Annotated in this window: 39 protein-coding genes and 1 rRNA gene (1 of these 40 cut by a window edge); 24 read left to right on the top strand and 16 right to left on the bottom strand. The window is 45.9% G+C overall.

Annotated elements, in window-relative coordinates; translation table 11 throughout:
* Positions 1-14: 14 nt before the first annotated feature.
* Positions 15-127, top strand: a 5S ribosomal RNA gene (gene rrf, locus ACYVJG_RS08960).
* Positions 128-225: 98 nt separating this feature from the next.
* Here the strand turns inward: rrf and ACYVJG_RS08955 are convergent.
* Positions 226-576 (bottom strand): carboxymuconolactone decarboxylase family protein, encoded by a 351-nt coding sequence (locus ACYVJG_RS08955; protein ID WP_460430758.1) that lies wholly within the window; start codon positions 574-576, stop codon positions 226-228.
* Positions 577-606: 30 nt separating this feature from the next.
* A complete protein-coding gene (locus ACYVJG_RS08950; protein ID WP_460430757.1) occupies positions 607-990 on the bottom strand; it encodes a rhodanese-like domain-containing protein in 384 nt (127 codons plus the stop codon).
* Between the two features lie 157 nt (positions 991-1,147).
* On the opposite strand from ACYVJG_RS08950, the gene ACYVJG_RS08945 reads away from it, so the two are divergent.
* The 4 genes from ACYVJG_RS08945 to dapD all read left to right on the top strand — a co-directional run bounded on the left by ACYVJG_RS08945 (position 1,148) and on the right by dapD (position 5,135).
* Positions 1,148-2,515, top strand: coding sequence for an NAD(P)/FAD-dependent oxidoreductase (locus ACYVJG_RS08945; RefSeq protein ID WP_460430756.1), 1,368 nt, complete (start codon positions 1,148-1,150; stop codon positions 2,513-2,515).
* A gap of 24 nt (positions 2,516-2,539) precedes the next feature.
* A complete protein-coding gene (locus ACYVJG_RS08940) occupies positions 2,540-2,869 on the top strand; it encodes a hypothetical protein (protein WP_460430755.1) in 330 nt (109 codons plus the stop codon).
* A gap of 145 nt (positions 2,870-3,014) precedes the next feature.
* Complete coding sequence (gene dapC / locus ACYVJG_RS08935) at positions 3,015-4,217, top strand: succinyldiaminopimelate transaminase (RefSeq protein WP_460430754.1); 1,203 nt, start codon at positions 3,015-3,017, stop codon at positions 4,215-4,217.
* Positions 4,218-4,283: 66 nt separating this feature from the next.
* Positions 4,284-5,135, top strand: a complete 852-nt coding sequence (gene dapD, locus ACYVJG_RS08930) for a 2,3,4,5-tetrahydropyridine-2,6-dicarboxylate N-succinyltransferase (protein ID WP_022654559.1) — start codon at positions 4,284-4,286, stop codon at positions 5,133-5,135.
* Between the two features lie 79 nt (positions 5,136-5,214).
* Here dapD and pnp read toward each other — a convergent pair whose 3' ends face one another.
* From pnp to rimP, 7 genes are all read right to left on the bottom strand, one after another.
* Positions 5,215-7,371 carry a polyribonucleotide nucleotidyltransferase gene (gene pnp / locus ACYVJG_RS08925; RefSeq protein ID WP_460430753.1) on the bottom strand — a complete coding sequence of 719 codons (2,157 nt, stop codon included), beginning with the start codon at positions 7,369-7,371 and terminating at the stop codon, positions 5,215-5,217.
* Between the two features lie 212 nt (positions 7,372-7,583).
* Complete coding sequence (gene rpsO / locus ACYVJG_RS08920) at positions 7,584-7,853, bottom strand: 30S ribosomal protein S15 (RefSeq protein ID WP_460430752.1); 270 nt, start codon at positions 7,851-7,853, stop codon at positions 7,584-7,586.
* 65 nt (positions 7,854-7,918) lie between these two features.
* A complete protein-coding gene (truB, locus tag ACYVJG_RS08915; RefSeq protein ID WP_460430751.1) occupies positions 7,919-8,854 on the bottom strand; it encodes a tRNA pseudouridine(55) synthase TruB in 936 nt (311 codons plus the stop codon).
* Complete coding sequence (rbfA, locus tag ACYVJG_RS08910; RefSeq protein ID WP_460430750.1) at positions 8,851-9,246, bottom strand: 30S ribosome-binding factor RbfA; 396 nt, start codon at positions 9,244-9,246, stop codon at positions 8,851-8,853. The genes truB and rbfA overlap by 4 nt, the downstream gene beginning before the upstream one ends.
* An 87-nt stretch (positions 9,247-9,333) precedes the next feature.
* Positions 9,334-12,351, bottom strand: coding sequence for a translation initiation factor IF-2 (gene infB, locus ACYVJG_RS08905; RefSeq protein WP_460430749.1), 3,018 nt, complete (start codon positions 12,349-12,351; stop codon positions 9,334-9,336).
* 333 nt (positions 12,352-12,684) lie between these two features.
* Positions 12,685-14,181, bottom strand: a complete 1,497-nt coding sequence (gene nusA, locus ACYVJG_RS08900; RefSeq protein ID WP_460430748.1) for a transcription termination factor NusA — start codon at positions 14,179-14,181, stop codon at positions 12,685-12,687.
* Between the two features lie 67 nt (positions 14,182-14,248).
* On the bottom strand, positions 14,249-14,674 hold the full coding sequence (gene rimP, locus ACYVJG_RS08895; protein WP_460430747.1) for a ribosome maturation factor RimP: 426 nt from the start codon (positions 14,672-14,674) through the stop codon (positions 14,249-14,251).
* Between the two features lie 308 nt (positions 14,675-14,982).
* Here rimP and ACYVJG_RS08890 point away from each other — a divergent pair, with 308 nt between their 5' ends.
* A complete protein-coding gene (locus ACYVJG_RS08890; protein WP_460430746.1) occupies positions 14,983-16,665 on the top strand; it encodes a long-chain-fatty-acid--CoA ligase in 1,683 nt (560 codons plus the stop codon).
* Between the two features lie 84 nt (positions 16,666-16,749).
* Here the strand turns inward: ACYVJG_RS08890 and fliB (ACYVJG_RS08885) are convergent, their stop codons facing one another.
* Positions 16,750-17,973, bottom strand: a complete 1,224-nt coding sequence (gene fliB, locus ACYVJG_RS08885) for a flagellin lysine-N-methylase (protein ID WP_460430745.1) — start codon at positions 17,971-17,973, stop codon at positions 16,750-16,752.
* Positions 17,974-18,039: 66 nt separating this feature from the next.
* On the opposite strand from fliB (ACYVJG_RS08885), the gene ACYVJG_RS08880 reads away from it, so the two are divergent.
* Genes ACYVJG_RS08880 through ACYVJG_RS08850 form a run of 7 tightly spaced genes read left to right on the top strand, consistent with a single transcriptional unit; the run spans position 18,040 to position 24,887 of the window.
* A complete protein-coding gene (locus ACYVJG_RS08880) occupies positions 18,040-19,101 on the top strand; it encodes an NAD-dependent 4,6-dehydratase LegB (RefSeq protein ID WP_460430744.1) in 1,062 nt (353 codons plus the stop codon).
* Positions 19,102-19,112: 11 nt separating this feature from the next.
* On the top strand, positions 19,113-20,258 hold the full coding sequence (locus ACYVJG_RS08875) for a LegC family aminotransferase (protein ID WP_460430743.1): 1,146 nt from the start codon (positions 19,113-19,115) through the stop codon (positions 20,256-20,258).
* A gap of 2 nt (positions 20,259-20,260) precedes the next feature.
* Positions 20,261-21,397 carry a UDP-N-acetylglucosamine 2-epimerase gene (gene neuC, locus ACYVJG_RS08870; protein WP_460430742.1) on the top strand — a complete coding sequence of 379 codons (1,137 nt, stop codon included), beginning with the start codon at positions 20,261-20,263 and terminating at the stop codon, positions 21,395-21,397.
* Positions 21,390-22,466 (top strand): N-acetylneuraminate synthase, encoded by a 1,077-nt coding sequence (gene neuB / locus ACYVJG_RS08865; protein ID WP_460430741.1) that lies wholly within the window; start codon positions 21,390-21,392, stop codon positions 22,464-22,466. Before neuC ends, neuB begins: the two co-directional genes overlap by 8 nt.
* 21 nt (positions 22,467-22,487) lie before the next feature.
* Entirely contained in the window at positions 22,488-23,168 is a 681-nt protein-coding gene (locus ACYVJG_RS08860; protein WP_460430740.1) for an acetyltransferase, read from the top strand.
* Complete coding sequence (locus tag ACYVJG_RS08855; RefSeq protein ID WP_460430739.1) at positions 23,144-24,190, top strand: nucleotidyltransferase family protein; 1,047 nt, start codon at positions 23,144-23,146, stop codon at positions 24,188-24,190. The genes ACYVJG_RS08860 and ACYVJG_RS08855 overlap by 25 nt, the downstream gene beginning before the upstream one ends.
* A complete protein-coding gene (locus ACYVJG_RS08850; RefSeq protein WP_460430738.1) occupies positions 24,138-24,887 on the top strand; it encodes an acylneuraminate cytidylyltransferase family protein in 750 nt (249 codons plus the stop codon). The genes ACYVJG_RS08855 and ACYVJG_RS08850 overlap by 53 nt, the downstream gene beginning before the upstream one ends.
* A 1-nt stretch (position 24,888) precedes the next feature.
* On the opposite strand, the gene ACYVJG_RS08845 is transcribed toward ACYVJG_RS08850, so the two are convergent.
* Positions 24,889-27,771, bottom strand: a complete 2,883-nt coding sequence (locus ACYVJG_RS08845; RefSeq protein WP_460430737.1) for a tetratricopeptide repeat protein — start codon at positions 27,769-27,771, stop codon at positions 24,889-24,891.
* 75 nt (positions 27,772-27,846) lie between these two features.
* Here ACYVJG_RS08845 and fliB (ACYVJG_RS08840) point away from each other — a divergent pair, with 75 nt between their 5' ends.
* The 3 genes from fliB (ACYVJG_RS08840) to ACYVJG_RS08830 all read left to right on the top strand — a co-directional run bounded on the left by fliB (ACYVJG_RS08840) (position 27,847) and on the right by ACYVJG_RS08830 (position 30,946).
* On the top strand, positions 27,847-29,094 hold the full coding sequence (fliB, locus tag ACYVJG_RS08840) for a flagellin lysine-N-methylase (protein ID WP_460430736.1): 1,248 nt from the start codon (positions 27,847-27,849) through the stop codon (positions 29,092-29,094).
* Between the two features lie 134 nt (positions 29,095-29,228).
* Entirely contained in the window at positions 29,229-30,443 is a 1,215-nt protein-coding gene (locus tag ACYVJG_RS08835; protein ID WP_460430735.1) for a flagellin N-terminal helical domain-containing protein, read from the top strand.
* Between the two features lie 101 nt (positions 30,444-30,544).
* Positions 30,545-30,946, top strand: coding sequence for a flagellar protein FlaG (locus ACYVJG_RS08830; RefSeq protein WP_460430734.1), 402 nt, complete (start codon positions 30,545-30,547; stop codon positions 30,944-30,946).
* A gap of 59 nt (positions 30,947-31,005) precedes the next feature.
* Here the strand turns inward: ACYVJG_RS08830 and ACYVJG_RS08825 are convergent, their stop codons facing one another.
* A complete protein-coding gene (locus ACYVJG_RS08825; protein WP_460430733.1) occupies positions 31,006-33,195 on the bottom strand; it encodes a tetratricopeptide repeat protein in 2,190 nt (729 codons plus the stop codon).
* A gap of 119 nt (positions 33,196-33,314) precedes the next feature.
* Here ACYVJG_RS08825 and fliD point away from each other — a divergent pair, with 119 nt between their 5' ends.
* The 7 genes from fliD (at position 33,315) to ACYVJG_RS08790 (ending at position 42,554) form a co-directional block, all read left to right on the top strand.
* Complete coding sequence (gene fliD / locus ACYVJG_RS08820; RefSeq protein WP_460430732.1) at positions 33,315-35,282, top strand: flagellar filament capping protein FliD; 1,968 nt, start codon at positions 33,315-33,317, stop codon at positions 35,280-35,282.
* 73 nt (positions 35,283-35,355) lie between these two features.
* A complete protein-coding gene (gene fliS / locus ACYVJG_RS08815; RefSeq protein WP_460430731.1) occupies positions 35,356-35,808 on the top strand; it encodes a flagellar export chaperone FliS in 453 nt (150 codons plus the stop codon).
* A complete protein-coding gene (locus ACYVJG_RS08810) occupies positions 35,801-36,127 on the top strand; it encodes a flagellar protein FliT (protein ID WP_460430730.1) in 327 nt (108 codons plus the stop codon). Before fliS ends, ACYVJG_RS08810 begins: the two co-directional genes overlap by 8 nt.
* 142 nt (positions 36,128-36,269) lie before the next feature.
* Positions 36,270-37,823 (top strand): ATP-binding protein, encoded by a 1,554-nt coding sequence (locus ACYVJG_RS08805; protein WP_460430729.1) that lies wholly within the window; start codon positions 36,270-36,272, stop codon positions 37,821-37,823.
* Positions 37,824-37,840: 17 nt separating this feature from the next.
* Positions 37,841-39,403 (top strand): ATP-binding protein, encoded by a 1,563-nt coding sequence (locus ACYVJG_RS08800; protein ID WP_460430728.1) that lies wholly within the window; start codon positions 37,841-37,843, stop codon positions 39,401-39,403.
* A 17-nt stretch (positions 39,404-39,420) separates the two neighbouring features.
* Entirely contained in the window at positions 39,421-40,980 is a 1,560-nt protein-coding gene (locus ACYVJG_RS08795) for an ATP-binding protein (RefSeq protein WP_460430727.1), read from the top strand.
* A gap of 17 nt (positions 40,981-40,997) precedes the next feature.
* Complete coding sequence (locus ACYVJG_RS08790; protein ID WP_460430726.1) at positions 40,998-42,554, top strand: ATP-binding protein; 1,557 nt, start codon at positions 40,998-41,000, stop codon at positions 42,552-42,554.
* Positions 42,555-42,620: 66 nt separating this feature from the next.
* Here ACYVJG_RS08790 and ACYVJG_RS08785 read toward each other — a convergent pair whose 3' ends face one another.
* Positions 42,621-43,478: a YicC/YloC family endoribonuclease gene (locus tag ACYVJG_RS08785; protein ID WP_460430725.1), complete on the bottom strand. Its 858-nt coding sequence runs from the start codon at positions 43,476-43,478 to the stop codon at positions 42,621-42,623.
* 112 nt (positions 43,479-43,590) lie between these two features.
* Between ACYVJG_RS08785 and rph the strand changes: the two genes are divergently transcribed.
* The gene (gene rph, locus ACYVJG_RS08780; RefSeq protein ID WP_460430724.1) at positions 43,591-44,307 is read left to right on the top strand and encodes a ribonuclease PH; all 717 of its coding nucleotides are present in this window, start codon (positions 43,591-43,593) and stop codon (positions 44,305-44,307) included.
* A 3-nt stretch (positions 44,308-44,310) separates the two neighbouring features.
* Here the strand turns inward: rph and nudB are convergent, their stop codons facing one another.
* The 3 genes in view from nudB to ACYVJG_RS08765 are tightly spaced (at most 6 nt apart) and all read right to left on the bottom strand, a layout consistent with a single transcriptional unit that may run on beyond the window.
* Positions 44,311-44,751, bottom strand: coding sequence for a dihydroneopterin triphosphate diphosphatase (gene nudB, locus ACYVJG_RS08775; RefSeq protein WP_460430723.1), 441 nt, complete (start codon positions 44,749-44,751; stop codon positions 44,311-44,313).
* Between the two features lie 6 nt (positions 44,752-44,757).
* Complete coding sequence (locus ACYVJG_RS08770) at positions 44,758-45,375, bottom strand: response regulator transcription factor (protein WP_460430722.1); 618 nt, start codon at positions 45,373-45,375, stop codon at positions 44,758-44,760.
* On the bottom strand, positions 45,372-46,534 hold the 3' portion of the coding sequence (locus ACYVJG_RS08765; RefSeq protein ID WP_460430721.1) for a mechanosensitive ion channel family protein. 157 nt of this gene lie beyond the right edge of the window; the window shows 1,163 of its 1,320 coding nt (coding positions 158-1,320); the start codon falls outside the window, past its right edge — the gene reads right to left on this strand; the stop codon is at positions 45,372-45,374. Before ACYVJG_RS08765 ends, ACYVJG_RS08770 begins: the two co-directional genes overlap by 4 nt.

Here is a 46,534-nt window from a genome sequence, read left to right as displayed (position 1 = left end):
TCAAACCCTTTTTGCTTGGCGGCCATAGCGAGTTGGTACCACCCCTTCCCTTCCCGAACAGGACCGTGAAACGACTCAGCGCCGATGATAGTGCAGATCCCTGTGTGAAAGTAGGTCTCCGCCAAGCCCCCAACATCAAACCCCCTGCTATTTTGTAGCAGGGGGTTTTGTTTTTAACTCCACACAAAATAATAAATAATCAAGCCCCGAAAATCGGGGCTTTTCTTATGCTGCTGTAAACTGCTCAAACGCCTTCAGCGCATGAGATGCATACATCAACGATGGGCCACCGCCCATATAAACAGCTGTTGCTAATACTTCTTCAATTTCTTGTCGTGTTGCACCCAAATCAACCAGTGCTTTGACGTGAAAGCCAATACAGTCATCACAACGTGCTGCAATGGCAATCCCTAATGCAACAAACTCTTTGGTCTTTTTATCTAAAACACCATCAGCTCCGGCCGCCTTTGCCATTTGATAAAAGGCACCGATGGCTTCTGGTTGATTTTTAGTAAATGTACGCAACACACCAGAAACATCACGACATAATTCTGGATAAGATTGAGGTAACGACATGGTTTTTCCTAACGTTGCTGAAATAAATGGTTAATCAAATTTCGGTAGTACAGGTTTTTCGATGGGTAGGCCTGCTGCTTGCCAAGCATCGAATCCTCCTGCCATTGAGCGCACTTGTGTAAACCCTAAGCTTTGCAGTGAGCAGGTAGCAAGTGCTGCACGGCCACTGGTTTTACAATACAACAACACGGCTTGTTCTGGATTTTGCCAATCGGCTTCACCACTCACTTTAAATTCCAACATCCCTCGCGGAATATTGACTGCACCAGGTAGGTGTCCTGCAGCATATTCGTCTGGTTCTCGAACATCAATGATTCGCATTGAGCTGTGCAATAACGGTTGCACTTCAAGTGGTGCGACTTCACAGATTTGCTGTTTAGCAATTTCAACTAAGTCGTGAGCAGTTTTTAGCACAATGCACTCCTTTTGCTGGTGGCGATGAGGTTTCTAAAGTTGCTGTGCAACATCGATTGTTAGAGACAATCTTTATATCTGTAAATATAATGTATTTTGGTATAAAAAACAAAAAAGACTGTGATACTTTCCACCAGTCACGACAAAGGAGACACACATGGCTGCTACTTCCGATGAATCGCGCTTAGCTCATCCTGACCCCAGTCGGCGTCAATTTCTTAAATTGGGTTCTACTCTACTGCCCCTTTCAGCCGCTGCGTCAAGTACCTTGTTATCCACGGTACAGGCTGATACATCTCCCAATACTCAACAAAAAACTCAAGCAAAGATTGTTATTGTTGGCAGTGGCCTAGGCGGTTTGGCTGCAGCAAATCGCTTACATCGTGAACTTGACGGCGCAAAAATCACGATTATTGATCGCAAACAAGAACACAACTATCAACCTGGTTACACCTTAGTTGCAACTGGAGTATGGTCAAAAGACAAAGTGCGTGATCGCAATCGTGATTTTATTCCATCTGGTGTGGAATGGATTCAGGAAATGGTTGTTGGGTTTGAGCCAGAAAAAAATCGCGTTCGTATCGAGTCAGGAAAAACTGTGGATTATGACTACATGATTATTGCCACAGGTCTGCAATTAAACTATAGCGCCATTGAAGGAATGGATATTAAAGCCATTGGTGATAATGGACTAGGCAGTGTTTATTACAGTCCGGATGCAGCAGAAGCCACATGGAAAGCGATGGATCAGTTTCGGCAAAAAGGTGGTCAGGCTATTATGACGTTGCCTAATACTTTTTTGAAATGCGCTGGAGCACCATTGAAAATGACCTTTATGTTAGATAGTCGGTTACGTGAAGCTGGAACCCGTAAAGCATCAAAGATCGACTTTTATTCTGCATTGAAAAATATTTTCAGCGTAAAAGTGATTAACGATGAAGTATTAAAACGTTGGCAAGCGCTGGATATTCCGGTTCATTTTGAAAATCAGTTAACGGCGATTGACATTGCGGCCCGTAAGGCGAGTTTTTTATTACCTAATGGTCAAGTTGAACAACGAGAATATGATTTTATTCATGTTGTGCCACCGATGAGTGCGCCGGATGTGATTCGGCAAAGCGTGCTTGCCAGTACGGATGGGGTGATGGCAAAAGGCGGATGGTTGGAGGTAGATAAAAAAACATTACAGCATAAACGTTTTCCAAATATTTTTGGTTTAGGTGACATCAATGGTACACCACGTGGTAAAACCGCTGCGACGATTAAGAAAAGTGCGCCAATTGTCATACAAAACTTATTAGATGTAATGGCGGGTAAATCCCCTTCTCTTGAGTTTGATGGTTACACCTCATGTCCTTTATTATTAAGGGAGGGTGCTGCCTTATTAGTTGAGTTTGATGGTGATGGCAATTTAACACCTTCTTTACCAATGATTGAACCATTGCAAGACAGCTGGATGGCTTGGTTAATGAAATATCGTTTATTAAAACCGGCTTACTTATCAGTTTTAAAAGGCCGTGTTTAACTTAATCAGAAAAGGAGAAATATTATGTATGAAATTTGGTTGACGTTAAATATCTTATACGAGCTGATGTGGATGTATTTGCCTGCTGTCGTGGTATTGCTTTTGGTGTTGGCATTGGTATATGGACGAGCGCTACAACAGAAAGCGTATCAATGGCGGGCTGCTATTCGGCCAACAGCGATGGTTGCTGTTGTGGTTGCAGTATTAAGCTTATGGCTAGTGCCTGCATCAACCCATGCCACTTTGGCCGATATGGCGTATTGGGTTGATTGGGCTAATTTAATAGTGATTTGTGCCAGTGTAGGGTTGGTGGCAGCGGCAATTGCATGGCCAATGTTTAGCTTGCGGCGTTGATTGTTGCGGTGATGAAGTAGATTGCAACGGTGGGCGATGTTCGTCCACCGTTTTTCTTGTGTTTTGTCTGCGCTTTGGGCTCAAAGCACAGCACAATTTGGGGTAAGATGCGTCCCTTTACTTTAATGAGTGGGCTGCATCAGACATGAATCCTGCGCTTGATTTATTGCAACCTTATCCGTTTCAAAAATTACGCGAACTTTTCGCTGGTATCACACCCAATCCAGAGCGAACACCAATTAACTTATCGATTGGTGAACCTAAACACCCTACTCCCGATTGCATTCGGCAAGCGTTGGTTGATGGGCTAGCGGGTTTGGCGCAATATCCTGCAACCCAAGGCAGTGATGAATTACGGGCAACATGTGCTGATTGGTTAGCAGCGCGTTATGCTATTCCACGCCCTAATCCTGCCACAGAAATATTACCGGTATGCGGCAGTCGCGAGGCTTTATTTTCTTTTACGCAAATTGCGTTCAAGCCGTTGGCCTCAGGTGAAAAACCGGTGGCTTTATTGCCGAATCCTTTTTATCAAATTTATGAAGGCGCAACGCTGTTAGCTGGTGGGGAACCTGTTTACTTAAACTGCGAACCAGAACGGCGTTTTCAACCCGATTGGTCGGAGGTTTCTGAGGCAATATGGCAGCGGACGCAACTGGTTTTTGTCTGTTCCCCCGGTAATCCGACTGGTGCTGTGATGACACTGGCCGATTGGGAAGTATTATTTGCCTTATCAGATCGCTATGGTTTTGTGATTGCCTCGGATGAGTGTTACTCCGAAATTTGGCAGCAAGAACCGCCTTTAGGGGGCTTGCAAGCGGCGGTACAACTGGGGCGGACGGATTTCCGCCGTTTAGTCTGTTTTACCAGCTTATCAAAACGCTCGAATGCACCGGGCTTACGCTCGGGTTTTGTTGCCGGCGATGCCGCTTATTTGAAAGCCTTTTTGCTCTATCGTACTTATCATGGTGCTGCTATGAGCCCAACGGTACAAAAGGCCAGCGTGGCGGCATGGCAAGACGAGCAACATGTTGAAAACAATCGTGCGGCCTATCGTGAAAAATTCCAAGCTGTTACACCGATTGTGGCGGAAGTATTAGAAACAGATTTCCCCGAAGCTGGTTTTTACTTATGGGCGCGAGTGCCTTCAGGGGATGATGTGGCATTTGCCCGCGATTTGTTTGCACAAGAGCATGTCACAGTTCTCCCCGGTAGTTTCTTAGCGCGCAGCAATGCGGCGGGTGCTAATCCAGGTCAAGGTTTTATCCGTATTGCCTTGGTTGCCCCCTTGGCTGAATGTGTCGAAGCTGCTGAGCGTATCCGCCGTTTTGTGCAAACAGCTTTGTGATAAACCTCTGCGGTTGCACGGTGGTGTGCAACCGTTTTTTCTGATTTGTTAAGAAAGGATACGACCATGAGTGTCGCCATTCATATCACGCCCGGCCACCATCACCCATTAGAAACGGTGATTGAGCATATGTGGGAACATCGTAACGAATTGACGCCACAAACTGCTTCTGATGACCAAATCTCTGCTATTTCGCAAGTCATCAATGAGTTGGACCATGGCAAATTGCGGGTAGCGGAAAAAATCAACGGTGAATGGAAAGTACACCAGTGGGTGAAAAAAGCCGTGTTATTGTATTTCCGTACCCACAACAACGAGCGGATGAAATCTGGCACGACACGTTACTACGATAAAGTGCCAACTAAATTTGAAGATTACTCAAAGGAGGATTTCCGTGAAGGGGGCTTCCGCGTGGTGCCGCCTGCGGTTGCGCGTCACGGTTCCTTTATTGCTCCAGGCGTGGTCTTAATGCCTTCGTACGTCAATATCGGCGCTTACGTGGGTGAAAACACCATGGTGGACACATGGGCGACGGTGGGTTCTTGTGCACAAATTGGTAAAAATGTGCATTTGTCCGGCGGTGTTGGTATTGGTGGGGTGTTAGAGCCATTGCAAGCCAATCCAACCATTATTGAAGATAACTGCTTTATCGGTGCTCGCTCGGAAATTGTCGAGGGTGTGATTGTGGAAGAAGGTTCTGTGATTTCGATGGGTGTTTACATCGGTCAAAGTACCAAAATTCTCGATCGTGAAACGGGTGAGATCAGCTATGGCCGTATTCCTGCTGGCTCGGTGGTGGTGTCGGGGAGCTTGCCGGCAAAAGATGGTTCGCACAGTCTGTATTGTGCCGTGATTGTGAAAAAGGTCGATGCACAAACACGTGCTAAGACCAGCATCAATGATTTATTGCGCGACTAATCGCGACGCTTTGCAAAACTAAATAAAAAAACGCCCACTGATGTTGTGGGCGTTTTTGCTGTTAACAGTGTGACATCAATTAACCGTTATGGGCTTCGCTGACATCCGCTGTGGTGGTCACTGTAGCTTGCGCTGCTGCAGCTTCTTCGCGTGCCGCTTCTTTGATCGACAGGCGGATACGACCGCGATCATCTTGTTCCAACACTTTCACGCGTACCACTTGGCCTTCTTTCAGATAATCACCGACGTTAGCAATACGTTCGTTGGCGATTTGGCTGATGTGAACCAAACCATCACGGCCTGGAATAATCGACACAATCGCGCCGACATTCTTATCCAAAATTTTAACCACAGTACCTTCGTAGATTTTACCAATTTCCACTTCAGCGGTCAGTTGGCCAATCCATTTTTTCGCTGCCTCAGCGCCATCGGCACTGACGGAAGCGATGGTGATGGTGCCATCTTCAGCGATGCTGATTTCGGTACCGGTTTCTTTGGTGATAGTGCGGATGGTTTCGCCGCCTTTACCAATCACTTCACGGATACGATCAGGATTGATCTTCATCACGTATAAACGTGGTGCGTGGTCGGAGATTTCCTGTGGTGCTTCCATTGCGTTTTGCATGATACCCAAGATGTGCATACGGCCATCTTTGGCTTGTGCTAACGCTGCTTGCATGATGTCTTTGGTGATGCCCTGAATTTTGATATCCATCTGCAATGCAGTGATACCCGAGGCAGTGCCAGCCACTTTGAAATCCATATCGCCGAGGTGATCTTCATCACCCAAAATATCGGTCAGAACGGCAAAGCGGTTTTCTTCCAAAATCAAACCCATCGCAATACCTGCGACATGCGCTTTCAGCGGTACGCCGGCGCTCATCAATGCCAAGCAGCCACCACACACCGATGCCATCGACGAAGAACCATTCGATTCGGTGATTTCCGACACCACACGCATCGAGTAGGCGAATTCGTTTTCGTTGGGTAATACAGCGACCAAGGCGCGTTTTGCTAGGCGGCCATGCCCAATTTCACGGCGTTTTGGCGGGCCCATGCGACCTGTTTCACCGGTGGAGTAGGGCGGGAAGTTGTAATGCAGCATAAAGCGGTCGGAATACTCTCCCGACAAGGCATCAATTTTTTGCTCATCGGTTTTGGTACCCAATGTGGTAACCACCAAAGCCTGTGTTTCACCACGGGTGAACAACACCGAACCGTGTGCGCGTGGCAAGACATTAGTGCGGATGCTGATTGGACGTACGGTGCGCGTATCGCGGCCATCAATCCGTGGTTCGCCAGCCAAAATTTGACCCCGTACCACTTCCCCTTCGAGGCTCTTGAAAATGCCCTTGATTTCGTTGGCTAACAAGGTGTCGGTGTCTTCGCTAATCAACGCCGCTTTGACTTTGCTCCATGCTTCGTTTAAGGCTTGGCTGCGGGCTTGTTTTTGCCGAATACGGAAGGCATTCGCAATATCAGCCGCCGCTAAATCACGAATTTGTTGAATCAAAGCTTCGTTTTTGGCAGGGGCAGTCCACGGGACTAACACGGGATTGACTTCGTCGGCCAATTCATTGATGGCGCGAATGGCCGCTTGCATTTGCTCATGGCCAAATACCACCGCACCCAACATCACCTCTTCTGGCAATTCTTGGGCTTCCGATTCCACCATCAACACGGCGGCTTCTGTCCCTGCTACCACCAAATCCATTTGGCTTTGGCTCAGTTCAGCTTTGGTTGGGTTTAATACATATTCGCCATTCAGATAACCGACCCGTGCCGCACCCACTGGGCCCATAAATGGTACGCCTGCCAACATCAGGGCCGCGGAGGCGCCCAACATCGCTGGAATATCTGAATCCACTTCTGGGTTTAACGACATCACGGTGGCAACAATTTGCACGTCGTTAAAGAAACCTTCGGGGAATAGAGGACGAATTGGACGGTCGATCAGGCGGCTAGTCAGAATTTCTTTTTCCGATTGCTTACCTTCACGTTTGAAGAAGCCACCGGGGATTTTGCCAGCGGCATAGCTGCGTTCGAGGTAGTCCACTGTCAGTGGGAAAAAGTCTTGCCCTGGTTTCACTTCTGGTGCAACAGTCACTGCGACTAAGACAACGGTGTCATCCATCGACACTAAGACCGAACCGCCGGCTTGGCGTGCGATTTCACCGGTTTCAAAGGTAACCGTGTGACGGCCATACTGGAAAGATTTTGTGATTTTATTAAACACAGAGGATTCCTAAATTGGTGTTGTAACTGCTTGGGAAGACAACGGGAACCCCTACCGTTAGGGTCGGATACAACCCCAAGGGTAGAGGCTCATCCCGTCGTACACATTGAGAAAATACCATAAAACAACGGCAGCTTCCTTACGGAAGCCGCCGTTATTGACAGCAGAGACCGAAACAGGTTCGCAAAATCAGCAAACCAGTGGTCAAGCGATTACTTACGCAGACCCAAGCGGGTGATCAGGCTACGGTAAGCATCAGCATCTGTACGCTTCAGATAGTCCAGCAATTTACGGCGACGGCTCACCATTTTCAACAAACCACGACGGCTGTGGTGGTCTTTGCTGTTGGCTTTAAAGTGAGGTGTCAAATCGTTGATGCGAGCGGTCAGCAGTGCAACTTGCACTTCGGAAGAACCGGTATCACCTGCTGCACGTTGGAAATCTTTAACAATTTCTGCTTTTTTTGCCGTGGAAATGGCCATTTTATCACTCCAGATAATCAGTGAGCTTGCGCTCAGACAAGCATAGCGAGCAATCAATCACCCCTCTATGCTCCTACCGTGCTGGTATTGACCAGCAATCGGTTTGGCCACAGCTGGCCATCGGCGCGAATCTGTCCCAAACCGAAAAACATTCCGCTTGTGTCGTACAAACGAAAGTCTTGCATTATCGCACTATTTTGTGGACTGTGCACAGGCTGACCATGTGTTAAACGATGTTTTTCATCATCTGTCGCCGTTAGTGCTGGAAAATGTTGTACTAACACATCAACCGGCAATAAAACTGCCTGCCGTTCTGTGAAAGGAATCTCGGCCAACTGTTCTAAGGTCAGAGCATGGTCAAGCGCAAACCCTGCGGTGCGAGTACGGCGTAAGGCGGTTAAGTGAGCGCCACAGCCAAGTGCCTGCCCAATATCATGGGCGAGACTACGAATATAAGTGCCTTTACTGCATTGAACGTCTAACACCACCGTATCATCGGTAAACGCCAACAGTGTGATGTGATGAATCACCACATCGCGGGTTTTTCGTTCAATCTCAATACCCTGCCGCGCATACTCGTACAAGGCTTTGCCCTGAAATTTTAACGCCGAGTACATCGGGGGGAGTTGTTGAATGGGGCCGATAAACTGCGCCAGTACCGCTTCTAACTGTGCCCGACTGACTTCAACCGGACGTTCATTGACAATTTCACCTTCAGTATCAAAGGTGGTCGTCGTTTGGCCTAATCGCAGTGTCGCGGTATAGCCTTTGTCGGCATCTAATAAAAACGCAGAAAACTTGGTTGCTTCACCAAAACAGACTGGCAATAGCCCCGTCGCCATCGGATCGAGGACACCTGTATGCCCCGCTTTTTGCGCGTGAAAGTGCCAGCGCGCTTTTTGCAACGCGCTATTGCTCGACAACAACAGCGGCTTATCGAGCAATAACACGCCATGAACTGGCCGCTTGCCGGGTTTATCAACAGAGGCGGCGTCGGTCATGAAACAGCCTTGTCATCATCATCGTTCTTAGGCAGCAGCGCATCATCCTGTGCCACTTTTTCAATCAACGAATGCAAGTGCATCCCGCGTTCAACGGAAGTGTCATAGACAAAATGCAGTTGGGGCACCGAGAACATTTTGATGGCACGCGCCACACCGCTACGTAATAAGCCCGCTGCGCGTTGTAGGGTGTCTTGGGTGTCATCCAGATTATCGGCATTCATCACCGTGTAAAACACCTTAGCGTGTGAATAGTCGCGGGTCACTTCCACAGCGGTGATGGTGACCAGACCCATACGCGGATCTTTCACTTCGGTACGAATCAATTCAGCAAGTTCACGCTGTAGCTGGGCGGCAACGCGGTCGGAACGGGAAAAATGTTTGCGAGCCATAGTAGGACGCTCCTTAGATGCAACAAAAGGGATCAGACAAAGAAAAACGGCGGACGTTGCACGCCCGCCGTTGTTTGCTGTCGTCAATTATGACAGGGTACGAGCCACTTCGATGACTTCGTAGGCTTCCAATTGGTCGCCTTCGGTAATTTCATTGAAGTTTTTCAGCATCATGCCGCATTCGTAGCCTTGTTTCACTTCTTTTACATCGTCTTTGAAGCGTTTCAGACTGTCGAGTTCGCCATCGTGAATCACTACGTTTTGACGAATCACACGCACGCGTGCACTGCGCTTGATCATGCCATCGGTCACCATACAACCCGCGATATTGCCCACTTTCGAGACCGAGATCACTTGACGGATTTCAGCAGTACCCAAAATTTGCTCACGTTTTTCTGGTGCCAACATACCAGACAAGGCCGACTTCACTTCATCAATTGCATCGTAAATGATGTTGTAGTAGCGAATATCGACTTCGTTATTTTCTGCCACTTTGCGTGCTTGTGCATCGGCACGGGTGTTAAAGCCAATAATCACCGCTTGTGATGCCAACGCCAAGTTGACGTCAGATTCAGTGATACCACCCACACCGGAGTGCAAGATATTGACGCGCACTTCTTCGGTGGACAGTTTTTGCAGGCTGCTTGCCAACGCTTCGTAAGAACCTTGTACGTCGGCTTTGATAATCAGCGACAGGGTACGAACTTCGCCTTCTGCCATCTGAGCAAACATATTTTCCAGCTTGGCCGCTTGTTGACGTGCCAGACGGACATCACGGAATTTACCTTGACGGAACAAGGCAATTTCACGTGCTTTACGTTCATCTGTCAGCACAATCGCATCTTCACCTGCACTTGGCACATCGGACAGACCGAGAATTTCCACAGGGATAGATGGCCCTGCTTCGTTCACTGGTTTGCCGTTTTCGTCCAACATGGCGCGAACGCGACCAAATACCGAACCTGCCAACAGCACATCGCCTTTACGCAAGGTACCGGATTGCACCAAGATGGTGGACACTGCACCACGACCTTTATCCAACCGTGCTTCAACGACCAAGCCTTTAGCCGGTGCGTCTTTGGCTGCCGTCAGTTCTAACACTTCGGCTTGCAACAGAATGGCTTCGAGTAAGCCATCAATGTTAATCCCTTGTTTGGCCGATACGTCGATGAACTGAGTCTCGCCACCCCATTCTTCTGGGACCACGCCATGACCAGACAATTCTTGACGGATTTTCTCTGGGTTGGCGCCTTGCTTATCAATTTTGTTCACCGCGACAACGATCGGTACCCCTGCGGCTTGGGCATGGTGAATCGCTTCGATTGTTTGTGGCATCACGCCATCGTCAGCGGCAACCACCAACACCACAATATCCGTGGCTTTCGCACCACGGGCACGCATCGCGGTAAACGCTTCGTGACCTGGGGTGTCGAGGAAGGTAATCATGCCGCGTTGGGTTTCAACGTGGTAAGCACCGATATGTTGGGTAATCCCACCGGCTTCACCCGATGCCACTTTAGTGCGGCGGATGTAGTCAAGCAACGAAGTCTTACCGTGGTCAACGTGACCCATCACTGTCACCACCGGTGCGCGGGCTTCCAACACCAGTTCGTGATGACCGCCATCGACATCATCCAAATACGACTCTGGATCGTCTAATTTTGCTGGCTTCGCGACGTGACCCATTTCTTCCACGACGATCATCGCAGTTTCTTGGTCTAACACTTGGTTGATGGTGACCATCATGCCCATTTTCATCAGCACTTTGATGACTTCGGCAGCTTTCACCGACATCTTATGGGCTAAGTCCGCCACGCTGATGGTTTCTGGCACGAGGACTTCATGCACCACGGGCTCAGTCGGTGCTTGGAAAGCATGTGCCGCTTGGGATTGATTGTTTTTGCTGTTCTTACCGCCGCGTTTAGCTTTCCACGCATTGGTATTGCCAGCATCGCCACCACGGGTTTTCAGGCCACGACGCTTGTTCGCATCTTCATGGTCATGACGACCATTCGGTTGGCCTTTTTTCGGTGAGGCTTTTTTGTCTGCTGGCTTATCCGTTTTTTCAACTGCTGGTGCTGCAGGTGTCGCGGCAGCAGGTGCTGGACGCGCTGCAGGACGGGAATTACGCTCGCCACCACCACTGCGCTCGTTGCGTTGTTGGTTGGCTGGGCGGGCGGTGGGTGCCGGGGCAGCAGCAGGCGCCGGTGTCGGCGCTGGCGCAGCCACAGGTGCAGGCGCTGGTTCGGGGGCTTTGGCGGGTGCTTCGCTGGCAGTTTTTGCTGCTAAGCGGCGTGCATCACGCTGTTGGCGTTCGCGAATCAGGGCTTCTTGTGCCGCACGCAATTTTGCTTGGCGGCGTTCTTCTGCTTCCCGCGCAGCGATTTCTTCTGGTGTCAAAATCGAGGCAGCAGAAACCGGTACCACGGGCTCATTCATTTGCTGTGCGGCTAAGACGGCTGGTTTGATGGCGGGTACAGCAGGTTTGTGTTGACGTTTATCTTGGCCACGACGATCACGCGATTGACCACCACGTTCTTGTTGGCGTTGGCCATCTTTACGTGGCTGACCACCGTTATGGTGTGGTTTAGCGCGTTCTTCGGTTTTCGCTGGCTTGTTGTCTGCTGCTTTAGCTGGTGCTGGCTCGGCTTTGACAGCCACTGGTGCGGCAGCCGGTTTGATGTCTGCTTTCACTTCTTCGACCGCTGGTGCTGGGCTGGGTGCTGCAACAGGGGCAGGTGTCGGTGCCGGTGTTTCTACCAGAGCAGGCGCCGGTGTAGGGGCTTCTACGGCTGGGGTATGGCTGGCTTCTTCGGGACGCGCAATCGTCCGTTTTTTACGAACTTCGACTTGAATCGTGCGAGATTTACCGGTGCTATCGGCACGGCGAATCTCGGAAGTTTCCTTGCGCTGCAAAGTAACAGAGCCGCTATCGGTCGAACCGTGGCGGCTTTTTAAATAAGACAACAGTTTTTCGCGGTCTTGTTGGGTCAGCGTATCGCTGATCGTCTGTTTGTTCACCCCTGCTGCACGCAGCTGGTCCAACAAATGTTCCGGTTGCAGTTTGAGTTCGCTAGCAAATTGTTTGACGTTGTTTTCGAGCATGTGTTCCTTAATCCTGTCTTTTGACATCCTCCCCCGTTTTCGATTGGGGGATTCCTACTGCGCTCGGGTGCCGCGAGAAGCTGCGCTCAAGTCGCGTCGGTGGGTTCCTGGGCCGAGTGCGCAACCGCTGCTCGTTTCTCCACAGGCGTCACTTCCGGCATGTCCTGCCGTAGGCTAGCGTGGCTATCACTGGCGACAACAGTATACGACGGTTGTATCACGTACGCTATCTATCCCCCTGAATACAGAGGAGGATTTCAGCGCGCTGTGGAGGCAAATCAGTGATGTTGGTTTGCCCCCAGATGAATCGACTTTGTTGGGTAACAACAAAGTTTACTGATCAAACCAGTGTTCACGCGCCTTTAAAATCAGAACACTTGCGGCTTCGGCATCCATACCGGTCATATCAACCAGATCATCGATGGCCAAATCAGCTAAATCATCGCGACTGACAATGCCGTTTTCCGCTAACTTACGCAGCGTATCGGCATCAATGCCTTCCAAGTTTTTCAGTTCTTCCGAGACTGTTTCCACTTTCTCTTCAGAAGCGATAGCTTGATTCAGTAGGGCATTGCGGGCGCGGTTGCGTAAATCGTTGACTGTTTCTTCAGTGAAATCAGCGATTTCTAACATTTCAGCCAGCGGCACATACGCCACTTCTTCTAATGTGGTGAAACCTTCGCGCACTAAAACGCTAGCAGTGGTTTCATCAACATCAAGACCTTCAATAAACAGCTTACGCAGTTCAGCATCTTCGGCTTCGTTTTTCTCGGCCGCTTCTGCCACAGTCATGATGTTTAATACCCAGCCGGTCAGCTCACCCGCCAAGCGGACATTTTGACCGCCACGGCCAATTGCCAATGCCAGTTGATCTTCTTCAACCACGACATCCATCGCGTGGTTATCTTCGTCGATCATGATGCGAACGACTTCAGCAGGCGACAGGGCATTGATCACATATTGCGCTGGGTCATTCGACCACAACACGATATCGAGACGTTCACCGGCTAATTCGCTGGTAACGGCTTGGACGCGCGAACCACGCATACCAATACAAGTCCCTTGTGGATCGATGCGTGGGTCGTTGGCTTTCACCGCGACTTTGGCTCGGCTGCCGGGATCACGGGCACACCCTTTAATTTCCAGCAAGCCTTCTTCGATTTCGGGGACTTCTAAAGCAAACAATTTGCCAACCAACAACGGCGTGGTGCGCGATAAAATCAGTTGTGGGCCACGGCCGGTACGGTCAACACGCAATAAGAACGCACGGACACGGTCGCCATTGCGTAAGTTTTCTTTCGGGATCATCTGATCACGAGGCAGTAACGCTTCGAGCTTGCCGCATTCGACAATCGCGTTACCGCGCTCAATGCGCTTGATGGTGCCATTCACTAAGTATTCACGGCGTTCGAGGAAATCGTTGAGGATTTGCTCACGTTCTGCGTCACGAATCCGTTGTAAGATGACTTGTTTGGCGGTTTGTGCACCAATACGGCCAAATTCCACCGCTTCCATCGGTTCTTCTTTCACTGCCCCAACGATGGCTTCTACACCATGATCGGCAGCATCAGTGATGGCAATTTCGCGGCTTGGGAACTCGTGGTCATTGTCCTCCACGACGACCCAACGACGGAACGTCACATATTGACCCGTGCTGCGGTCAATGTGCACGCGCACGTCGATATCATCGCCGTGGTCTTTATGATCTTGGCTGTACTTCTTTTTGGTGGCCGAGGCCAAGGCCAATTCTAAAGCGCCAAATACAATTTCTCGGCTAACGTTTTTTTCACGCGCCAAGGCATCTACTAACAACAAAATCTCGCGACTCATGCATTCCTCCGAATTCTGTATTCCGGTCTGTGGCCGGCATTAGCTCCAGCCGGCGGGGAGCGGTGTATCAGAACTCCGGCTCAAGCCGCGCCTTGTCAATACTGGAAAATGGGATTTCCACTATTGTGCCGTCCACGTCAATCCTGACCCGGCCTTCTTCGAGGCCAGCTAAACGTCCGCGAAACTGCTTACGTCCCTCTAGTGGCATGCGTGTTTTGATTTTTGCTAAAGAACCTGCAAAGCGGACATAGTCGGCTTCTTTGGTCAATGGACGGTCGAGACCAGGAGATGACACCTCGAGGCGGTCGTAGTCCACATTTTCTACAGCAAATAGGCGTGTGAGGTGATTGCTCACCAACACGCAGTCATCCAACGTGATGCCTTCTGGTGTGTCGATAAACAGGCGCAAGCCGCCACCGTTTATCAATTCCAGTGCAACAAACTCATACCCCAATCCGGGTAGAGTATTTTCCAGCAGTGTGCGAACGTCCATGCTTTGATCCGGCAAATAAAAAATGGGCGCTAACGCCCATCTATAAAACGCTCCGATTTTAGCAACTTTCTAAATAAAAAGAAACACTCACCACGATATGCCACACAAAATTGTGTTGTCTTGCAACATGGAAACACTTTGCGCGAAAAAAACGATTCCGTTACATTACGCAACAATTCAAACAAATGTTCGAATGGCGGCAATCTGGTCGTTTTGTGCTTATGCTAAGGCAAGCACCTCCGAGGCTGCTGTTTGGAACGTTGAGAATTTTCTACATGAGAGCAGACAACACACGACGGGAGAAACTTATGGAAAAGCGCTGGCTTAAAAACTATCAGCAAGGGGTGGCGGCGGAGATCAACCTCGATAGTTTTCAATCGGTAAGTGAAGTGTTTGAACATGCGGTCAAGAAATTCAGCAATCGTCCAGCGGTGGCGAATATGGATAAGGTGTTGACCTATGCTGAAATCGACCGCTTATCGATGCAGTTTGCGTCTTTCTTACAGCACGAGCTGAAACTGGGGCGAGGCTCGCGGGTGGCGATTATGATGCCAAACCTATTGCAATATCCGGTGGCAGTGTTTGGGATTTTGCGGGCAGGGATGACAGTGGTGAACGTCAATCCACTTTACACTCCACGCGAGTTAGAGCATCAGTTAAAAGATGCCGGAGTGGAGACCATTCTTATTTTAGAGAACTTCGCTAACACCCTGCAGCAAGTGGTGAAGCGTACACCAGTCAAAAACATTATCGTGACCTCGATTGGTGATTTGTTAGGGTTCCCTAAATCGTTAATTGTGAATTTTGTCGTCAAGCATGTGAAGAAGATGGTACCGAATTGGCAATTGGCCAATGTTATCCGCCTTCCTGATGCCTTGAAAAAAGGCGATAAACAACCTTATCAAAAAGTGTCATTAACCCATGATGATATTGCGTTTTTGCAATACACCGGCGGTACGACAGGGGTATCGAAAGGGGCAATGCTGACCCACGGTAATATTGTCGCCAATATGTTACAGGCCGGCGAATGGGTGAAGCCGGTGGTGCGGGAAGGGCAAGAGGTGATTGTCACGGCTTTGCCGCTGTATCACATCTTCTCGTTGACGGCGAATTTGATGATCTTCACCGAGATCGGCGCCTTGAATATCATGATTACCAATCCACGCGATATTCCAGCCTTTATCAAAGAGATTAAAAAATACCCAGTGACCGCAATGACGGGGGTGAATACCTTATTTAATGCCTTGTTAAATCACCCTGAGTTTAAGACTGTCGATTTTTCAACTTGGCGTTTGGCGTTAGGTGGGGGGATGGCAGTGCAAAAGGCGGTGGCGGATAAGTGGAAACAGGTCACCGGTGTGCCATTGATTGAGGCGTATGGTTTAACAGAAACCAGTCCTGCCGCGTGTATCAATCCGCTCGATTTAAAGGAATATAACGGGACGATTGGGGTGCCGGTGCCTTCGACCGAGATTGAGATTCGCAATGCCGAAGGCCAGCCGGTGGCAGAAGGTGAGGCGGGTGAGTTGTGGATTCGAGGCCCGCAGGTGATGAAGGGGTATTGGAACCGTCCAGAGGAAACGGCGAAGGTGATTGATAGTCGTGGTTTCTTGGCGACGGGTGATATGGCGATGATGACCGCAGATGGGTTCGTGAAGTTGGTTGATCGCAAGAAGGATATGATTTTGGTGTCGGGGTTTAATGTGTACCCGAACGAGATTGAGGATGTGGTGGCGACGCATCCGGGGGTGTTGGAGGTGGCGTGTATTGGTTTGCCGGATGAAAAGTCGGGTGAGGTGGTGAAGGTGTTTGTGGTGAAGAAAGACCCTGCGCTGACCGAGGCTGATGTGTTGCAACATTGCAAGGCGAATCTCACGGGCTATAAGGTGCCGAAACATATCGAGTTTCGCGCTGAATTACCGAAAACCAATGTCGGTAAAATCCTGCGCCGTGCATTACGGGATGAGAGTTTAAAAGCCGCAGCGAATTAACTCGCCAGTCGTGTCAAAAATAGGTGGGCACCGTTCTTGTGCCCACCCTGCGGATCTAAAATTTACCCTTGTGCTTAGTGATACTTATTCTGGTTTCAATGAAGAAAGACTTGATGCAAAATCAGGCATACCCTCTTCTTTCAGATAGCTTATCACGTGTCTTTTAAAATCTTCCTGCGTATGAGTGAATGATTTAATTAAGGCTTGTGTAGCCGTAATTGCTGTCTCTTCATTCATTTTCTCTCCAAAATTAGCAAATAAACCTACCCAAGAATAAATCAGGATTTTATAGAGACCTACGAGCCACAACCAAGCCTCGAACCAAACTTTCCCCGTTAACAATGGAAAACCACTAGTAAATACATCATTAACTAAGAAATTTTCAAGAACATAATCATGTTGTTCGATAAACTTGCTCGCTCCTAACTCTAGTGCAGCTTGATATCTTGCGACTATTTTCTCTGGTTCGGTATTTAATCCATCCAAAACCAGTCCAACTATCTTCTGATAATATTCAGCATTTGATTCAATTTGTAAAACCATTAAGTAAAAAGAGGTAATGATTTGTTTTTCAAAATCAGGGCTGACTACACCAAAAAGTTCTTCCCAGTCATTACCAGATAAGGAGTTGGTAATTGATGAAATCAGATTAACTACCTCTAATCCTTTGTGTTGTGAGCGAAGTATGTCTGCTTGTTCACAGAAATAACCTAAGATAGCTAAACGTTTCCAAAGTGAAATTTCTCTAAACTGAAGTAAATTGATACAAAAAAATCGAATTTCATTTGCTAGCTCCATATCTTCAGCATGGCTTGTATTAGCCTTTTCTATCAGTTCTTCTCTAACATAGACTTTACTTTCGATAAACTGCATTGGCTTTTTGATAGAAAGGCCTTTACGCGCAGCTTCTGGACATGAAAAGGTTAAACTCTGTTGGTTTATCCCGAATAGATTTTTAGTGTGTCTCGGATAAATTGAACAGGTGTGAGGTAAATATTTCTCGCCTAGCTCTTTGTGTATAGAGCATAAATTATCTGCGGCTAGCATCATACAGTTTCCCTTATCTTCTACTAGCTTCAGCTTTGCATATTCACGATCTTTCGAATGATCTCCTCTTTGTCGGCTAATTCCATTAGCGACCAGGTTAGCAATATTTTTGTTTTTGATTTCTTTTAATGCAAAATAACTTTTTTTGTCAACTGTAATTCCCCATCCTTTGCAGCAATGGTCTTCACACATTGGCCCAATGCATTGGAAATTTGGTAAGTACTCGGGTACTAACATTAGTTTTTCGATATATTTATGCATGGCAAAATTTTCCTTACTAAGGAATGGTTTAAATTTATACTAGGAAGTTTCAGTCTATGAAAGATAATGCTTTATGTTTTAGAAAAATTCCCCCATAATCAAGCAAGACCGTGCGAGCGTAACAAACTATCGAAAGTTGATATGGAAAACAAAAAGATTTTAGTCACAGGTGCTGATGGCTTTATCGGTTCTCACCTAGTTGAAATGTTGGTCAACAAAGGTTATCAAGTCAAAGCCTTGGCACAGTACAACTCCTTTAACAGTTGGGGATGGTTAGAGGATATTCCTTGCTTGTCGGAAGTTGAGATAGTTTCCGGTGATGTGCGAGACCCTCATTACTGCAAGCATATCACCAAGGATGTGGATGTTGTATTTCACTTGGCTGCCCTGATTGCAATTCCGTACTCGTATGTTGCTCCTGATAGCTATGTGGATACCAATATCAAAGGGACGCTCAATATTTGCCAAGCAGCTTTAGAAAACAATGTGAGTCGTGTTATCCACACTTCCACCAGTGAGGTGTACGGCACAGCTCAGTATGTTCCGATTGATGAGCATCATCCACTGCAACCACAATCACCCTATAGTGCTTCAAAGATAGCTGCTGATGCTATGGCGATGAGCTTTTTTAATGCATTTCAGTTGCCCGTCACAGTGGCTAGACCTTTTAACACTTATGGCCCTCGTCAATCTGCGAGAGCTGTGATTCCGACTATCATCACCCAAATTGCTGCAGGTAAAAAACAAATTAAGTTGGGAGATGTTAGCCCAACTAGAGATTTTAATTATGTTCTTGATACTTGCCGTGGCTTTATTGCCTTAGCCGAAGCTGAAAATACCATCGGACAGACCATCAACATTGGCTCAAATTACGAGATTTCTGTAGGGGATACTTTACATCTGATTAAAGAAATCATGGCCAGTGATGTTGAGTTTGTGACTGATGAAAATCGGATTAGGCCAAAAGACTCCGAGGTGTTCCGTCTTTGGTGTGATAATAAAAAAATTTTTGATCTGACAGGGTTTGTCCCAGAGTTTGATATCCGGCGTGGCCTGGAAGAAACCGTTAAATGGTTCACACAACCAGATGTGTTAAAGAAATATAAAGCCGATATTTATAACGTGTAGGGGTGTATCAGATGAATTTTAATTGGCTAGTCAAAAAAATTCGAAGTTACTACGATTCTGAAGATTTTATTCCCCTTCATGCCCCTGTTTTTGCTGGTAACGAGCGTCAATATGTGATGGAAACGATTGACTCTACGTTTGTATCTAGCGTAGGAAAGTTTGTTGATCAGTTTGAAACTGCAGTTGCTCAGTACACGCAATCCCCTCGTGCTATTGCTACTGTGAATGGAACCGCAGCATTACATACTGCGTTGTTACTAGCAGGTGTAAAAGCAAATGATCTCGTGTTGACCCAAGCTTTAACTTTTATCGCAACTTGCAATGCAATTCGCTATTGTGGTGCAGATCCGATATTCATCGATGTTTCCCGTTCTTATCTAAGTTTATGTCCTGCTGCGTTAGCCGATTGGTTACAGCAACATGCTTACCTCGATGAACAAGGTATATGCCGTGAAAAGCATTCACGGCAGCGAATTTCTGCTTGTGTGCCAATGCATACCTTCGGGCATCCTGCTGACTTAGAAGGACTGTTGACTGTGTGTGAAAGGTGGAATGTTGTGCTGATTGAAGATGCAGCAGAGTCTTTAGGCAGTTTATACAAAGGTCAACACACAGGTACTTTTGGCTTGGCTGGATGTTTAAGCTTCAACGGAAATAAAATTATCACGACTGGTGGTGGAGGTATGGTGCTTACCAACGAGTTGTTGGGACAAAGAGCCAAACATTTGACAACGACTGCTAAACAACCACATGCCTACGAGTACGTGCATGATGAAGTTGGTTATAACTATCGGCTCCCTAATTTAAACGCTGCTTTGGGATGTGCCCAACTTGAAAAACTAGAAGCATTTATTGCGATCAAGCGGGAGCAAGCACTTTTTTATAAGGAAAATCTATCCGGTAGTGATTTAAGCTTTGTGGAAGAACCGATTAACTGTCGTGCAAACTACTGGCTCCATGCCGTGGTTTGCCAAGACAGAGAGCAGAGAGACCATCTTTTGCGAGATACCAACGATAGAGGCGTGATGACAAGACCGATATGGCAACTTATGCATCGTTTGCCGATGTTTCGTGACTCGATTCGTGATCACCTCTCTTGTTCTGAATGGTTAGCAGACCGAGTGGTGAATCTACCAAGTAGTGTGAAAACGTCTTAAATATGTTGAAAAAAATTGCTGTTTTTACTGGAACACGAGCTGAATATGGTTTGCTTTTTTGGTTACTCAAAGCCATTCAAGATGAACCGGATTGCGAATTACAGTTGATTGTGTCGGGTTCCCATCTCTCCCCTGAATTTGGCTCAACATGGCAACAAATCATAGATGATGGTTTTGATGTCGCAGCAAAGGTTGAAATTTTACTGTCGTCAGATAGTGCTGTTGGGGTTGCCAAAGCAATGGGGTTAGGTTGTATCGGTTTTGCAGATGCCCTTGATCGTTTACAGCCAGATGTGCTGATTATCCTTGGCGATAGATTTGAAGCCCTCGCAGCCGCACAAGTTGCAATGGTAATGAAAATACCTATTGCTCATTTGCATGGAGGCGAAACAACAGAAGGGGCTTATGATGATGCAATTCGACATTCGATTACACACATGGCAACTTGGCATTTCACGGCGGCTGAGCCTTACCGACAAAAAATTCTATCTTTTGGAAAACCAGAGCACAGCGTGTTTTGTGTCGGTGCAATTGGTTTAGATCATGTTGAACATACCCCATTGCTGTCTTTATCTGAACTGGCTGTTACACTCAATTTTACTTTGCAGTCGCCTTTCTTTTTAGTGACTTATCATCCTGTTACTTTGGGAGATGAGTCACCTACATTAACATTTCTCAATATATTAGAAGCATTAGATCAGTTTCCCAATCATCAAGTTATCTTCTGCTATCCGAATGCAGATAATGGAGGTAGGGAAATTATTGCCCAGATTGATAATTATGTAGCACGTTATCCCAAAAAAGCTGTAGCGGTACCTTCTTTAGGGACTCAGCGATATTTAAGTGCAGTTAAATTCTCTGATGTTGTGATTGGTAATTCGTCTAGCGGGATCATTGAGGTACCACTGTTTAATATACCCACTGTCAACATAGGTTGTCGACAGAAGGGGCGTTTATACGCCAACTCTACTTTCCATAGTCAGCCTGACCAAGACAGTATTGTTTTGGCTATAAAAAAAGCAATGATTTTTAAAAATACTCGATTACAAGCCGTTTCTCCTTATGGTGGAGGAAATGTTTCTAATAAGGTTCTGCAGACAATTATTAAAATGATTGATAAGGAAGAAGATCATGTCTAACAAAGAAGTATTTTTTCTTGCTGAAGCAGGGGTCAACCATAATGGTGAAAAAGAAAAAGCGTTCGCTTTAGTTGAGGTTGCTGCTGCTGCTGGTGCTGATGCCGTGAAGTTTCAAACTTTTAATGCTGAAAAATTAGCTGCCACTCGTGCGCCAAAAGCCGCTTATCAAAAAAAGCTGACCGATCATCAAGAATCTCAACTTGAGATGTTGCGTAAACTGGAATTGCCATTAGAGTGGCATGCCCCACTTAAAAAGCATGCTGAGTCGCTAGGGATTCAGTTCTTATCAACAGCTTTTGATGTAGATAGTTTGCAATTTCTGCAAACCCTAGATTTACCTGTTTATAAAATTCCTTCTGGTGAAATAGTTAATGCGCCTTTACTCTGGCATTTTTCACGTACAGGTAAACCTTTGATTTTATCAACAGGGATGGCAACTCTAGGTGAAATTGAGCAAGCTTTGGCCGTGCTTAGCTATGGTATGTCTTATGTTGAGCCACCAAAAAACTTTTCTGAAATATGGTCATTTTGGAGTAGTGAAAAAGCTCAACAACAAGTGAGAGACAAGATCACATTATTGCATTGCACTTCACAATATCCGACACCAATGGAAGAAGTGAATCTCAAGGCAATGAATACTTTAGGTGACGCTTTTGGCATGAAAGTCGGTTATTCAGATCACACCGAAGGAGATTTGATTGCGATTGCTGCTGTTGCAAAAGGGGCTGTGTTGATTGAAAAACATTTTACATTAGACCGTCACTTACCAGGGCCTGATCATGCAGCGTCGTTAGAGCCGAGTGAATTAAAACATTTGATTTCGCAAATTCGTGCGCTGTCCAAAGCTTTAGGTTCTGGTATCAAAGCCCCTCAGCCAAGTGAATGGGATACTCGACGTGCTGCTAGACAAAACATCATTGCTTCACGCGATATTGCTGTGGGCGAGGTGTTTAGTGTTGAGAATATTACAACTGCCCGTGCTGGTGGCGGACGTTCACCGATGGAATGGTGGGATGTATTACAGGGTGAATCTGCGACAAAAAATATGATGGCAGGTGATCCTCTATAAGCACTTGTGAGTCGAATTGCCATGAAAAAACCTTTTGTGCTGTTTGGTGCGGGTGGCCATGCTAAGGTTGTGCTAGATCTTTTAGTTGCCTTGGATTACCCCGTTATTGGGGTATTTGATCCTCGTTTTGCTAACGATAGTGCTAAAAAGTGGCGAGGAATTCCTGTTTTGGGCGCAGATGAATCTCATCTCTCTTTAGCTCCCACAGAAGTAAACTTGGCTTTGGGCATCGGTTTACTACCCAGGTCTTTCGTACGTCAGAACGTATTTACCCGCTGGCAACAAGCGGGTTTTTCATTTCCAACGCTTGTTCATCCTGCTGCTGTGTTAGGTTCAAATGTGAATTTAGGCGTGGGTGTGCAAGTGATGGCTGGCGCTGTGATTCAAGCAGATACAGTGATTGCCGATAATTGCATTATTAACACTGGCGCAATAGTCGACCATGACTGTGTAATTGGTGCTCATAGTCATGTCGCACCCAGTGCAACTTTATGTGGTGGCGTTTCCGTTGGTGAAATGAGTTATATCGCCAGTGGTAGTTCCATCATTCAAGGCGTAGTTTTACCGCCACATACTGTTGTTGCTGCTGGTGCTACTGTTGTTAAATCGATTGCCGTTGCTACAACGCTATACGGTACACCGGCTAAACCACTTGCCCAATCACAGGAATCTAATCAATGCAAAAATGGCAATCTGCCTTAGCGCATCCAAATATCTCACTGTCTGATGCGATTCCTATTCTTGATCGCGGTGCTCTACGAATTGTTTTGGTTGTAGATGAACAAAATCACTTGTTAGGCACACTGACAGATGGCGATTTACGCCGTGCTTTATTAAGACAACAGCCTCTTTCTACGCCTCTGTGTGAGGTGATGACAACCCATCCCAAAGTGGCGCGGCATGATTGGAGTAAGGCCAGAATGTTGGCCTTGATGGAAAAGGACAGTCTATTACAGCTACCTATCTTAGACAGTTCTGGTGTATTGGTTGGACTTGAAACTTTACATGGTCTGTTACAAAAACCCCGACAACACAATCCTGTTTTTTTGATGGCAGGTGGGTTTGGTACGCGTCTGAGACCTCTAACAAATACTTGTCCTAAACCTATGCTCAGGATTGGTAGCAAACCTATTTTAGAATTGATTTTAGAAAGTTTTATTAACGCTGGTTTTTATCGTTTTTATATTTCAACACATTATATGCCAGAGCAAATTCAATCTTATTTTGGTGATGGTGGTCGTTGGAATGTTGAAATTAAATACATACACGAACAGACACCGCTTGGAACGGGCGGGGCACTTGGTTTATTGCCACATGACGAAATCGACCATCCTTTGTTTATGATGAATGGTGATTTATTAACTGACCTTAACTTTCTTTCTCTCCTTGCCTTTCATGAAGAACAAGGCGGTGTTGCAACAATGTGTGTGCGTGAGTATGAACAGCAAATCCCCTATGGTGTTATTGAGTCAGAGGGGTATCAGATGAGAAATATGGTTGAAAAACCTACTTACCGTTTTAAGGTAAATGCTGGGATTTATTTATTAGACCCCGATTTGGTAAAAACGGTGATGCCGGGTCAAATAATAGATATGCCTACCCTATTGCAGCAACAGGTTGAGACCCATCAGCAAGTTAATTTATTCACTATTCCCGGCTATTGGCTTGATATTGGTCGAATGGAAGATTTTCAGAAAGCGCAAGAAGAATATGCCTCAATCTAATGTCAAACGCCTTGCTATTATTCCTGTGCGGTCTGGATCCAAGGGACTGCCAAACAAAAACATTTTGCCTTTGGCTGGAAAGCCGCTTATGCACTGGACGATTGAAGCTGCTCTTACCTCTGGTGTATTTAGCGAGGTTTTCGTATCGACGGATAGCCAACTGTATGCTGAAATTGCCGAGCAAGCAGGTGTTTCCGTTCCGATATTACGACCTGAACACTTGGCAACAGATCAAGCCAGTACAATAGACGTGGTGTTGGATGTGTTGAATTATTTTTCTGCTAGGGGGAAAAAGTTTGATGAGGTTGCTGTACTACAGGCGACATCTCCTTTACGCACCGCACAATATATTCAACAGGCTGTTTCCCTGATGACTGAGAGAGAAGCACCCAGCGTGATAAGTGTGGCTCCGGCAGAACATCCGCCGCTTTGGACACAGCCTTTAGCAGAAGATCTATGTATGTCTTCCTTTGCTGAAGCAATCCGAGACCAACCACGACAGGCATTAGGTAAGTTTTATCGTTTGAATGGAGCGATCTATTTGGCAAAAGTTGAATGTCTCATTCAACAGCGTACTTTTCTGACACCAAAAACGATTGCTTTTATTATGCCAGCAGAACATTCTGTTGATATCGACTCGGCGTTAGATTTTCACTTTGCCGAGTCGATTTTTGCTTACCAAAATCGAGAGAAATGATCTACTTAATAATTTGTTCGATCAGTGCTTTCTTAAATAAAGCTTTACTAACATCTGCATGATCTTTCCCGGGGCTTCGGTGAACTTGAATATTCGGGTTGGTATTCGCAAGGTAGTTTGCATGAATGAGATCAGCCTCGTACAGTTTAGGAACAAAGAGCTGTAACCGAGAGCCAAGCTCTTCAGCATAAGGCTTTAAGTCAAGTGCCGGTATATTAAATTGTTCCTTGACCTTTTTCCGCCATTGTACATCTCTTGTTACCATAAAAGAGACTTGTCCTTTTTTATTTTCCCATTCATTATCGAGTGGTTTAGCTTGTGGTGAGATCGCGAGCACTGCTTTTGCGTCCAGTTTTGCTCCAAATTGAATGGCAGCAGAAGCCCCTGCTGAAGTGCCAAGGCAAATGATTTTTTGACAACCTGATTTTTCTATCTTGGCATTTAATAGCGACAACCATCTTTGTTGCGCTGAAAGGCCTTGATCAGCCAATGCCGTTCCAAGAGGGCCAACTTGGTACCACATTTGCCAACTGTCGCGAACGCCTAAATAACAAGTATCAGGGTAATCCTGCAATATTTCTTCAAATAACCTTACCCCAGCAAACTTGGGTGTAAGATAGGGCGTGACCTCTGACTGAGGTAAGGCCATATTAATGTTACCTTGGAAAAAAATCAGTAAGGTTTTTTTGCCTGTGCCTTTTATTAATAGCTCTTTTTCTAGTATTGGCTGGTTTATTTTTTTTTGTATATAATTCGCTAGTGTTCCTCCATATTTGAGCACCTCTTCTTCTAGAGGTTCTACTTGCTTATATTCGCTGAGTGTGTTGAGTCGCTTAATTAAAGACTGTGAGAAGGTTGCTTCAATTGCTTGTATGGTAGTGATATCTCCTCGAGCTAGTTTTTCTTCACAGCTAAGAGCATCGGAGTATCTCTCAGAGGTATGTGTTGTAAATAACGATTCATCTTGTTCTTCACACATCACAACGCCGGCAGGCATGTTTTCCCCTTGTAGCCATTTCCTTAAATCTTCACTCATCCGTGGAAAAGTATGGTGAATCGGGGTTGGGACTTCTGTTCTATAAACTCGTGCTTCTGGGAACCAAGGGGAATAATTTTGACCTAATAAACTCCAATTTGGGTGTGTAATAAATGGCCAAACGTTTTTGCCCCCTGTTACTGCACCTGCTAACTGCATAACTGCGGTTGGGGCTGTAATGACCAGATCTAAACTTTTTATTAGAGAAGCCACTGCATCAAAGTCATCTTTTAGGTTAATATCTGACCAAGATTGAATTTTTACACCAAAATGTTTAGCGGCAAATTCAAGTTCTTTATCGCAATCACCATATTGTAGATTGATCCAGTTTACATTAGGAATACTGAACAATGGGCCCCAAACTTCTATATCTGTGAGGTATCTATCTCTAAACGTACTGCGTACACCACTTCGCCAGCAAATACCTATATTTTTCTTGCTATGGTCTAAGCGTTTTTTCCATTCCTCATCCCATTCTGGATTTGTCTTTAAATAAGAACCAGTCGGGAAGGCGTTAACTTGTTTTCGGTAAAAGACTGGCAACGTCCCCATAGGAATATGATGTGTGTAATCAGTAATGTATGGCGCCCCATCTTTTTGTAAACGTGGGCTTTGTCTGACATCAATTTCTAAAAAACTGCGTTGCATCAGTGCAAGTAAACGAGGGTCTGTTTCATAGATAATATGTTTGGCCCCTGATTTTTTTACTAAGTCTGGGAAACAATTAGCAAACATAAAATAATCGCCAACCCCCTGTTCACTCCAGACCATAAGGGTTTTGTTTTTTAGTGATTCGTTTTCTTTCCAAATCTCGGCATGAAATTTTCTTGGTAAAAATAAAGACTCGCGATAACGGTGTTTATCCCAACCTTCTTTTACTCTACCTAAATTGAACAGGGGGTGCGCCATGTTCCATTTGGCCATGTCAAGATCTGGTTTTGCTTCAATCGCTTTTTCAAAACATACAATTGCTTTTTCTTGTTCTTTTGGTAGGGCATAATAAATCATGCCAAGTTGTATTAACCCCTGTGGGTCATTAGGGTTTTCTTCAAGAAAAGCTTTAATAACAGAAGTGCACTCTTCAAATTTGTTTTGTTCGAATAAAATCTCTGATAATCTTCTGCATAAAAAATCTGTTTTCTTAATTTTAAAGGCTTCTTGATAATGAATTTCAGCTTGTTCAATATTGTCTTCTAATTCAAATATCTTACCCTTGCCATAAATTAGTAAATGCTTCGCCACTTTGTTGTTAGTTAAAAAGCGAGATAGGTTTTCTTTCTTGTCCTGAATGGCTAAGATATTTATATAGCGAAAATGGATGTTTTCATCTTCGCTGTTTTCTGCTGCACCCGTGATGACCTTGAGTGTTTCAATATCGAGGTCAATCTCTTGCTTTGTTTCTTCAAATGCAGCCATCAAAATAATAGGGAAAATTGGATTCTCTCGATATTTTCTAACGAGAGAAGGTAGGTCTTTCTTTATCTCGATAAAAAGATGATTGTTGTATAAGTTGACAGCTTTGAAAATAGGATATTGTGGATTTGTTTGATCAAGTTCGATTGCTTTGGAGAAAAATATGTCAGCTTGTAGGGGTTCTTGTTTATTACTGAGTATTCTTGCTAACCAAAAGTAAGCCTCTGGTTGTGTACTATTGAGCGCCAAACTTTTTTCGATTGCAGCTTGTGCTTGTGTTAAGTTTGATAAATGAAATCGACTCACACCTAGGATCAGCCAAGCTCGACTGTGTTTGGGATACTGTACACACACTTGTTCTGCAAGCACCGCCGCATCCGCCCATTGTTGATTTTTTGAAGCTCTTTCCATCTCTATATTGAGGTTTTTGGCCATCTGTGGTGTTCTTTCTGAGTTAGAGTTGATACGAGAGCATTTCTGCTGAGTTATTTTCTTTAAAAAGGCTGTTCGATGACAAATTCTGTTGTTTCGTTTTCGAAAACTGATACATTAGTTCCCCAGTATCTACAAAAATTTAACTGTGTTGGTTCAAACATCTGCGTGAATTCCTGCTGTCAGAAAGTATTGTTTTTTCCCTCTGTTCAAGACATGGATGGGATGGCGCAATTAACAAATCAAACAGCCTATCAGCCTTGGTTGAGACTTGCTTTTGGTGTCGCAAAAAACAAACTCGGCGAGATGCAGGCGTTTAGTCGAATGAATCCTGTAACGGGGCAGTGTTGGTTATTGGATCGTCAGCAAAAGTGTCGGCTGTATGATAACCCTGCTTTACCGACGCGTTGTGCTGAATACCCTGCTATTAACAGATGGCTGCCTGATGGGACGCAGCAGTTCTTATCGCCGTCCTGTCCAGAAGTGGGTCGTCTATTGTGGAAAACCCCCGATGCACTGGCACTATCGATTGCACCCGTCATGATGAGACAGGAATCCATGGTAACAGTGGATCTACCCGAGGTAGAACAACAGCGCTACTTGTTACTGCGGCAAGCGGGTGCGACGTTGTTGCAAACTCGTGAACTCCCACTCTCGCGTCGCTTAATGTTGTTGTACTTCCTGACGGAACAGATTAGTGAGGTGTATGAAGCCAATCAAGTCGATCACATCGCGCTCTCGATTGAGAGCCTTTTTAACTTAATCCAACAGAACGACGAGACATTGCACTTTACGCAAATTACATTTGATGAGTCTCTACATGCACTTTTGTTGGTAAAGCTGTTACAACTTCGTCACGATCGACAGCAAGGGGTGGGTAGCTATGAAAAAGTGCTGAATGATGTTGTGTTGGCATTTGATTTGGCGGATCAATCTCGTCCACTAGAAGAACGTGCGTTAGCCGCTATTCCTAGGATACGAGAGGCTTTAGCGGATCTTGATCAGGCGCTATTAGCATCACCGCATTTTTTAGAGCATATCGTGTTGAACCACTGGTTAGCGTATGCGTTTCCTGTAGCGTCAGTGGAACATGATTTACGAACCAATCTGTTGGCCTTCTTGCTATTTTATTTGTTGCAACGGTTGTTTTTGGCTGCGGCTGCGAGTGCCTATGGTAATGATTTTGAGCAACAGGCTTGTTTGGTAGGCTCAGCATTTCATCGTGAATGGGTAGAGGAGTCTCCAATGTTGTTTGCTGCTGCGATGTCTTTAGCAAATTCAGAGTTGAAAAGCTTGCCTAAGTTATTGAGTTTGTTGGGAAAATAAAAAAATGCTGTAAAAAGCAGAAAATTTCTTAAAGTTTTTTCTGAGTGATCCGAAAACACTAACAAGAGCGCGATACCTGCAGTTTGATAGTAAGCGCCTCGTTTAACTTTTTTCTCTTCAGTAGGAGAATCACTATGTTTATCAATACTAACGTTGCCTCGCTGAACTCCCAACGTCAATTGGCTGGTTCTACCGGTCTGTTGGCAACTGCAACTCAGCGTCTGTCTTCTGGCTTGCGTATCAACAGCGCGAAAGATGATGCTGCTGGTATGTCGATCTCTGAGCGTATGACTGCCCAAGTCAAAGGTTTGGATCAGGCTAAGCGCAACGCAAACGACGGTATCTCTTTGGCACAAACTGCTGAAGGTGCGTTGACCGAAGTGGGTAACAACCTGCAACGTGTTCGTGAATTGGCCGTGCAAGCAGCCAACTCCACCAACAAACTCGGTGACCGTCAGACAATTCAAGACGAGATTACTCAGCTGAAAAACGAAATTCAGCGTATGACTGAACAGACTTCGTTTAACGGCAACAAACTGTTGGACGGTTCCTTCACTGCAAAAACTTTCCAAGTGGGTGCTGATGCAGGTCAGGCAATTACTATCGATAGCGTTGCAAACACCAACTTGAGTTCTTTAGGTGGTCGTAACTATGTCCGTGGTGTATCTGCAGTTGCGACTGGTTCGATCAGTAAAGCAGCTGGCACCGGTGGTGTAGATGCCATTGCTAACGGCCTGAAAATCAAATACACAGATTCCAACGGCGCAGCACAATCTGTCAGCTTAGGTTCAATTGGTGCTGCTTCAACTGGTGAACAACGTGCCGGTCAAATTGTTGAAGCGATCAACAAACAGTCCGAAAAAACTGGCGTGACCGCTACACTGGATGAGAACAACAAGATCCAAGTGCGTTCCAACGGTTCTTTGGGTGAGTTGTCAAAGGCTTCTTTCAGCCTGACTGGTGGTTGGAGTGCATCGAAAACTGGTTTGTCCACTAAAGGCGGTGCTTCCTTAGCTGGTAACAACACCTTAGGTATTACTGACCTGACCGTCACTGGCCACGACAGCAAAAATGCAACCAACGCGATTGCTCGTATTGACAACGCAATCAAAGAAGTGAACGCTTTCCGCGCAAAACTGGGTGCTTTCCAAAACCGTTTCAGCTCGGCAATCACTAGCTTGCAAACTTCTAGCGAAAACATCTCCGCTTCTCGTAGCCGGATTAAAGATGCTGACTTCGCTAACGAATCTGCATCCTTGGCTCGTGCCAACGTGTTGCAACAAGCGGGTACTGCAATGCTGGCTCAGGCTAACCAACAGCCACAGCAAGCTCTGCAGCTCTTGCGTTAATCTGAAAAAGAAACAGCCGCCGCCCCGCGCGGTGGCCCGTTTTCGAACAACCCGGCGCGGGAGCCTCCCCCGTCGGGTTTTTCGCGTAAGGAGCCTTGCTCATGAGTACGATTCCCCCCATCAACAGCAGCAACTTGCCGTCTTATTCGTTGCCGCAAGATACGAACAACCGGCCCGTTTCTTTGCCTGCCTCGCAATCGTCTGCCCCAACGGTAGAAGTTTCAAGCGATGCTGTGCAAGCTGTTTCCAGTGCACAGAAACAACAAGCACTCCAAGCCAATCCACAAGATTTACAAGATGCCGCAGAAAAAGTACAAAAAGTGGTGCAGATGTACGCGAGCGAATTGAAATTCTCGGTCGATGAAGACTTGGAGATCCCTGTCGTTAAAATTATCAATACCGCGAATGATGAAATCATTCGACAGATTCCTTCAGAAGAAATGCTAGAAATTGCTAAGAGTATTGATAAAATTGCTGGCATGTTTGTTAATCAAAAAGCCTAGTGCAAGAAACTAAAAAAGCTACCTTAGGTAAATAAGGTAGCTTTTTTGTTTTATATCTTTTAATGTGAGAAGTGTTGTTGCCAAAGCGTTGTGATTGTTTGTGAAAAATCTTTAGCAAACTGTGTTTGGTTAAACAAGGCAGAATGTGTAACTTGTTCTCGCAAGTTTTGTCTCAATAAAGACAATGCCTCTAACCGAGAAGCAACTGAACATGCTAGCGCCACATATTCCTCTTTGGTGTTGGTCACGTAACTTTCTAATCCTGCCGCAGTGAGCAAGCTAGCACCTTGACGCGAAAGTAACGTCTCTCCTGCAAGTGTGATAGTTGGGACACCCATCCAGAGCGCTTCGCATGTTGTAGTACCTCCCGTATAGGGAAAGGTGTCTAGTAGCACGTCCACTTCTGCATGTGCCTGTAGATAGTCTTGATAAGAAGTCGCAGGTAAAAGATGGATTCGTGTACGAGAAATACCCTGTGCTTCTAGTTTTTGCAAAGTGGATTCTTTGACTGTCTCATCAGCAAACTGCATTGCCTGCCAACGTAAACTGCTGTGAGGGACTTGATTAAGAATGTCACGCCATAAAGAAAAAACTTCATCATTTGTTTTGCTAAGATGTTGAAAGCAACCAAAAGTAAACTGATTTTTCTCTAAAGCGGGTAAATTGGATACCTTTGGTGCTTCGTTTAGAGTGTTAAAACATAACCTTGTATGAGGCAGATATTGCACTTGTTCAGCAAATTGGAATTGGTATTCTTCAGGGACACCCGTTTGATCGACGAGAATATAGTCGATTTCTTCAATACCTGTTGTTGCAAAATAGCCAAGCCAAGTAATTTGTAGTGGTGCAGGCTTATAAGAAAATACAGGTAAACGATTGCCTGCTGTATGGCCTGACAAGTCGATCAATATGTCAATTTCTTGCTGATAAATAAGCTCCGCTGCTTCTTCATCTGATTTCGCAAAGATATTATTCCAGCTATCAAAATACTTTCTTAACTGATGTGTGGTATCGTCTTCAATGCTATGATTATAATAAGCAAACAGTTCAAATTCATTGTTTTGCTTAATTTCACTCATAAATCCCAAAAATTTACTTACCGAGTGTTCACGGAAATCTGCCGATACAAAACCGACTTTTAGCTTCTCATGGTTGTGATTCTGATGTTTGTTGGAATAACTATTTTTTGTATGACGTTTTAGCCATTCCCCATATTCAATCGCATGATGTAGCGTTTCCCCTCTGTCCACGAAGTTGTAGCATAGCAATAAGTTACTGTACGCCTCAGTGTTGTAGATTTTTGAGTGAACTGCACGTTGAAAATATTGGATTGCTTTCTTTATTTCTCCTTTTTGATGATAAACATTACCTATATTGTTGAGGGTGACATCAGAACCTGGGTTTTTCTCCAAGATATGTTCAAAAATAGATTGTGCCTCATCTAAGTTGTTTAACCCCTTTAATGCAATACCCAAGTTGTTATAAGCATCAATATATTCTGGATTTAGACTAATGGCCTCTTTTGCATGATGGAAACCAAGTTGATAGTTCCCTTTTGCATTAAAAATTGCCGCCATGTTGCAATGTGACTCTATCAGGTTTGGCGAAATTGACAAGGATTTTTTATAGAATAATTCTGCTTCTTCGTTTCTGCCTTGTGCTTGTAAAATATGGCCAAGGTTATGGTAAGACTCTGCAACATTCGGTTCTAAATTGATTGCCTTTTGCGTTATATCCTCTGCCTCGTGATATTTTTTTTGTAGTCTTAAACATTCTCCTAAGTTAATCATGGCACTAATATAGTTTGGTTTTATTTGTAATGCCTTCTTGAAGTGTTTCTCTGCCATTTCGAAATCACTTCTGTAACTTAATAACAAGCCTAGGCTGTTATGAGCTTGAAACAGGCTTGGTTTAATACGAATCGCTTTTTTGTAGTGGCTTTCCGCTTCTGCTAGATCGCCTGTCTTCATGACTAAGTTGCCGAGATTGGTTTGAATTTCAGGATCTTGCGGGGCAAGGTAGGCTGCTTTTTGTAGCGTTTCGATGGCTTGCCCAATCTCTCCCAGCATCTCGTATGCTAAACCCATGAATTCATAAGGGAAACTGTGCTGCGGGTATGCTTGAGCCAGCTCATTTGTTCGTTCTAACAACAACGCTGCATCACCGCTATAATATGCTTCAACTATCGAACTCATTTCTGCTTGAGATGGTGATTTGATTTTTGTGTATTTTGATTTTTTTTGCGACATTTGACACTCCGAAAAAAGAAAATTACGACAGTAACTCAACATACTTTAAGTTTTACTTCGATTGGACGATACTTGTCACATCAATTATTGAATTTCTACTTCTTGAGGGGTACCCCATCATGGCTATCACATCTGCTGGTGTCGGTTCTGGGTTAGATATTAATAGCATCATTGGCCAATTGATGACAGTAGAATCACGGCCTCTTTCACAACTGCAGGCCAAAGAAGCCAAAGAGCAACAGAAGCTCTCTGCTTACGGTCAAGTTAAGAGTGCCCTGTCTACTTTTCAATCTTCTATCAAGGCGCTTCAAGATAACAGCAAATTTAGCTCAACCAAAGCGTCCGTTAGCGATAAGGACTATGCTTCTGTTTCTGCTTCTGGTGCTGCTCAGGCAGGTAAGTACTCGGTTGAAGTCATTGATCTCGCTCAGTCTCACAAAATTGCTTCTGGTGGTTTTTCAAATAGTAAAACTGCCTTGGCAACCAATGGTAAAAACTTGACTATTGAAGTCGGTACCAAAAAATTGGAGCTGAACTTCACTGCGGATCTGACGCTTGAAGAATTACGAGACAAAATTAATAAGGAAAATGGTGGGGTAACCGCCAACGTAGTGAACGATGGTTCAGCCTATCGTTTAACATTGTCAGCAACAGAAACGGGTGCGTCGAACACTATCACTGTTTCCTCTACATCTAGTAGTTCTGACCTAGATAAAATCCTGTATGCCGGTGGTGGTGGTGCACCAACAGCGTCGAATGCTGGCCAAACTCAGGCTGCAGCTGATGCACAAGTAAAAATTGATGGTTTAACAATCACTGATAAAAGTAACACTTTGACAAAAGCGATTGACGGGGTAACGTTGACGCTATCTAAAAAAACAGAGGCCGGTAAGCCTTTGACAGTCAATGTGACGAAAGACACCGGATCGGCTAAATCAACGATTGAGGGGATTGCGAAGTCTTATAATGAGTTGATGAAAGTGTTAGACAATCTAACCTACTTCAAAGCTGAGACAGCAAAAGCTGGGCAAGCAGCTGATGCTGGTATCTTGAATGGAGACAGTAGCATTCGCTCGATTCGTACCCAGTTGCGTGCTGCTTTTTCAACCCAGATCTCGGGTATCTCTGGTGATTACTCCTTACCTGCTTCCGTTGGTGTTGGGTTTGATGCCAAAACTGGCAATATGACTATTGACTCAACCAAATTGACCAAAGCACTAGAGGCCGATCCTCAGGCGGTGATGAAGCTGTTTACTGCATCTGGTAAAGCCGCTGATACTGGCTTGAATTTAATGAGTGCAACCAGCAAAACTAAAGCAGGTAGTTATGAAGTTGTTTTGACTGATGCACCATGGGTTTTACAAAGCAATACGGCAAGTAGTGCTGGCACGACGGCTGGACAGTTCTCAGGTGAATCGATGACGATGAAGGTTAATGGTACTGCTGCAACTATTAACCTTGATACTGCTTTTTCAACTGCAAAAGCAACAAATGGCGATGTTATCTCGACATTACAAGCGGCATTAGATAGTGCCTTTGGTTCGAATGTCGTCTCTGTTGCCTTTAATGGTACTGACAATAAATTTGAATTTACTGCTGCAAAACAAAACAAAGATAGCCGTATTGAAATCACCAGTATCGGCACAAATGCAGCGACCCATTTTGGTCTAACTAGCGGCAGTATCAGTCCTGCTAAAGTAGCTGGGACAATTGGTGGCATCTCTGCTCTGGGTGATGGAATTACGCTTTCTGGCTCGACAGGGAAAGATACCGAGGGCTTAAAAATTGAAATTACGGGTGGGGCGTTAGGCTCTCGCGGAACCATGACGGTGACAAAAGGGTTCGGTTTCGCAATTGATGATGCGCTTGAATCAATGGTCATGAAAAAAGGGCTTATTGAATCTAAGACAGAAAGTATCAATTCCACCATCAAAACTTTGGGTCGTGAACAAGATGCGATGCAGAATCGTATCGACGATACGGAGAAGCGTTTGCGTACCCAATTTGGTCGTCTTGACTCCACTTTGAGCCAAATGCAACAGATGTCTAGTTACATGCAGCAACAATTAAGTATGTTGTTACGCTGACAATCGGGCGGGGGATGGTTATGATGGCGTGTAACGATCTCCCGCTTGTTTTTTCTTGTTGAAGATGCCAACTATGCTGAACAAAAATCCTTATGCTGCCTACACACAATCTGCACTAGAAACAGAAGTGATGGTTGCCAGCCCTCACAAACTGATTCTGATGCTGTTTGACGGTGCCATACAAGCTATCGCAAATGCGCGTCGCTTCCTGCAAGAAAAAAATATCCCTGAAAAAGGGCGTATGATCAGCAAAGCGATTGCGATTGTTGACGAAGGCTTGCGTTTGTCTTTGAACAAAGAAGTTGGGGGCGAGTTGGCAGAACAACTCGATGCCCTGTATGAATATGTGAGCAATATTTTATTAGAAGCCAACTTAAATAACGATGATGCTAAATTAGAACAGGCGTCACGTTTATTGGCTGAACTGCGCGATGCTTGGGAACAAATCAACCCAGCTCGGCAAGCCGCTGAAAACAGCACCGAACCTCCTCCTCGTGCTAAACCAATGAGCTATGGCAATGTCTGATGTCGAACAACGCTACAACGATCTAATGGACGCTGCTTTTGCCTTGCGTGACGCGGCAAGAGCAGAAGATTGGGACAAAGTGGCGGACTTATGGGATGGATTCTTGCTGCAATTTGATGCGTTGCAAAGCTATCAAGCCAATCATCCCGATTGGGCTGAACACCGCCTAGGTAGCCGCGAATTTTGTGCTGATCGCCTACGGCAAATTCTCGATTGCCACGAAGAAGTCAGCCATCTCGTGCGTGACCGCCATCAGGTTTTACGAGAAGAACTCGGCTCGGTCCACACGACCGCAAAACTGCGTCAGGCCTACAAGTAATATCCCTTCGATGGCGAGTTCTTCCCTCGCCATCCCGCCTAGACTCTCCCCTGTATTTCCTTCTTTTGCCTCTCCTGCTGCCCTCGCCAGACCGCAGTACAATCCCCATATCCTTCTCAATCATCTATTGATTTAAGGCTGCATGATGTCGCGTAAAAAACTCCCTATTGGTATTCAAACCTTCGCCAAAATTCGCGAAGACAACCATTACTACATCGACAAAACCCCGATGGCTTACCAACTGGTGACAGAGGGCAGTCATTACTTTTTATCCCGCCCACGTCGTTTTGGTAAAAGCTTATTCCTCGATACCTTGGCTGAACTGTGGGCAGGGAATGAAGCTTTGTTTCAAGGGCTGTGGATTCACGATAAATGGGATTGGTCGGTGTCTTATCCGGTGATTCGCATCAGCTTTGGCGGTGGGGTAATGCGTTCTCCTGAGGAACTACAAGAACGTATCCAGCATATTTTATATTCCGAGGCTGAACGATTTGGGCTGAGCTATCGCACGACTTCAGTGGTTGATCGTTTTATTGATCTGATTCAACACGCACACAAACAGTCGGGACAACCGGTGGTCGTGTTAGTGGATGAATACGACAAGCCTATCCTAGACAATCTGACCAAACCAGAACTCGCCAAAGCGATGCGAGATGAGCTGAGAAACTTATACTCAGTGATAAAAGATCAGGATGCAGTAATGAAGTTCGTGTTCCTGACTGGGGTATCAAAATTCAGTAAAGTGAGTTTATTTTCAGGTTTAAATAACCTGAATGACATCACCCTTGATGCCGAGTATTCAGCGATTTGTGGTTACACTGACTACGATATTGACACCGTTTTTGCACCGGAATTAGCTGGATTAGATCGAGAGCAGATTCGTGAGTGGTACAACGGTTATAACTGGCTAGGTGAGTCCGTTTACAACCCGTTTGATGTGCTGTTGTTGTTTCAAAAACGCGATTTCCGGCCCTATTGGTTCGAAACCGGCACACCAACGTTCTTACTCGATTGGATCAAAGCACATCATGTGTGGCTGCCAGAACTGGCTGCTTTGCGCGTCAGTGGTGATTTGTTGCAAGCGTTTGATGTTGACATGATGCTCACGGAATCCTTGATGTTCCAAACAGGTTATCTGACGATTGCAAAACGCGAGTATCAGTTTGGTGAATATCTGTACCAACTGCGTTATCCAAACCGTGAGGTCTACCAAAGCTTTCACAATAGTGTGCTGTATGTACTCCAACCTGATGCGGGTCAAAGCAGCCGCACCAAACACCAGCTGGGGCAGCTGTTACTGAAAAATGACTTTGCTGGCATGGAAGCTTTATTCCATAGCCTATTTTCCAGCATTCCCTACGACTGGCAACGCAACAATGCCATTGCCCAATACGAAGGCTATTACGCTAGCGTGTTCTATAGCTACTTCGCTGCCCTTGGCTTAGACATCCGCCTTGAAGACATCACCAACAAAGGCCGCATTGACATGGCGGTGTTGTTTCATCAACACGTGTATTTGTTTGAATTCAAAGTCGTTGAAGCCACACCACAAGGCAAAGCCTTACAACAACTACAAGACCGAGGGTACGCCGAGAAATACCGCAACCGAGGTGAACCGATTCACTTAATCGGGATTGAGTTTAGCCGTGAACAGCGGAATGTGGTGGGGTTTGAGTGGGTTACGATTGCAGAATAAAAATACAGGATAAAACCATGAGAGACAGCAGCCAAAAAAAACTCCCGATTGGTATTCAAACCTTCGCCAAAATTCGCGAAGACAATCATTACTACATCGACAAGACCCCGATGGCTTATCAGTTAGCCACGCAGGGCAGCCATTACTTTTTATCCCGTCCACGTCGCTTCGGTAAAAGCTTGTTCCTCGATACCTTAGCTGAACTGTGGGCAGGCAATGAGGCGCTGTTTCAAGGGCTATGGATTCACGATAAATGGGATTGGTCGGTGCCCTATCCGGTGATTCGTATCAGCTTTGGTGGTGGGGTGATGATGAATGTGGAAACCCAGCTACCGAATAAAATCGCGGAGCAAATGCGCATCAATGCCGAGCGTTTAGGGCTGAATATTGAGTTAGGCGAAGCAGAAACCTGTTTTGCCAATTTAATCCGTGCTGCAGAAGCCAAAACCGGTCAGAAAGTGGTGATATTGATTGATGAATACGACAAACCGATTCTCGACAATCTCACCGATCCCGAATTGGCGAAAGCCATGCGTAACCGATTGCGTAATCTGTATTCGGTGATCAAAGACCTCGATGCCTCGATTCGTTTTGTGTTTCTGACTGGGGTATCAAAATTCAGCAAAGTGAGTTTGTTCTCTGGGCTGAATAACCTCCGCGACATCACGATGTCTCCAGAATATTCTGCGATCTGTGGCTACACTGATCACGATATTGACACTGTTTTTGCACCGGAATTAGCTGGGTTAGACCGTGAACAGATTCACGAGTGGTACAACGGTTATAACTGGCTGGGTGAGTCGGTGTATAACCCGTTTGACGTGTTACTTTTATTTCAAGAGAGAGATTTCCGATCTTACTGGTTCGAAACTGGCACACCGACCTTTTTGGTTGATATGCTCACCGAACGAGGAACATGGCTTCCAGCATTGAGCCGTGTTGAATCCGATGCGGATTTACTTGGTGCATTTGAGATAGAACATCTCAATACAGAAACCCTGATGTTTCAAGCAGGTTATTTAACGATTGCTGAGCGATTAGATTTCGATGGGGAAGCCTTTTTTCGGTTGCGTTACCCCAATCGTGAAGTATTTCAAAGCTTACATAAATGCCTATTGCGCGCTTGGGCCCCAGGTGAAGCCAGTTCAGCATCATATCGTATCGCCTTAATCCAAAAACTCCGCAGTAACGATGTAGCAGGGTTAGCTGAATTATTTCATGCCCTGTTTGCAGGTATCCCGTACGACTGGCAACGCAATAACGCCATTGCCCAATACGAAGGCTATTACGCCAGCGTGTTCTACAGCTACTTCGCTGCCCTTGGCTTAGATATTCGCCTTGAAGACATCACCAACAAAGGCCGCATTGATATGGCGGTGTTGTTTAACCAACACGTGTATTTGTTTGAATTCAAAGTCGTCGAAGCCACACCACAAGGCAAAGCCTTACAACAACTACAAGACCGAGGCTATGCCGAGAAATACCGCAGCCGAGGTGAGCCGATTCACTTAATCGGGATTGAGTTCAGCCGCGAACAGCGGAATGTGGTGGGGTTTGAGTGGGTTACGATTGCAGGGTAAAAATACAGGATAAAAACATGATAGACAGCAGCCAAAAAAAACTCCCGATTGGTATTCAAACCTTCGCCAAAATTCGCGAAGACAATCATTACTACATCGACAAAACCCCGATGGCTTATCAGTTAGCCACGCAGGGCAGCCATTACTTTTTATCCCGTCCACGTCGTTTCGGTAAAAGCTTGTTCCTCGATACCTTGGCTGAACTGTGGGTAGGGAATGAAGCGTTATTCCAAGGACTGTGGATTCACGATAAATGGGATTGGTCGGTGTCCTATCCGGTGATTCGCATCAGCTTTGCCGAAGGTGTCATGCACTCGCCTAAAGCATTACAAGAACGAATTCAGCATATTTTACAGTCCGAGGGAGAACGGTTTGGACTGAGCTATCGTACCAATTCGATTGTTGATCGTTTTATTGATCTGATTCAACACGCACACAAACAGTCGGGGCAACGGGTTGTCGTGTTGGTGGACGAATACGACAAACCGATTCTCGACAATCTGACCAATCCAGAACTTGCCAAGGCGATGCGTGATGAACTGAGAAATTTATATTCAGTGATAAAAGGTCAGGATGCGGTGATTAAGTTTGTGTTTCTGACTGGGGTATCAAAATTCAGCAAAGTCAGTTTGTTCTCTGGCTTGAACAACCTCCGCGATATCACGCTATCGGCAGAATATTCTGCGATCTGTGGCTATACCGATCACGATATTGACACCGTTTTTGCACCGGAATTAGCTGGATTAGATCGAGAGCAGATTCGTGAGTGGTACAACGGTTATAACTGGCTAGGTGAATCTGTCTACAACCCGTTTGATGTGTTATTGCTATTTCAAGAGCGCCAATTCCGCGCCTATTGGTTTGAAACCGGCACACCGACTTTCTTAATTGACATCCTGCGCCAACGCCAAGCCTTCACCCCAGAGTTATCACAGTTGGTGACGATGGAAACGTTGTTATCACGCTTTGATGTTGAAGACATCCCGACCGAAGCACTGATGTTCCAAACCGGCTATCTCACTATTGCGGATAGCTTCCACATGGGTGCCTTAACCGAATACACCCTGAAATATCCCAACTTAGAAGTCCAAGCCAGTTTAAATGGGGTATTGTTGGAAATGTTAATGGGCAACTCTTCATTGCCACATCAATACACCGGACAACTGTACCGATTGCTCAGCAAAGCAGATGTGTCCAAACTGGAAACGCTGCTGCACGCTTTATTCGCTAGCATCCCCTACGACTGGCAACGCAACAATGCCATTGCCCAATATGAAGGCTATTACGCCAGCGTGTTCTACAGCTACTTCGCAGCCCTTGGCTTAGATATCCGCCTTGAAGACATCACCAACAAAGGCCGCATTGATATGGCAGTGTTGTTTAATCAACACGTGTATTTGTTTGAATTCAAAGTCGTTGAAGCGACACCACAAGGCAAAGCCTTACAACAACTACAAGACCGAGGGTACGCCGAGAAATACCGCAGCCGAGGTGAGCCGATTCACTTAATCGGGATTGAGTTTAGCCGTGAACAGCGCAATGTGGTGGGGTTTGAGTGGGTTACGATTGCACAATAAAAATACAGGATAAAACCATGAGAGACAGCCACCGTAAAAAACTGCCGATTGGCATTCAAACCTTTAGCGAAATTCGCCAAAACCATTATTACTACATTGATAAAAGTGAAATGGCTTACCGTTTGGCGAATGAGGGAAAACATTACTTTTTATCCCGTCCACGTCGCTTCGGTAAAAGTCTATTCCTCGATACCTTGGCTGAACTGTGGGCAGGAAATGAAGCACTGTTTCAAGGGCTGTGGATTCACGATAAATGGGATTGGTCGGTGTCTTATCCGGTGATTCGCATCAGCTTTGGCGGTGGGGTGATGATGAATGTGGAAACCCAGCTACCGAATAAAATCGCGGAGCAAATGCGCATCAATGCCGAGCGTTTAGGGCTGAATATTGAGTTGGGCGAAGCAGAAACCTGTTTTGCTAATTTAATCCGTGCAGCAGAAGCGAAAACCGGTCAGAAAGTGGTGATATTGATTGATGAATACGACAAACCGATTCTCGACAATCTCACCGATCCTGAATTGGCAAAGGCCATGCGTAATCGATTGCGTAATCTGTATTCGGTGATCAAAGACCTCGATGCCTCGATTCGTTTTGTGTTTCTGACTGGGGTATCAAAATTCAGCAAAGTGAGTTTGTTCTCTGGGCTGAACAACCTGAATGACATCACCCTTGATGCTGAGTATTCAGCGATTTGTGGTTACACTGATCACGATATTGACACCGTTTTTGCACCGGAATTAGCCGGGTTAGACCGAGAACAGATTCGCGAGTGGTACAACGGTTATAACTGGCTAGGTGAATCGGTTTACAACCCATTTGATGTGCTGTTGCTGTTTCAAAAACGCCAATTCCGCGCCTATTGGTTCGAAACCGGCACACCCACTTTCTTAATTGACATCCTGCGCCAACGCCAAGCCTTTACCCCAGAGTTATCACAGTTGGTGACGATGGAAACGTTGTTATCGCGCTTTGATGTTGAAGACATCCCGACCGAAGCACTGATGTTCCAAACCGGCTATCTCACTATTGCGGATAGCTTCCACATGGGTGCCTTAACCGAATACACCCTGAAATATCCCAACTTAGAAGTCCAAGCCAGTTTAAATGGGGTATTGTTGGAAATGTTAATGGGCAACTCTTCATTGCCACATCAATACACCGGACAGTTATATCGGTTGCTCAGTAAAGCGGATGTTTCCAAGCTCGAAACGCTGCTGCACGCTCTATTCGCTAGCATTCCCTATGACTGGCAACGCAACAACGCCATTGCCCAATACGAAGGTTATTACGCCAGCGTGTTCTACAGCTACTTCGCTGCACTTGGCTTAGACATCCGCCTTGAAGACATCACCAACAAAGGCCGCATTGACATGGCGGTGTTGTTTAACCAACAAGTGTATTTGTTTGAATTCAAAGTGGTCGAAGCGACACCACAAGGCAAAGCCTTACAACAACTACAAGACCGAGAGTATGCCGAGAAATACCGCAGCCGAGGTGAGCCGATTCACTTAATCGGGATTGAGTTTAGCCGTGAACAGCGGAATGTGGTGGGGTTTGAGTGGGTTACTCTTTAAGTCAACAAAGTCCCTTTTGAAGGGACTTTGGTAGAGTGTTGTGATGATATGGTATTCAGTGAGGTACTACTCGATATTCTGCACTTGCTCTCTCATTTGTTCAATCAACACTTTAAGTTCAACTGCAGTTTGCGTGGTTTCTGTTGAAACTGATTTTGAGCCGAGGGTATTGGCTTCACGATTGAGTTCTTGCATTAAGAAATCTAACCGTTTACCCACTAAACCGCCTTTATTCAATGCCCGACGGACTTCGGTCAAATGTGTATGCAAGCGTTCAAGTTCTTCATCAATGTCGATTTTTTGTGCAAACAGAGCAAATTCTTGCTTTAAGCGATCATCTTCCACTTGTCCATCTAACGCTTCTTTTAACCGCGTGTTCAGCCGTTGTTGCCATCCTTGCAAAATTGCTGGCAATTTCGGTTTAATTTCTTCCAACAAACCATGAATGCGATCGAGACGATCTATCAACACTTGTTTAAGTTTCTCTCCTTCTCGTCCACGTGAGGCGGTGAATTCTTCCAAGGCCCGTTGTAAAGCCTCAAGACACTGACGGCTCAGTGAATCATTATCTTGCCCTTGGCTCTCTAATACGCCCGGCCAACGTAACAGCTCTCCAACAGAAAACCCGCGTGCTTGTGGACTGTGGGTTTGCACAATTTTTGCTGCCTCAACCAACTGAGATAACAAGGTTTGGTTGATTTGTAACTCACCTTGTTGAGCTGGGTTTGTTTGTAAACTGATGCGACATTCGACCTTGCCACGATTGACATGATTGGCAATCAATTCCCGTAGTTTAGGTTCTAAGCTGCGGAATTCCTCCGGCATCCGGAATTGTACGTCAAGATAACGGTGGTTCACGGCTCGGATGTCGAGAGCTAAGGTGCCCTGCGGTAAATCACAGCTAACTGAGGCGAAGCCTGTCATGCTAAGTATCATATTGATGTCCCAAAAATTCAGAGATCGGAGCGCTTTGCCTCCGGCCGCCTGCACTATACATTAGAATAAGATTTTCTATTCAATCAGAAAGACACACTTTATGCGCACTGCACAGCGGCAAGCCAATCAACTCCGGCCAATCTCTTTTACTCGTCACTATACCTGCCATGCAGAGGGCTCGGTGTTGGTGTGTTTTGGTCAAACCAAGGTGTTATGCACCGCGACAGTGGAAGAAAATGTGCCGAGTTTCTTAAAAGGGAAAGGGCAAGGCTGGGTCACGGCTGAATATGGGATGTTGCCGCGTTCAACCCATAGCCGCATGCGGCGTGAAAGCAGTGCTGGCAAACAATCGGGACGTACGCAAGAAATTCAGCGCTTAATTGGTCGCAGCTTACGCGCAGTAGTGGATTTATCCGCTTTAGGTGAACGACAGATTGTGATTGATTGTGATGTGATTCAGGCAGACGGTGGTACGCGCACTGCCAGCATCTCTGGTGCATATGTCGCATTACACGATGCCATCAGTGGCTTATTGGCCAAGGGCTTGTTAAAACAAACACCTTTGCGCGAGGCGGTGGCGGCAGTCTCGGTGGGCATTGTAGAAGGTGTGCCACTGTTAGATTTAGACTATCCCGAAGACTCAAACTGTGAAACTGATATGAATGTGGTGATGACTGCCTCAGGCGGATTGGTGGAGGTACAAGGCACTGCCGAGGGATTGCCCTTTTCTCGGCAACAGATGAATGAATTATTAGATTTAGCCAGCGCCGGTATTCATGACATCATTCAATTACAACAACAGGCGCTGGCCAGCTAAAAATTAGTTTGTTTTCGTGCCTAAATGGCAGATCGCGGCGGCATTGCTTGGAGAAAATACCTTTTCTGCCGCGTGCTGCCACGGTAACCAACAACTGGCGGTATGTTCTCGCTCGGCTAAACGCACTTCGAGTGGGGCGGGAACACAAAATCCAAATACCCGTTCCGTGTTATGGGTGACACCGGGGGCATAGCGTGCTCGCCAGCGGGGATAAATCTCATATTGGTTTTCTATTTCCCAATCGACCAACTCCCCCTGCGTGAGGTTTAACCCCGTTTCCTCTGCCAACTCACGAATAGCCGTGGTACGCCAATCTTCATTGTCTTCTCGGCTACCCGTCACCGATTGCCAGCCATTGGCAAAATCAGCTCGTTCAATCAGTAAGACCTGTTTATCCGGGGTGTGAACGACCACTAAGACAGAATACGGTTGTTTATAGGGCATACAATATCAATCCGATTTAGCTGCATGAGGGCGGTATTGAGCCAAAAGCCCAGCCAGTTCGACCGCCGATTTTACGCCCATTTTTTCCATGACTCGCGCACGGTGCACCTCGACAGTTTTAATGCTGATGTCCAAACTGTCCGCGATTTGTTTATTGAGCTTTCCTGCTAAGACCAACTGCATCACTTCTTGTTCACGATCGGTCAGCTGGTTAAGCGCACTGATAATTCGCTGTTGTTGACTTTGTTGTTGTCGGTTTTGTTGATCTTGGCTGATGGCTTGTTGCACCCGTGTTAATAACAACACATCATCAAACGGTTTTTCTACAAAATCGAACGCCCCCATTTTCAATGCGGATACCGCTAAGGGGACATCCGCATGGCCAGTGAGAAAAATCGCCGGTGGACAATAGGGGCGCTGTAACAGTCGCTCAAACAGCATCAGCCCGCTCATGCCCGATAGCCGCATGTCCAAAATCAAACAGGCAAACCGTGATGCATCGTCTTGTAACAAGGCTTCGCCACTGGCAAAGGGTTGTACTGCCAGCCCATTCGATTCCAGTAGCCAAACCAGTGCTTCACGCACTGCCTCGTCATCATCAACAACAGCAAGTAAAGGGCTCATGGTAGTGGATGCGGTTCGCTGTGAGTGGGCGGAGGAGAGGCAGGAGACAGCATTCTGACCTCATGTTGTGGGAAGGGAATCTGCACTCCGTGTTGTTCGAAGGCGCGCCAAATCGCCAGATTCAGCGCTGATTTTGGCCCCATTAGGCCATTTTCAGGGTCGCCAATCCAATAACCAACGGTCAGATTGATGCTGCTATCTAAAAATCCCACAACAAAAGCAGTCGGGGCAGGATCTTTCAAAATACGGGGTACCGACTCAGCGGCCTCCACCAAAATTTTTAAGGCCAACTCTAAATCGGTGCCATAGGCTACACCAACAGAGGCGCTTTGCCAGATGGACTTATCAGAATACGATTGGTTGACCACCGTATTGGCAATAAAATTTTCATTGGGGATCAGCGCTTCGGTGCCATCAGCAGAGCGAATTACCACATAACGTGCTGTAATTTGTGTGATATTGCCTGTTCGATCACCAATGGTGACGCGATCTCCCACTTGCACCGAACGGTCGAGCAAAATAATAAAGCCCGAGACATAGTTACTGGCGATTTTTTGCAGACCAAAACCCAAACCGACACCTAAAGCGCCACCAAATACAGACAAGACGGTCAGATCAATGCCCACAATTGGTAAAGCAATTAACACCGCCCCAACCATTAACAGCGTGCGTGCCAATTTCGAAATGACAATCCGCAAACTCATGTCCAAGTGGTTGAGCGTCATGACTCGGCGATCTAAGGTGCGGCTGACCCACATCGCCCCAAACATAATCACCGCCACCCAGAAAATGCCTGACAGAATCATCAGCAAATTCAGCTTGGTTTTGCCTACTGCGAATGAAATCGACTCCATCCAAACAATCAGTAGTTCATTAAAACCTAATAAATGACTGAGATAGAACAACCACAGGATGGACGATAAGAAGTGTTCGGTACTGCGTTCTAATTTACCAGTGGGTAAGACATTGCGCACCAACGCCGCGACAATCCGAATCACCGCAAGCCAAAACAGCGTAATCGATGCAACGACTAACAAACTGTGAGGTTGGTCAATCGCATAGCGAGCAATTAAGAAAGCAAGACCCGTGAATGCAGCAGCAGACAAGGGCAATACCATCCGAAACAGCGCATAGGGTAGCAGTTGGTCATAGCGTTCGG

This window comes from Aquaspirillum soli (assembly GCF_054781915.1).
Note: the sequence above shows the minus strand (reverse complement) of the source record. Positions and strands in the feature narration are given on the sequence as shown.

Bases quoted from the DNA above. Each gene is read 5' to 3' on its own strand.
- ACYVJG_RS08860 (WP_460430740.1), top strand. From the start codon at position 22,488: ATGAAAAAACCTTTTGTGCTGTTTGGTGCGGGTGGCCATGCTAAGGTT.
- ACYVJG_RS08825 (WP_460430733.1), bottom strand. From the start codon at position 33,195: ATGTCGCAAAAAAAATCAAAATACACAAAAATCAAATCACCATCTCAA.
- ACYVJG_RS08810 (WP_460430730.1), top strand. From the start codon at position 35,801: ATGTCTGATGTCGAACAACGCTACAACGATCTAATGGACGCTGCTTTT.
- rph (WP_460430724.1), top strand. From the start codon at position 43,591: ATGCGCACTGCACAGCGGCAAGCCAATCAACTCCGGCCAATCTCTTTT.
- fliD (WP_460430732.1), top strand. From the start codon at position 33,315: ATGGCTATCACATCTGCTGGTGTCGGTTCTGGGTTAGATATTAATAGC.
- neuC (WP_460430742.1), top strand. From the start codon at position 20,261: ATGTTGAAAAAAATTGCTGTTTTTACTGGAACACGAGCTGAATATGGT.
- dapC (WP_460430754.1), top strand. From the start codon at position 3,015: ATGAATCCTGCGCTTGATTTATTGCAACCTTATCCGTTTCAAAAATTA.
- ACYVJG_RS08785 (WP_460430725.1), bottom strand. From the start codon at position 43,478: ATGACAGGCTTCGCCTCAGTTAGCTGTGATTTACCGCAGGGCACCTTA.
- infB (WP_460430749.1), bottom strand. From the start codon at position 12,351: ATGCTCGAAAACAACGTCAAACAATTTGCTAGCGAACTCAAACTGCAA.
- ACYVJG_RS08845 (WP_460430737.1), bottom strand. From the start codon at position 27,771: ATGGCCAAAAACCTCAATATAGAGATGGAAAGAGCTTCAAAAAATCAA.
- neuB (WP_460430741.1), top strand. From the start codon at position 21,390: ATGTCTAACAAAGAAGTATTTTTTCTTGCTGAAGCAGGGGTCAACCAT.
- ACYVJG_RS08795 (WP_460430727.1), top strand. From the start codon at position 39,421: ATGATAGACAGCAGCCAAAAAAAACTCCCGATTGGTATTCAAACCTTC.
- ACYVJG_RS08835 (WP_460430735.1), top strand. From the start codon at position 29,229: ATGTTTATCAATACTAACGTTGCCTCGCTGAACTCCCAACGTCAATTG.
- ACYVJG_RS08805 (WP_460430729.1), top strand. From the start codon at position 36,270: ATGATGTCGCGTAAAAAACTCCCTATTGGTATTCAAACCTTCGCCAAA.
- ACYVJG_RS08770 (WP_460430722.1), bottom strand. From the start codon at position 45,375: ATGAGCCCTTTACTTGCTGTTGTTGATGATGACGAGGCAGTGCGTGAA.
- fliB (WP_460430736.1), top strand. From the start codon at position 27,847: ATGACAAATTCTGTTGTTTCGTTTTCGAAAACTGATACATTAGTTCCC.
- truB (WP_460430751.1), bottom strand. From the start codon at position 8,854: ATGACCGACGCCGCCTCTGTTGATAAACCCGGCAAGCGGCCAGTTCAT.
- ACYVJG_RS08945 (WP_460430756.1), top strand. From the start codon at position 1,148: ATGGCTGCTACTTCCGATGAATCGCGCTTAGCTCATCCTGACCCCAGT.
- ACYVJG_RS08880 (WP_460430744.1), top strand. From the start codon at position 18,040: ATGCTTTATGTTTTAGAAAAATTCCCCCATAATCAAGCAAGACCGTGC.
- rbfA (WP_460430750.1), bottom strand. From the start codon at position 9,246: ATGGCTCGCAAACATTTTTCCCGTTCCGACCGCGTTGCCGCCCAGCTA.
- ACYVJG_RS08875 (WP_460430743.1), top strand. From the start codon at position 19,113: ATGAATTTTAATTGGCTAGTCAAAAAAATTCGAAGTTACTACGATTCT.
- dapD (WP_022654559.1), top strand. From the start codon at position 4,284: ATGAGTGTCGCCATTCATATCACGCCCGGCCACCATCACCCATTAGAA.
- ACYVJG_RS08890 (WP_460430746.1), top strand. From the start codon at position 14,983: ATGGAAAAGCGCTGGCTTAAAAACTATCAGCAAGGGGTGGCGGCGGAG.
- ACYVJG_RS08790 (WP_460430726.1), top strand. From the start codon at position 40,998: ATGAGAGACAGCCACCGTAAAAAACTGCCGATTGGCATTCAAACCTTT.
- ACYVJG_RS08800 (WP_460430728.1), top strand. From the start codon at position 37,841: ATGAGAGACAGCAGCCAAAAAAAACTCCCGATTGGTATTCAAACCTTC.
- ACYVJG_RS08940 (WP_460430755.1), top strand. From the start codon at position 2,540: ATGTATGAAATTTGGTTGACGTTAAATATCTTATACGAGCTGATGTGG.
- ACYVJG_RS08830 (WP_460430734.1), top strand. From the start codon at position 30,545: ATGAGTACGATTCCCCCCATCAACAGCAGCAACTTGCCGTCTTATTCG.
- rimP (WP_460430747.1), bottom strand. From the start codon at position 14,674: ATGGACGTTCGCACACTGCTGGAAAATACTCTACCCGGATTGGGGTAT.
- fliS (WP_460430731.1), top strand. From the start codon at position 35,356: ATGCTGAACAAAAATCCTTATGCTGCCTACACACAATCTGCACTAGAA.
- ACYVJG_RS08955 (WP_460430758.1), bottom strand. From the start codon at position 576: ATGTCGTTACCTCAATCTTATCCAGAATTATGTCGTGATGTTTCTGGT.
- rpsO (WP_460430752.1), bottom strand. From the start codon at position 7,853: ATGGCCATTTCCACGGCAAAAAAAGCAGAAATTGTTAAAGATTTCCAA.
- fliB (WP_460430745.1), bottom strand. From the start codon at position 17,973: ATGCATAAATATATCGAAAAACTAATGTTAGTACCCGAGTACTTACCA.
- ACYVJG_RS08855 (WP_460430739.1), top strand. From the start codon at position 23,144: ATGCAAAAATGGCAATCTGCCTTAGCGCATCCAAATATCTCACTGTCT.
- nusA (WP_460430748.1), bottom strand. From the start codon at position 14,181: ATGAGTCGCGAGATTTTGTTGTTAGTAGATGCCTTGGCGCGTGAAAAA.
- nudB (WP_460430723.1), bottom strand. From the start codon at position 44,751: ATGCCCTATAAACAACCGTATTCTGTCTTAGTGGTCGTTCACACCCCG.